General features: G+C 64.8%; 46 protein-coding genes and 1 tRNA gene. 19 read left to right on the top strand and 28 right to left on the bottom strand.

The annotated features are described in order from the left end of the window. Positions 1–217 precede the first annotated feature (217 nt). A complete protein-coding gene (locus Rhe02_RS37165) occupies positions 218–730 on the bottom strand; it encodes a hypothetical protein (RefSeq protein WP_203913155.1) in 513 nt (170 codons plus the stop codon). Between the two features lie 5 nt (positions 731–735). Beyond that, on the bottom strand, positions 736–1,905 hold the full coding sequence (gene mqnE, locus Rhe02_RS37160) for an aminofutalosine synthase MqnE (RefSeq protein WP_203913154.1): 1,170 nt from the start codon (positions 1,903–1,905) through the stop codon (positions 736–738). A gap of 203 nt (positions 1,906–2,108) precedes the next feature. Between mqnE and Rhe02_RS37155 the strand changes: the two genes are divergently transcribed. Beyond that, complete coding sequence (locus Rhe02_RS37155; RefSeq protein ID WP_203913153.1) at positions 2,109–3,182, top strand: C40 family peptidase; 1,074 nt, start codon at positions 2,109–2,111, stop codon at positions 3,180–3,182. A 158-nt stretch (positions 3,183–3,340) separates the two neighbouring features. Further along, positions 3,341–5,035, top strand: a complete 1,695-nt coding sequence (locus Rhe02_RS37150) for a DEAD/DEAH box helicase (protein WP_203913152.1) — start codon at positions 3,341–3,343, stop codon at positions 5,033–5,035. 58 nt (positions 5,036–5,093) lie between these two features. Here Rhe02_RS37150 and cds1 read toward each other — a convergent pair whose 3' ends face one another. Both cds1 and Rhe02_RS37140 read right to left on the bottom strand, forming a co-directional pair. Then, positions 5,094–6,185 carry an L-cysteine desulfhydrase Cds1 gene (gene cds1 / locus Rhe02_RS37145; protein WP_203913151.1) on the bottom strand — a complete coding sequence of 364 codons (1,092 nt, stop codon included), beginning with the start codon at positions 6,183–6,185 and terminating at the stop codon, positions 5,094–5,096. Positions 6,186–6,206: 21 nt separating this feature from the next. Then, positions 6,207–6,644: an Lrp/AsnC family transcriptional regulator gene (locus Rhe02_RS37140; protein WP_203913150.1), complete on the bottom strand. Its 438-nt coding sequence runs from the start codon at positions 6,642–6,644 to the stop codon at positions 6,207–6,209. 203 nt (positions 6,645–6,847) lie between these two features. On the opposite strand from Rhe02_RS37140, the gene Rhe02_RS37135 reads away from it, so the two are divergent. Continuing rightward, a complete protein-coding gene (locus tag Rhe02_RS37135; RefSeq protein WP_203913149.1) occupies positions 6,848–7,087 on the top strand; it encodes a BldC family transcriptional regulator in 240 nt (79 codons plus the stop codon). Positions 7,088–7,104: 17 nt separating this feature from the next. Next, positions 7,105–8,403, top strand: a complete 1,299-nt coding sequence (locus Rhe02_RS37130) for a hypothetical protein (protein ID WP_203913148.1) — start codon at positions 7,105–7,107, stop codon at positions 8,401–8,403. On the opposite strand, the gene Rhe02_RS37125 is transcribed toward Rhe02_RS37130, so the two are convergent. Beyond that, positions 8,380–8,790 carry an SRPBCC family protein gene (locus tag Rhe02_RS37125; protein ID WP_203913147.1) on the bottom strand — a complete coding sequence of 137 codons (411 nt, stop codon included), beginning with the start codon at positions 8,788–8,790 and terminating at the stop codon, positions 8,380–8,382. The genes Rhe02_RS37130 and Rhe02_RS37125 overlap by 24 nt on opposite strands. Before the next feature lie 37 nt (positions 8,791–8,827). Between Rhe02_RS37125 and Rhe02_RS37120 the strand changes: the two genes are divergently transcribed. Then, a complete protein-coding gene (locus Rhe02_RS37120) occupies positions 8,828–9,442 on the top strand; it encodes a UbiX family flavin prenyltransferase (RefSeq protein ID WP_203913146.1) in 615 nt (204 codons plus the stop codon). Here the strand turns inward: Rhe02_RS37120 and mqnP are convergent. Together mqnP and Rhe02_RS37110 are read right to left on the bottom strand one after the other, a co-directional pair. Further along, complete coding sequence (gene mqnP / locus Rhe02_RS37115; protein ID WP_373320767.1) at positions 9,432–10,292, bottom strand: menaquinone biosynthesis prenyltransferase MqnP; 861 nt, start codon at positions 10,290–10,292, stop codon at positions 9,432–9,434. The two genes, Rhe02_RS37120 and mqnP, sit on opposite strands and share 11 nt — an antisense overlap. Further along, positions 10,268–11,731: a menaquinone biosynthesis decarboxylase gene (locus Rhe02_RS37110; protein ID WP_203913145.1), complete on the bottom strand. Its 1,464-nt coding sequence runs from the start codon at positions 11,729–11,731 to the stop codon at positions 10,268–10,270. Before Rhe02_RS37110 ends, mqnP begins: the two co-directional genes overlap by 25 nt. Before the next feature lie 92 nt (positions 11,732–11,823). Here Rhe02_RS37110 and Rhe02_RS37105 point away from each other — a divergent pair, with 92 nt between their 5' ends. Both Rhe02_RS37105 and Rhe02_RS37100 read left to right on the top strand, forming a co-directional pair. Further along, entirely contained in the window at positions 11,824–12,318 is a 495-nt protein-coding gene (locus Rhe02_RS37105; RefSeq protein ID WP_203913144.1) for a hypothetical protein, read from the top strand. Between the two features lie 21 nt (positions 12,319–12,339). Further along, positions 12,340–13,155 (top strand): hypothetical protein, encoded by an 816-nt coding sequence (locus Rhe02_RS37100; RefSeq protein ID WP_239124294.1) that lies wholly within the window; start codon positions 12,340–12,342, stop codon positions 13,153–13,155. Between the two features lies 1 nt (position 13,156). Here the strand turns inward: Rhe02_RS37100 and ccsB are convergent, their stop codons facing one another. Genes ccsB through Rhe02_RS37065 form a run of 7 tightly spaced genes read right to left on the bottom strand, consistent with a single transcriptional unit; the run spans position 13,157 to position 19,853 of the window. Then, the gene (ccsB, locus tag Rhe02_RS37095; RefSeq protein ID WP_203913143.1) at positions 13,157–14,122 is read right to left on the bottom strand and encodes a c-type cytochrome biogenesis protein CcsB; all 966 of its coding nucleotides are present in this window, start codon (positions 14,120–14,122) and stop codon (positions 13,157–13,159) included. Continuing rightward, positions 14,095–15,522, bottom strand: a complete 1,428-nt coding sequence (resB, locus tag Rhe02_RS37090) for a cytochrome c biogenesis protein ResB (RefSeq protein ID WP_203913142.1) — start codon at positions 15,520–15,522, stop codon at positions 14,095–14,097. Before resB ends, ccsB begins: the two co-directional genes overlap by 28 nt. Then, a complete protein-coding gene (locus Rhe02_RS37085) occupies positions 15,519–16,253 on the bottom strand; it encodes a cytochrome c biogenesis CcdA family protein (RefSeq protein WP_203913141.1) in 735 nt (244 codons plus the stop codon). Before Rhe02_RS37085 ends, resB begins: the two co-directional genes overlap by 4 nt. Further along, on the bottom strand, positions 16,253–16,786 hold the full coding sequence (locus Rhe02_RS37080; protein WP_203913140.1) for a TlpA family protein disulfide reductase: 534 nt from the start codon (positions 16,784–16,786) through the stop codon (positions 16,253–16,255). The genes Rhe02_RS37085 and Rhe02_RS37080 overlap by 1 nt, the downstream gene beginning before the upstream one ends. Before the next feature lie 8 nt (positions 16,787–16,794). After that, on the bottom strand, positions 16,795–17,394 hold the full coding sequence (locus tag Rhe02_RS37075) for a histidine phosphatase family protein (RefSeq protein WP_203913139.1): 600 nt from the start codon (positions 17,392–17,394) through the stop codon (positions 16,795–16,797). Between the two features lie 17 nt (positions 17,395–17,411). Further along, entirely contained in the window at positions 17,412–18,710 is a 1,299-nt protein-coding gene (gene hemL / locus Rhe02_RS37070; RefSeq protein ID WP_203913138.1) for a glutamate-1-semialdehyde 2,1-aminomutase, read from the bottom strand. 21 nt (positions 18,711–18,731) lie between these two features. Next, the gene (locus tag Rhe02_RS37065; protein ID WP_239124297.1) at positions 18,732–19,853 is read right to left on the bottom strand and encodes an FAD-binding oxidoreductase; all 1,122 of its coding nucleotides are present in this window, start codon (positions 19,851–19,853) and stop codon (positions 18,732–18,734) included. An 81-nt stretch (positions 19,854–19,934) separates the two neighbouring features. Between Rhe02_RS37065 and Rhe02_RS37060 the strand changes: the two genes are divergently transcribed. The 5 genes from Rhe02_RS37060 to Rhe02_RS37040 all read left to right on the top strand — a co-directional run bounded on the left by Rhe02_RS37060 (position 19,935) and on the right by Rhe02_RS37040 (position 26,455). After that, a complete protein-coding gene (locus tag Rhe02_RS37060) occupies positions 19,935–22,022 on the top strand; it encodes a S9 family peptidase (protein WP_203913136.1) in 2,088 nt (695 codons plus the stop codon). Positions 22,023–22,094: 72 nt separating this feature from the next. After that, positions 22,095–22,166: transfer RNA gene (locus tag Rhe02_RS37055), tRNA-Lys, on the top strand. 158 nt (positions 22,167–22,324) lie between these two features. Further along, positions 22,325–22,906: a dihydrofolate reductase family protein gene (locus Rhe02_RS37050; RefSeq protein WP_203913135.1), complete on the top strand. Its 582-nt coding sequence runs from the start codon at positions 22,325–22,327 to the stop codon at positions 22,904–22,906. 418 nt (positions 22,907–23,324) lie between these two features. Continuing rightward, entirely contained in the window at positions 23,325–24,278 is a 954-nt protein-coding gene (locus Rhe02_RS37045) for a DUF4145 domain-containing protein (RefSeq protein ID WP_203913134.1), read from the top strand. Beyond that, on the top strand, positions 24,275–26,455 hold the full coding sequence (locus Rhe02_RS37040) for a hypothetical protein (protein WP_203913133.1): 2,181 nt from the start codon (positions 24,275–24,277) through the stop codon (positions 26,453–26,455). The genes Rhe02_RS37045 and Rhe02_RS37040 overlap by 4 nt, the downstream gene beginning before the upstream one ends. Before the next feature lie 194 nt (positions 26,456–26,649). Here Rhe02_RS37040 and Rhe02_RS37035 read toward each other — a convergent pair whose 3' ends face one another. From Rhe02_RS37035 to Rhe02_RS37025, 3 genes are all read right to left on the bottom strand, one after another. Next, complete coding sequence (locus Rhe02_RS37035) at positions 26,650–27,525, bottom strand: phosphotransferase family protein (RefSeq protein WP_239124293.1); 876 nt, start codon at positions 27,523–27,525, stop codon at positions 26,650–26,652. Further along, positions 27,522–28,820, bottom strand: a complete 1,299-nt coding sequence (locus Rhe02_RS37030) for an NsdA family TPR-like regulatory protein (protein ID WP_203913132.1) — start codon at positions 28,818–28,820, stop codon at positions 27,522–27,524. Before Rhe02_RS37030 ends, Rhe02_RS37035 begins: the two co-directional genes overlap by 4 nt. Positions 28,821–29,809: 989 nt before the next feature. Next, positions 29,810–31,018, bottom strand: a complete 1,209-nt coding sequence (locus Rhe02_RS37025) for a ScoMcrA-related endonuclease (RefSeq protein WP_203913131.1) — start codon at positions 31,016–31,018, stop codon at positions 29,810–29,812. Positions 31,019–31,160: 142 nt separating this feature from the next. On the opposite strand from Rhe02_RS37025, the gene Rhe02_RS37020 reads away from it, so the two are divergent. Continuing rightward, positions 31,161–31,703 (top strand): NUDIX hydrolase, encoded by a 543-nt coding sequence (locus Rhe02_RS37020; protein WP_203913159.1) that lies wholly within the window; start codon positions 31,161–31,163, stop codon positions 31,701–31,703. A 44-nt stretch (positions 31,704–31,747) separates the two neighbouring features. Here Rhe02_RS37020 and Rhe02_RS37015 read toward each other — a convergent pair whose 3' ends face one another. The 3 genes from Rhe02_RS37015 to Rhe02_RS37005 form a co-directional block, all read right to left on the bottom strand. Beyond that, positions 31,748–32,218: an NUDIX domain-containing protein gene (locus Rhe02_RS37015; RefSeq protein ID WP_308442048.1), complete on the bottom strand. Its 471-nt coding sequence runs from the start codon at positions 32,216–32,218 to the stop codon at positions 31,748–31,750. Positions 32,219–32,227: 9 nt separating this feature from the next. Then, positions 32,228–33,304: a hypothetical protein gene (locus tag Rhe02_RS37010; RefSeq protein ID WP_203913130.1), complete on the bottom strand. Its 1,077-nt coding sequence runs from the start codon at positions 33,302–33,304 to the stop codon at positions 32,228–32,230. Between the two features lie 61 nt (positions 33,305–33,365). Then, positions 33,366–34,334 (bottom strand): LysR family transcriptional regulator, encoded by a 969-nt coding sequence (locus Rhe02_RS37005; protein WP_203913129.1) that lies wholly within the window; start codon positions 34,332–34,334, stop codon positions 33,366–33,368. An 87-nt stretch (positions 34,335–34,421) separates the two neighbouring features. Between Rhe02_RS37005 and Rhe02_RS37000 the strand changes: the two genes are divergently transcribed. Further along, positions 34,422–36,881 (top strand): collagenase, encoded by a 2,460-nt coding sequence (locus Rhe02_RS37000; RefSeq protein WP_203913128.1) that lies wholly within the window; start codon positions 34,422–34,424, stop codon positions 36,879–36,881. An 8-nt stretch (positions 36,882–36,889) separates the two neighbouring features. On the opposite strand, the gene Rhe02_RS36995 is transcribed toward Rhe02_RS37000, so the two are convergent. Continuing rightward, positions 36,890–37,636 carry a TIGR00266 family protein gene (locus Rhe02_RS36995; RefSeq protein ID WP_203913127.1) on the bottom strand — a complete coding sequence of 249 codons (747 nt, stop codon included), beginning with the start codon at positions 37,634–37,636 and terminating at the stop codon, positions 36,890–36,892. 5 nt (positions 37,637–37,641) lie between these two features. After that, positions 37,642–38,175 carry a hypothetical protein gene (locus tag Rhe02_RS36990; protein WP_203913126.1) on the bottom strand — a complete coding sequence of 178 codons (534 nt, stop codon included), beginning with the start codon at positions 38,173–38,175 and terminating at the stop codon, positions 37,642–37,644. Positions 38,176–38,258: 83 nt separating this feature from the next. Here Rhe02_RS36990 and Rhe02_RS36985 point away from each other — a divergent pair, with 83 nt between their 5' ends. The 4 genes from Rhe02_RS36985 to Rhe02_RS36970 all read left to right on the top strand — a co-directional run bounded on the left by Rhe02_RS36985 (position 38,259) and on the right by Rhe02_RS36970 (position 42,222). Continuing rightward, positions 38,259–39,164: a hypothetical protein gene (locus Rhe02_RS36985; protein ID WP_203913125.1), complete on the top strand. Its 906-nt coding sequence runs from the start codon at positions 38,259–38,261 to the stop codon at positions 39,162–39,164. A gap of 77 nt (positions 39,165–39,241) precedes the next feature. Next, positions 39,242–40,078: an alpha/beta fold hydrolase gene (locus tag Rhe02_RS36980; RefSeq protein WP_239124292.1), complete on the top strand. Its 837-nt coding sequence runs from the start codon at positions 39,242–39,244 to the stop codon at positions 40,076–40,078. 124 nt (positions 40,079–40,202) lie between these two features. Next, the gene (locus Rhe02_RS36975) at positions 40,203–41,003 is read left to right on the top strand and encodes a class II glutamine amidotransferase (RefSeq protein ID WP_239124291.1); all 801 of its coding nucleotides are present in this window, start codon (positions 40,203–40,205) and stop codon (positions 41,001–41,003) included. Between the two features lie 25 nt (positions 41,004–41,028). Beyond that, the gene (locus Rhe02_RS36970; protein ID WP_203913123.1) at positions 41,029–42,222 is read left to right on the top strand and encodes an MATE family efflux transporter; all 1,194 of its coding nucleotides are present in this window, start codon (positions 41,029–41,031) and stop codon (positions 42,220–42,222) included. Here the strand turns inward: Rhe02_RS36970 and Rhe02_RS36965 are convergent. From Rhe02_RS36965 to Rhe02_RS36940, 6 genes are all read right to left on the bottom strand, one after another. After that, complete coding sequence (locus Rhe02_RS36965) at positions 42,219–44,240, bottom strand: NAD-dependent epimerase/dehydratase family protein (protein ID WP_203913122.1); 2,022 nt, start codon at positions 44,238–44,240, stop codon at positions 42,219–42,221. The two genes, Rhe02_RS36970 and Rhe02_RS36965, sit on opposite strands and share 4 nt — an antisense overlap. Before the next feature lie 5 nt (positions 44,241–44,245). Further along, positions 44,246–45,151 carry a transketolase family protein gene (locus tag Rhe02_RS36960; RefSeq protein WP_203913121.1) on the bottom strand — a complete coding sequence of 302 codons (906 nt, stop codon included), beginning with the start codon at positions 45,149–45,151 and terminating at the stop codon, positions 44,246–44,248. Then, complete coding sequence (locus tag Rhe02_RS36955; protein ID WP_275412674.1) at positions 45,144–45,935, bottom strand: transketolase; 792 nt, start codon at positions 45,933–45,935, stop codon at positions 45,144–45,146. Before Rhe02_RS36955 ends, Rhe02_RS36960 begins: the two co-directional genes overlap by 8 nt. A gap of 102 nt (positions 45,936–46,037) precedes the next feature. Further along, the gene (locus Rhe02_RS36950; RefSeq protein ID WP_203913120.1) at positions 46,038–47,630 is read right to left on the bottom strand and encodes a glycosyltransferase family protein; all 1,593 of its coding nucleotides are present in this window, start codon (positions 47,628–47,630) and stop codon (positions 46,038–46,040) included. Next, a complete protein-coding gene (locus tag Rhe02_RS36945) occupies positions 47,630–48,397 on the bottom strand; it encodes a class I SAM-dependent methyltransferase (protein WP_203913119.1) in 768 nt (255 codons plus the stop codon). Before Rhe02_RS36945 ends, Rhe02_RS36950 begins: the two co-directional genes overlap by 1 nt. An 87-nt stretch (positions 48,398–48,484) precedes the next feature. Further along, positions 48,485–49,114: an alpha-ketoglutarate-dependent dioxygenase AlkB gene (locus Rhe02_RS36940; RefSeq protein ID WP_203913118.1), complete on the bottom strand. Its 630-nt coding sequence runs from the start codon at positions 49,112–49,114 to the stop codon at positions 48,485–48,487. A gap of 85 nt (positions 49,115–49,199) precedes the next feature. On the opposite strand from Rhe02_RS36940, the gene Rhe02_RS36935 reads away from it, so the two are divergent. Then, the gene (locus Rhe02_RS36935; RefSeq protein WP_203913117.1) at positions 49,200–50,396 is read left to right on the top strand and encodes a S8 family peptidase; all 1,197 of its coding nucleotides are present in this window, start codon (positions 49,200–49,202) and stop codon (positions 50,394–50,396) included. Positions 50,397–50,452: the final 56 nt, after the last annotated feature.

Below are 50,452 nucleotides of genomic sequence, written 5' to 3'. Positions count from 1 at the left end.
TCACGACTGCACCGCGCGGCTGCACCGCGCCCCGCACCCCGCGCCCGCGTGGGGTGTGCGGGGGATCATCGCGATTTCGAGGAAGGGATGCGAGCGCCGTCGGCGGCTGGGAGGGGCATGGGTGTTGGCGAGTAGCTACATCTCTGCATGACCTGGCTGATGCAGAGATGTAGGTACCTGCGAAGAGCGGTCGTGCCTGGGAGAGTTTGGGGATGATCTAGGGCGTGTGGGTCGGCGGCGGAGCCGTCGAGGGTGGGCGAGCACGCAGGGATGTGCCGCGCGGGAGCATGCGGCGAGGGACCACGACGGGGCGGCGTATATGGGGGTTTATGGCTAATGGGGGTTGCGGGGTCGGGCGGCCATGGCCAGGCCTAGGTGCCAGATGGTGGCGAAGACCACTGTGGCCACCAGGGCGCCGACGGCGCCGGAGCCGATTGGGCGGCAGGCGTGAGGCGGCGCCTGCCGCTATGAAGCCCAGGCCCATGCCGACCAGGGTGCCGATGATGGTCACCGGGAGTCGGCCGGGCTCGCCTTTCGCGGCGGCGAACTGGCCGGAGAAGATGATGATCGGGAAGATCAGCGAAAGCCAGCCGTTGAGATCGCCGAAGGGGCCGAGGCCGAGCAGGGCGAAGAAACCGTCCATGACGAGCACGCCGGCCACACTGATCAGGAAGCCGGCGAGAACCTGGGCGAGCAGGTCGGTCAGCCGATTGATACGCGTAACTGCCACGGGTGTCAGGCCCACACCTGCTGCGGTTCGCGACGGCGGTCGGCCAGGGTCGGCGGGGGGCCGTATTCGCGAACGACCTGATAGCGGGTGTCCCGCTCGACCGGCGTGAAACCGGCGTCCCAGATCAGGTCGAGCAGGTCGTCACGGTGCATCGTGTTCGGGGTGCCATAGGAATCGGCGTCGTGGGTGATCTTGTATTCGACCACCGAGCCGTCCAGATCGTCCACACCGAAGTTGAGTGAGAGTTGCGCCACTGACAGGCCGTGCATCACCCAGAAGCACTTGACGTGATCGAAATTGTCGAGCATCAGCCGTGACACGGCGAAGGTCTTGAGCGACTCGGCCGGCGCGGCCATCGTGGTCTCGGCCTGGATGCGGTTGCGAATCTTGCCGTCGGCGCTGTCGTGGAAGTCGTGCTGGTAGCGCAGTGGGATGAAGACAGTGAAGCCGCCGGTCTCGTCCTGCAGCTCACGCAGGCGCAACACGTGATCGACCCGATGCCGCGGCTCCTCGATGTGGCCGTAGAGCATCGTCGATGGAGTGCGCAACCCCTTCTGGTGGGCCAGGCGGTGAATCCGCGACCAGTCCTCCCAGTGGCAGGCATGGTCCACAATGTGCTGCCGGACCTCCCAGTCGAAAATCTCCGCACCGCCACCGGTCAGCGACTCCAGGCCCGCGTCCATCAGCTCGTCGAGGATCTCGTCGGCGGACAGGCCAGAAATTTTTTCGAACCACTGAACCTCGGTCGCGGTAAATGCCTTCAATTTGACATTTGGCAGCGCCTGCTTGAGTTCGCGCAGCACACGGGGGTAGTAGCGCCACGGCAACGTCGGGTGCAGTCCATTGACGATATGCAGCTCGGTCAGCTGTTCGTCTTGCATCTCAAGGGCTTTGGCGACCGCCTGCTCGACGCGCATCGTATAGGCGTCCTTCTCTCCCGGCTTGCGCTGAAAAGAACAGTAAGCGCAGCTCGCAGAGCAGACGTTGGTGAGATTGAGGTGCCGGTTGACGTTGAACATCACCCGGTTGCCGTTCTTCTCCGTGCGTACGTGGTGGGCCAATCGCCCTAGCCAAGCGAGGTCATCGCTGGCATAGAGCGCCTCGCCGTCAGCGCGGGAAAGACGCTCTCCCGCATAGACCTTCTCCTCAAGCTCACGCTTCACGCCTTTGTCCATGTCCGCTAGCCTACGTAGGACTGTTGGGGGCATGTCAGGGGAGGACGGGTTAGACAATGGCGTCACGCAGGGAAAAAGTTGGAACCGTCGTGCTCACCGCCCTAATTGTTGGCGGAATCACGGTTCCGGCGCAGGCTGCGCCGCCACCAGGCGCGAAAATCACCGCGGTTCCCGATGCCGGAGCCCGGCCTCAGGCAGTTTCGGTGCCATTGCTTCCGACGGGTCGTCTGGCCATGCCGCCGACTCTGCCCACCGAGCCGATCAGCTTTCTGACAGCACAGGTCGACGCGGCGATCGTCGAGACCCAGGTGCTCGCGGAGCAGATCAACGAGCTTTCCCAGGTGCACGAGGACGCGCGGCTTTCCCTGGCCTGGGCAGATCACGAGTGGCGGCAGACCGACGAGAAGCTGCAGGTGGCCAAGCAAAACGCGGCGCAAGCGGCGACCGAGGCCTACCGCACCGCCGGTCAGCTGCCGGCCCCGCTTCAGGGCGACTCGATCCTGCGCGACCTGCAGCAGCTTTCCCCGCAACAGTCGGCCAAGCCGGTCGGCGAGTCGGCCGCGTTCGAGTTGCAGCGGGCGACCGACGCAGAGGCCAAGGCACGTGCCAGCCTGGTCGAGAAGACCGAGGCGGAGAAGGTCGCCTCGACCGAGCTGACCTCGGTGATCACCACCCTCGCCCAGCGCGACGCGGCGCTGCTCCTCCTGCAGCAGCGGCTCGAAACCCTCAAGACCGAGGAAGAGCTGCGCATTGAGCGCGAAACCGAGAAGCTGCGCTCCGACTACACGGCCGGCCAGAGCAACCAGGGTCTGCTGGCCCATCCCGACGCCCGCAAAGCCGTGCTTTTCGCGCTTGAGCAGCTGGGCAAGCCCTACCAGTTCGCTGAGGAAGGCCCGAGCAAATTCGACTGCTCCGGGTTGGTGCAGACCTCGTACAGGCAGACCGGAAGGCTGCTTCCCCGTGTCTCCAAGGACCAGTTCGCTGCCTACAAGGACAAGCAGGTCCAGCTGGATGCCCTGCTTCCGGGCGATCTGCTCTTCTACGCGCGCGACCCCAAGGACCCGCGCACGATCCACCACGTGATGATTTACCTGGGCGACAACAAGGTCGTGCACGCGCCGAAGGCGGGCGATTTCGTCAAGATCTCCCGGGTCAACCTCGGCACCGGTTCACAGGTGGATTTCGCTGTCCGGGTCTACGATGCGGTGCCCGTGCCGGTGCCGGTGGAAGTGCCCCCGACCACCCCGCCAGTGACGACGACGACATCCACGTCCTAAATCGGTAGCCCTACCCGTACACTGGTGAAGTTGTTTGGGAGCGATCATGCGCTCCCTCCAGCGTTCCTGCGGGTGAAGTAGCGGATGGCTAAGAAGAGCCGCCGCCGGCGCGGGGATGCGCCCCACTCGAGAGGTTCATTTTGACCACCAGCAATGCTATGCCGTTCGACCCTGCCCAACTTCCCTCAGTCTTCGAAATCGACATCGACGCCCCCAAAGCTGTCGTAGCCGCCCCGGTCGAGGTGGCTGTTGCTCCGGCCAAGCCGCGCGGAGAGGGCTTCGCCCTGCTCGGCGTGCCGCGCCAGTTGGTGCGTGTGCTGACCCGCGAGGGGATCACCGAGCCGTTCGAGATCCAGACTGCGACCCTTCCCGACGCGCTGAAGGGCCGGGACGTCCTGGGACGGGGCCAGACCGGCTCCGGCAAGACGCTCGCCTTCGGGCTCGCGGTGCTGGCCAGGCTCGCCGAAGGCAAGCCGGCCCGCCCGCACAACCCGCGTGCCCTCATCCTTGTCCCCACCCGTGAGCTGGCCATGCAGGTGGCCGACGCGCTGCGCCCCCTGGCCCGCGCGGTCGACCTGTTCCTCGGCACAGCTGTCGGCGGGGTTCCCTACGACCGTCAGATCCAAGGCCTGCAGCGCGGCATGGACCTGCTGGTCGCCACGCCGGGCCGGCTCGGCGACCTCATCGAGCGGGGCACCTGCTCGCTAGAAGAGATCGAGATCACCGTGCTCGACGAGGCCGACCAGATGGCTGACATGGGCTTCCTGCCCGAGGTCACCCAGCTGCTCGCGCAGACCCCGGCCGGGGCTCAGCGCCTGCTCTTCTCGGCGACCCTCGACGGCGACGTCGACCAGCTCGTCAAGCGCTTCATGACCGATCCGGTCACCCATTCCACCGCTCCCGCGATGGCCTCCGTCACCACCATGGATCACCTGCTGCTGCTCATCCCGCCGCAGGAGAAGTTCAAGGTGGCGGCCTCGATCGCCAACCGGGAAGGGCGCACGATCATGTTCGCCCGCACCCAGATGGCCGTTGACCGTCTGGTGGAGCAGCTGCGCGAGGTCGGCGTGCGGGCCGGTGGCCTGCACGGCGGCAAGACCCAGCGGGTGCGCACCAGGACGCTCGAGGACTTCAAGGAGGGCCGCACGCCCGTCCTTGTCGCGACCGACGTCGCCGCCCGCGGCATCCACGTGGACAACGTTTCGCTGGTCGTGCACATCGATCCGCCCAAGGACTCCAAGGACTACCTGCACCGAGCGGGCCGCACGGCTCGCGCGGGCGAGTCGGGCGCCGTGGCGACCCTGGTGCTGCCCAAGCAGCGCCGATCTACCCTGTCGATGATGCTCAAGGCCGGTGTGTCCGCTCCGGGCGAGCACCGGGTGCGCCTCGCCGACCCCAAGCTGATCGAGCTCACCGGCGCCCGCGAGCCTTCCGGCACACCGGTCGTCGACGAGCCGCGTCGCGAGGACAGGCAGCGGTCGGGCGGCGGAGGTTTCCGAGGCCGTCGTGACGGCGGCCAGCGCGACTTCGCAGGTCGCGGGTCGCGTCGCGAATTCGGCAACGGTTCCGCAGGCGGCGATCGCCGTGAGGGCCGTGGCCAGGGCAACCGTCACGAGTTCGGGGCCGGTTCGGGCGGGGCGCGCCGCGAGTTCGGCGCAGGGGCTGGCTCGGGCGGGGCTCGACGCGAGTTTGGCGCCGACGGGGCAAAGCGCGAGTTCGGCAACGGCTCGGGCGGGGCTCGCCGGGAGTTCAGCGGGTCGCGACGCGAGTTCGGTGCCAACGGGGCCGGGCGCGAGTGGCGCGGCGACGCGGGCCGTGCGGCCAGCGCTGGGCGGCGCGACCGCGCCTCCTGATCCATAAGCTCACAGCAAGGCCGCTACCACCCTGCGTGGTAGCGGCCTTTTTGGTGCGTTAGGGGTGCCAGGTGCCGGTGGTGAGGAAGTTCTGCACGGTTTGGGTGGCGGCGGTCAGGTCCAGGCCCTGATTGGCTATCCAGGTGTCGCTGTAATAGGTGTTGGCGTAGCGCTCGCCGCCATCGCAGAGCAGGGTGACCACGGATCCGGTCGCGCCTTGAGCGCGCATTTGGGCGATCAAGCTGAAGGCGCCCCAAAGGTTGGTGCCGGTCGATCCGCCGATGCGGCGGCCGAGGACGCCTGACGCGATGCGCATGGTGGCCAGGGAGGCTGCGTCCGGTACTCGAAGCATTCTGTCCACAATGGACGGCAGGAACGACGCTTCCACCTTGGGCCGGCCGATGCCCTCGATTCGTGATCCGAGGCCGGTCACGATCGACGGGTCGCCCGCGGCATAGGCGGGATAGAAGGCCGAATTTTCCGGGTCCACCACACAGATTTTGGTGCGATAACGCTGGTAGCGCACATAGCGGCCGATCGTGGCCGAGGTGCCGCCGGTGCCCGCCCCGATGACGATCCACTCCGGAATCGGGTGCCGCTCGAGAGCCATCTGCTGGAAGATCGACTCGGCGATGTTGTTGTTACCGCGCCAGTCGGTGGCCCGCTCGGCATAGGTGAACTGGTCCATGAAGTGGCCACCGCGTTGCGCCGCAACCTCTATCGCCGCGCTCACCACCTTGGCCGGATCGTCGACCAGGTGCAGTTCGGCGCCGTGGAACTCGATCAGCTCGCACTTTTCCTTGCTGGTGGAAGCGGGCATCACCGCGACAAAGGGCAGGCCGAGCATGTTGGCGAAGTAGGCCTCCGACACGGCTGTGGAGCCCGAGGAGGCCTCGACAACCGTGGTCCCGGCACCGATCCAGCCGTTGCAGAGCGCGTGCAGAAACAGCGAGCGCGCGAGCCGGTGTTTGAGGGAACCGGTGGGGTGGACGGACTCGTCCTTGAGGTAGAGCTCGATGCCCCAATCGCGGGGCAGCGGGAAAGGTAGCAGATGGGTGTCGGCGCTGCGGTTGGCGTCCGCGCTCACCTTCGCGATGGCCTCGGTGACCCAGGCGCGGTCGTCGTCACAACATCGGTCCAGCTGCTCCATGCCCAAGACGGTACTTGCTGGTCAGTTCAGTGGCCGGGGGCGGCCCTCCCACTTGGTGGACAGGGCGACCATGGTGCGCGTGCGGCTGACCCCGGGAAGGTGAGACATGGAGACGATGACATGTTCAAGCTCATCTATGGTCGCCACTCGGACTTTGAGAAGGTAGGACTCCTCGCCGGCCATGAAGTAGCACGACTCCACCTCAGGCATCTCCCGCAGCAGGTCGAGCAGGTCGTCGTTGGCGTTGACCACCAGCCCGATGATCGCCGTGACGCCGAGCTGGATCGCATGCGGCTCCACGTCGGCGTGGTACCCACGTATGACACCAGCCGCTTCCAGCTTGCCCACCCGTTCATGCACCGCCGGCGCAGAAAGGCCGACCTGGCGGGCGAGTTCCGCGTAGGAAAGGCGGGCGCTTCGCCTGAGCAAATCGATCAAACTGCGGTCAATAGCGTCCACAGAACGTGACCTTACCCACCGAAGGGCTGGTTTGAACTGCCCAGTTCGCCGGAGTGGGGCATGAGCGACCTCATTTCGGTGCAATATACGAGTGAGGTTCGCAATCATACCGGCCGAGACAACGGAATAGTACAAATCAATGTTTTTGGGACGACTAGCGCCAGCGGTGCTCTAATTGGACCAACAGAACGAGGAGGGTTAGCGTGGACACGGGAGATCGCCTGCTTACGCCCGGCGAGGTGGCCGCGCTGTTCCGGGTAGACCCTAAGACGGTGACCAGGTGGGCAGCGGCTGGACGGATCGGCAGCATTCGTACGCCCGGCGGCCACCGCCGGTTCCGAGAGTCGGAAGTCAAGGCCCTGCTCGAAGGCGGGCTGGATTTCGACGACGAGGTCAGCCCGGCCGCAAGCACAGGCATGCCGGAGCGACGACCCTCCCATTAGGAGGTTAGCCTCGCCGCATGACAACCAACCGGCGCGGTGCGCAGCTGCTCATGGCTACGTGCGCGGCGCTGATCGAGGCGATCGGGCAGCACATGCCCGCTTGCCCCTACCGCGACTATGTCACCTGGGCTTTCTCGGCGCGGAACCCGCGCCAGAGAGAGTTCCTACAGGCGACCGGGGTGCTCCAGCTGATCAACTTGAACACCACCGTGCTCAGCGGACTGTTCGAGGATGACGACTGGCCCGCGTTGCTTCTGCTCACCGGAAGGATGAACGCGTACCAGGTCCTGGAAGTCATTTCCGACAACCTGGCACTCGGGCTCGGCGGCCCGGCGCTTGACGAGGCCGCCGCACAGCGCCGCGCGCTGGTCAGCTCCGTGAACCGCGCGATGATCGAGGCTTTGGTCCCCGGCCGCAGTACCCCGGCGATCCTGCTGCTGGCGGGCTATGCGCAACAGGCCGCGCAATCCGCCTCCATGTTCAGCCAGAGCCTTGTCGCCACCAAGCACGCGGAATTCGCGCGGGACTATGCGCACCATCTCAGCTCGCAGGGCCGGCCGGTGCCGAACCCGGGGGAGCTCGAGTTCGGCGTCTGGCCCTCGCTGGTGGCCAACGTCGAGGTCTGCCGCGAACTGGCTGGCGCCTTGGACGGCACGGCCACGGAAGGGTTGCTGCGTCAGGGTCTCACCGACCGGTACCGGTCGGTCGAGCGCACGCTCTTCGCCGAGCACCTTTCCCGTCTGGAGCTGGGCGCCCTGGGCGCGCAGACGATCCTGGTCGGGCCGACGCTGGCCTACTTCCTCGGGATGTTGCTGGAAAAGCTCAAGCCCGCCAAGGCTTACCCGGCTGCGGTCAGCGATGGCTCGCTGTCGGAGGTGCTGACCGACGCCTCGCTCCTGGTACGGCTGCAAAATGACATCGGCACCCGGTTGCTTCAGCTCGCCCCGGTCCAGCAAGCGGCGCAGCTGCGGCGACTGGACGACTCGGGCGACCTGTTCCAAGCCTTGGCCAGCAACGACGAAGTGATGTTCAGCCGGCTGCAGAAGGACGTGCGCAACACGGAAAGCAATGTGGCCCTTTGGCATCCGCGGCGAGCGGCGACCATGGCCGAGGCGTGGACGGCGTTCGCGGAGAGCCTTAACTACTACGCGGGAATGTATGCGTACCACAGCGAATGCCTGGCGCGCGGGCTGGCCGAGCTGGACAACCGGCTGGGCGACCGGCGGGCCAGCGCAGTCATCGAGCGGCTGGTGCGTTTCCACGAACGCATGTACTCCCACCCGCACGCCGAATCAATTGGTGAGTACGCGATTTAGGCTTCGCATATGGTGCCGCATCACCATCGAGAGCACCGGCGCCAGCTGACGCCACGGTGACTGTTCGATCTCGGCGTAGATGGCGAAGCGGGTGCCGTTGCCCGCCGGGGCCAGCGTGTAGCGGGCCACGTAGGGCAGCTTGCCTTCGGCCTTGATAGTCATCCGGTGCGGCCGTTCGGCTTCGATGACGTCGATCTGTGTTGGCAGGGAGACTCCGAGCAGCCTTGCTTCCAGCTGGTACCGCGTCCCGACCCCGCCCTCGCCGGCCACCCGGACGCTTCGGGAAATCCCGCTCCACCAAGTCGGATCGTTGCGAAGGTCGGTCACAAAGTCGTAGACCTCGACAATTGGCCGGGCGATGACAATGTGTGCACCAACCGCTGCCATTGGGTGATTGTACTTGGTGGGAGCTAAGGTGATCGTTATGCGCCGGCCGTGGATTGTTGGAGTGTCAGGCGCTTCCGGCACGCCCTATGCCGCAGCCGTGTTGCGAGCACTTTCCGCGGCCGAGGTTCCGGTGGATCTGGTGGTGTCCCGGGCCGCTCGGCTCACCCTGCTCGACGAGACCGCGATCAGCTTCCGCGACGCCCACTGGCAACACGATTTGCAGACCTGGCTCGGCGCGGAGGTGAAAGATGTGCGCTATTGGCCTGCGGGCGATCTCGCGGCCGGGCCGAGCAGCGGCTCCTATCCGGCGAGCGGCATGATCGTTGTCCCGGCGTCGACCGCGGCTTGCGCCGGGATCGCGCTCGGCCTGTCCAAAGACCTGCTTCAGCGCGCGGCGGAGGTGAACCTCAAGGAGCGCCGCCCGGTCATCGTGGTCCCGAGGGAAACCCCGGTGACCCGAAGCCATCTGCTGCACCTGGTCGAGCTCATCGACGCGGGCGCCACCGTCCTGCCGGCAAGCCCCGGCTTCTACGGCATCGGCGCCGCCGCCACCGCCCAGCAGCTCATCGACTTCGTGGCCGGCAAGGTGCTCGACTGCGCCGGTGTCGAGCACGATCTGCTAACCCGATGGACCGGCACCATCAACGGATGAGCCAGGCCACCAGGCCGAAGGCGAAAAGCACGATGCCGACGAAACCGTTCGCGGTGAAGAAGGCGCGGTTCACCTTGGACAGGTCGGTGGGGGTGACGATGACGTGCTGATAGACGAAAGCGGCTCCGGCCAGCAGCAGGCCCACGTACCAGGGCCAGGCGAGGCCCACCCACAGTCCAAAATAGACGAACAGCGCGAAGGTTAGCGCATGCACCTGGGTCGAAAGCCGTAACGCGAAAGGGACTCCGAAGCGCGAGGGCACGCTGTGCACACCGATTTCGCGATCGATCTCCGCGTCCTGGCAGGCGTAGATGAGGTCGAAACCGCCGATCCACAGGCCGACGGCCGCGCCCAACAGCCAGGCGGGACCGGAGCCGGCGAAGGATCCGGTGACCGCGAGCCAGGCCCCGATCGGGCCGACCGCTTGGGCGATGGCCAGCACGAGGTGCGGCCAGTTCGTGAAGCGCTTGGCATAGGGGTAGACGACCAGCGGGATGACGGCCAGTGGCGACAGGAAGAAGCAGAGCCAGTTCAGCGCGAGCGCGGCCGCGAAGAAGACCACGAGCGCGATGATGGCCCCGATCCACGCCGTGCGAACGGATACGGCTCCGGTGACGAGCTCCCGCTTTGCCGTGCGGGGGTTCCGGGCGTCGATGTGGCGGTCGATGATGCGGTTGGCGGCCATGGCGAAGGTGCGGGCGCCCACCATCGCGATGGTGATGAGCACGATGTCCCAGAACGACGCGCCCGCGATAATCGCTGACAGGTAAGCGAACGGGAGCGCAAAGACCGAATGTTCGATGGCGACGAGCCGCAGGAACGCTTTCACCGGAAGCCATACTCCTTCCACCGTCTGTCCACTTTGGAGACTATGTCGGCGGACATCTTCATCTCCGACGGCCAGCCGCGAGTGTAGCCTTCGGTCGGCAGTTTGCGGGTTGCGTCGACGCCCGCCTTGCCGCCCCAGAACTGTTGGTACGACGCGTGATCCAGGTGGTCGACCGGGCCCTGAGTGAGCACGAGATCGTGGGCGTAGTCGACGTTGCCGAAGGCGCGGAAGGCGACCTCGGACAGGTCCTGCGGGTCGCAGTCATCGTCGACGATGACGATGAGCTTGGTGAGGCTGAGCAAGTGCGCCCCCCACACCGCGTTCATCACCTTCTGCGCGTGTTTGGGGTAGCGCTTGCGAATGGAGACGATGAGGCAGTTGTGGAAGACCCCGGGTTCGGGCATGTGCATGTCGACGATGTCCGGTACCAAAATCTTGATGAGCGGAAGGAAGATGCGTTCCGTGGCATAGCCGATCGGGCCGTCCTCCTGCGGCGGTTTGCTCGTGATTATCGAGTGGTAGATGGGGTCGCGGCGCATCGTCATGCACTCGACGTGCAGTACAGGAAAAGGCTCAATGGGGGTGTAAAAACCCGTGTGGTCACCGAACGGGCCTTCGGGCGCCCGCTCGCCCGGCTCCACATAGCCCTCGAGAATCACCTGCGCGTAAGCCGGCACCTGCAGCGGGACGGTGAGGCAGTCCACCATCTCGACCCGTTCCCCGCGCAGGAATCCCGCGAACAGATATTCGTCGATGTCACCGGGCAGCGGCGCCGAGGCCGAGTAGGACACCACCGGGTCGGCCCCGATGGCCACCGCGACCGGCAGCCGCTCGCCGCGGCGCTCGGCCACGGCGTGGTGGGCGGTGGAGTCCTTGTGAATCTGCCAGTGCATGCCGAGCGTGTTGTGCGAATGCTGCTGCAGCCGGTAAAGCCCCAGATTCCGCTTGCCCGTCTCGGGATGCTTGGTGTGGGTCAGACCGTAGTTGTGGAAGATGCCGCCATCCTCGGGCCACGTCATGAGCCCCGGCAGCAGGTTCAGATCGACGTCGTCGCCCTTGAGCACCACCTCCTGGCAGGGCGCGCCCTTCACCTTCTTGGGTGGCAGCGACTTGAGCTGCATCAGCTTGCCCAGGCCGTCCATCATCCCGCCGAAGCCCTGCGGCAGCTCCGGCTTGACCAGGTCGCCGATGCGGGCGCCGATCTCGTCCGGGTGCTTCACGCCCAGCGCCATCGACATCCGCTTGAGCGAGCCGAAGATGTTCATCGCGACCGGCATCTCGCCCCTGGTCGGCCGCTCGAAGAGCAGGGCCGGCCCGCCGGCGCGGACTGTCCGGGTGACGATCTCGCTGATCTCCAGCGTCGGATCGACCGGTGCGGTGACGCGGTGAAGCTCGCCGGAGCGCTCCAGCGCGGCGAGGAACTCCTGCAGGTCCTGATACGGGAAGCGCGGTCCAGCCATGAGCGCCATCCTCGCATTGCACAGCTTTCCGACTGTGTCGGGTCTTCGTCATAGACGCGCGTTCATGTGATCGCGATCGATAGCTTCCGCGCATGAGACTCAAACTCGCCTTTGTCGCCGCGTTGGCGATGCTCGGCACGGTCTTCGTCGCGCCCTCGCCCGCGCTGGCCGCCCCCGACAGCATCGCCTGCTCGGCCGCAGGAAGCTACAGCCGGATCATCGGCTTCCCCGGCACCCCGACCACGTTCTGGCTGGTCGGCACGGTCGGCACCTACCGCTACTGGCACGTGGTGCTGCCCACCAGCTCCGGCGGGGAAACCTACTCGCGTTCCTACGTGGTCAGGTGCAGCGGCACGACCATCGCCTGGTCGGCCGACCTCACCCCGTTCGGGGCCAGCGGCGACCGCTGCGGCACAACCTCCACACTGCTGGAGACCTACGTCGGGGTGCACAGCCACTCCGTGAACGTTGGTGGCCTGTTCCTTCTCTACAACTACCGCTACTGGCACATCCGGCGCTGGCAATTCGACGGCACCCTGATCACCCTGGTCTACGACCACTCCGAGGTCGCCCGCTGCCTATTCTGACCGCGGTTCGTTTGTCCCTGGGTGAAGGCTCCCATCCCGGCTCTACTCGCATTGCTACTCCTGACGAGCCCGATGGCGGCCGGCCCCGGAGCCGACCAGAGGTTGCCGTGGTGCAAAGGCGACCGGCGGGCCTCCACGCGCCCGCCGGCCGCCCCGCCCTCACTCACCTCGCCGGGGGCCTGCCAGGCCAAGGCCAGCTCGCTACAGCGGACCCGGCCCATTCCCGCGCCCGGCTACCACCACCTGGGCGCGACGACGACCACCGGATGGTCCGGAGTGCTTGCCCGCCTTGAGGTTGGCGACCCGGGCGTGCGCGCCGGCACCTTCGACTTCCTTGCCACCCGGGTGATGGCCAAAGCGGAAACCCCCGACGGGCTCGCCTGGCTCGAAGCGGGCTGGGCCGAAACCGGCTGGGACGGCGCGGGCAAACAGCGCATCTACACCTACGACACGAACCGGGACTCGTGGGCGTTCTACAGCCAGTACGAAGTCAAGCCCGGCGACCAATTCTGGATCCTCGTGCAAACCGAGCAGGACTCCCCCGCCCCCGCCTGGCAAGCCTGGCTCTGGTGGGGCGACGCGTGGCATCTGCTCACCAGCCAGGAGCTGCCGCTGACCGGGCGCGCACAGATCGAGCAATACGTCGAAGTGCACACCGAGAACCCGTTCCCGGTGCCGCGGCTACAGGTCGACAACGTGCAGCTCAAAGACGGGCCGGCCGGCCCGCTCGGCTACTGGGACGAGCGCGTGGCCACCATGCCGGGCACGCCGACGGGCGGCTACTGCCTGGACTGGATCCGCCTCTACTACACGTGGGCCGCGAACACCTGTCCCTGAGTCACACGCCGCCGTAGGAGTGCAGGCCCTCGAAGAAGATGTTCACGCCGAACAGGTTCATCAGCATCGTCGCCCAGCCGATCACGGCGATCCACGCCGCGGCGCGCCGCGAGATGCTCGGGGTCGCGCGAGCGTGCAGGTAACCCGCGTAGACGATCCAGGAAATGAAGGCCCAGGTCTCCTTCGGGTCCCAGCCCCAGTACCGGCCCCACGCCGCCTCGGCCCAAATCGCGCCCGCGGTCACCCCGAAGGTCCAGATCGGAAAAGCGAAGGCGTGCATGCGGAACGAGAGCCGCTCCACCGTCTCCGCGTTGGCGAACAGCCGCCCATACGGATAGAGACCGCCGCGCTTGCCCTTGTCATAGCCGCTGCGCAGCAGGTACATGAGCGAGGCGGCGAAGCCGACGAGGAACAGCGCGGAAGCGGTCGCCACCGACGCCACGTGGATGACGAACCAGTAGGAGTCGAGCGCTGGTACCAGTGGGCCGATCGGCTTTTGCAACACGATCTGCGCGACGCCGGTGAGCAGGACCTGTACCAGGACCACGAACAGGCCCAGGTGCCGAACCTCCGGCTTGACGATCGCGACGGCCAGCCAGACCAGCGTGCCCAGCAGGGTGACCGTGAGCACGAACTCGTACATGTTGCCCCACGGCATCCGCTCCGCGGCCAGCGCTCTGGTCACGACGGTCGCCAGGTGCGCCGCCCCGGCCAGCACGGTCGCGCCCAACGCGATCTGCAGCATGCTGAGCTTCGCCCGCGGCTTGATCTCCTGCCCGATGAGGAACCCACCGGCCTTCTCCACCACCGGCGGCCCGCCCGCGCCCACCAGCTCGCGCTCGCGCACGGCGGCTTTGGCGATATGGCTCTGCCGCCCGAACGCGTAGTCGGCGGAGTGCAGCAGCATGGCCACCAGATAGGCCAGCACGGTGATCGTGATCAGGACGTTGTCTGAGAGCGCGGCCACTGGGTCACCTTCTTAAATTCGTCCTCGAAGCCGGGATAGTCGGTGCGGGGCAGGCCTCCCGCTTCGGCTGTGCCGTCGGGGTTCAGGCGCAGCCACACCCTACGCCGCTTGCCGTAGAGCGACATCGGCAGGCCCACCAGCAGCAGAGCCACGCCCGCGAGCACGATCGGCTCACCGGGATCATGCCTTATCGATATCGTTATCCATTGTTTGGTACCAAGGAATTCAAGCTTGCTGCCATCGTCAAGCGTCCACGTGTCACCCTTTTTGAGCATCTTCGCGTCGCCCAAACGGGTTAGCTTTTCCTTGTTGAGCTGGTAGACCGATTCCGAAATACCCACGTCCAGCCCGAGGTCGCCGCGGTAGGCCATCAGCATCAGGGCCGGATCGCGTTCCTCCGGATGGTTCGAGCGCCCCATTCCGGCGGTCGGCAGATACAGCCCTTCGAAGCCCATCTGCTTGGCTTTGTCACTGCCGTTGGCGTCGGGGAAGGCGGCCACCCCTTCACTGGTGAGCATCCCGTCCAAGGGCAGGAACGGGCTCACCGTGGTCTGGGACTTCCCGGCCGCGTCGGTGTATTTCAGGATCGGCGCGTAGCCGTGCCCGAGCAGGTACACACTTGCGCCATCGAGCCGCAGCGGATGGTTGACCCGGAACTTGCGATCGCCGTTGACTTCGGCCTCGAACCACTTCGGGATCCCATTGTCCAAAAAGGATGCCTCAAAGCCGGTGAGCTCCAAGCAAAACGGCGGCAGGTCCCCCGGGTCGACCATCGGGCCCAGGCCATACTCGTCGAACTGCTGGAGCGAGTTGCAGAACGCCTGTTCCGGCCCTTGGACCAGAAGCCTGTTCGCGTGCCATCCCCACTGCGCGCCTATCCCGACGCCCACCAGGATGACCAGAAGCGAGGAGTGGAACAGCAGGTTCCCCGTCTCCTTGAGGTAACCCTTCTCGGCCGAGACGGTCACCGTCCCGTCGGGCAGCTCGCGCTTAAGCTTCCGCCAGCCTTTGAAGTTAACCGTTTCGGGATCCTCGACCACCGTGTGAAACGGCAGCCGCTCAAACCGGGCTGGCGCCGCCGGCGGCGGCCGAAGCAGCGCGCGCACATGGTCGGCCAGCCTCGGCACCACACACCCCACCAGCGAGGTGAATAGCAGCAGGTAGATCGCGGCAAACCAGGGCGCGGCGAAAACCTCGAAGAACCCAAGCCGATCCAGCACCGGCGCCAGGTCCGGATGCACCCGGAAGTACCCGGCCACGTTCTCAGCGCTCACCGACCGCTGCGGCAACACCGACCCGGGAATGGCCGCCACCGCGAGCAGGAACAGCAAAGTCAGCGCCGTCCGCATGCTGGTCAGCTGCCGCCAGCTATTGCGCAAAAACGCCAGCACGCCGCTCATATCGAGACGCTGCCGACGCCGACCGTGACGCGCAGCCAGGTGATGAAGTCGCCCCAGACGCCGGTGACCAGCGCCAGTCCGACGAGGATGAGCATGATGCCGCCTACCCGGGTGACCCAGCGGGAGTTGCGGCGGATGGCTTTGACCACTCCGGCGAGACGGCGCATGCCTAGGCCGAAGGCCAGGAATGGTAGGCCGATGCCGAGGCAGTAGGCGATGGCGAGGACGACCGCGCGGCCGGTGTCGCCGCCTACGCCGGCCAGGCCGACCACGGCGGCGAGGGTGGGGGACAGGCAGGGGACCCAGCTCAGCGCGAAGACGGCACCGAAGACGGGAGCGCCAAGCAGGCCCGCGTCGGGGAGGCGGCGGATGCGCATTTCGTTCTGCAGACCGGGGATCAGGCCTAGGAAAGCCAGGCCTAGCAAGATGATCACAGCACCGACGACGGCTTGGACCACGCGGTCATAACGGATCAGGGTGCGGCCGATCTCGGCGGCGAGGACGCTGACCGTGATGAATACCGCAGCGAATCCGGCTGTGAAAAGCGCCACTCCGGCGAGCACGCGGCCCTTGCGTGGGGAGTCGAGGTCTGCGCCGACCAGACCGGTGACATAGGACAGATAGCCGGGGACCAGGGGAAGCACGCACGGCGAGAGGAAGCTGACCAGGCCGGCGAGCGCCGCGATCGCCAGTGCCAGGGGCAGTGGGCCGCCGCTGACCACGCCGTCCATCAGCTGACGCTTTCGGCGGCGACCTCGGACACGAGGGGTTTGAGCTCATCGCGATGGATCGACCTGCGGATGACGACCGCGACCCGGCCCTGCGCGTCGATGATCAGCGTTGCCGGGATGGTGTTCGGCGGCACCTGCCTGAAGTCGAGCGAGATGCGCCCGGCCGGGTCGAAGATGCTCGGGTAGCTGGTGCGGTTCTCGTAAAAGGCTTTGGCCTTGTCCTTCTCGTCGCGCACATTGATGCCGACGAAGTCGATGCCGAGATCCTTGTGGACGGCCTCAAGGTCGTCGGCTTCCACCCGGCAGGGCGCGCAATAGCTGGCCCAGAAGTTGATGACGACGACCTTGCCCTTCTTGGCGCCCAGGTCGTAGGCGCCGCTGCCGTCGAGCAGCTGGCCTTTGACCTCGGGCGCGGCGACCCGGTCGGCGGGGGCGTACTTCACCACCTGGCCGGCGTCGCGCTGTGACCCGCCGGAGGTGCATCCGGTCAGGGCCAGCGCGGCCGCGAGAGCAAGCGGGAGGAGGGGCCTCATGGGCAACATCATGCCCCGCGCCCGGTGCCCGGCCCCAAATGGGCGGCCGGTTCCGAGTACGTGATGTTCGTCAACATCTCGTCGTCGAAGTGGAACGAGGTCAGGCTGGCCAGATGGCATTGCCTGCCGCGCGGGTCGTGCCACAGGCGGCGGCCCTCCAGCGCACGGCGCAGTGTCCAAATAGGAAGCTGATGGGAGACGCAGACGGCTTCGTGGCCGGCGGCGGCCACCCGGGCCGAGGCGAGCGCGGCGAGCATCCGGGTCAGGATGCGCGCGTAAGGCTCACCCCAGCTGGGGCGGAACGGGTTCCACATGATCATCCAGTAGCGCGGGTCACGCAGGGCCCGCTGCACCTGGGTGCCCTCGAACCTGTTCGCGCTCTCGATCAGCTTCGGATCGGTGAGCACCGGCAGGCCGAACTGTTCGGCGATGGGAAGCGCGGTTTCCTGCGCCCGCTCCAGCGGGCTCGCGATCACCGTGGTGATGTCGTGGTCGGTCAGGGCGGTCGCCACGGCTTTGGCCATCTGCTGGCCGAGAAGACTCAGTCGGTACCCGGGAAGCTTGCCGTAGAGCAGCTTCTCGGGGTTGTGCACCTCGCCATGACGCATAACGTGGACGATCGTTTTCACGCTCTTGCCGCCGCCTTTGCCGCATTGCCTACCGCTTCGGCAACCCGGCTGAGTGCCTCATCGTCGATCGCGGTGCTGACGAACCACGCCTCGAAGGCGCTTGGCGGAAGGTACACGCCCTGGCTGAGCATGCTGTGAAAGAACGCTTTGAACGCCTCCACGCGTTGCTGCTTCGCCTGGTCGTAGTTGGTGACCTCGCCTGCCGTGAAGAAGATGGAGAACATGTTGCCCGCGGTGTTGAGCCGATGCGGCACACCCTCTTTGGCCAGCGCGTCGGTGGCCAGACCCGCGATCGTCGCCGCGGTCTGGTCGAGCTTGGCGTAGGTCGCGTCGTCGGCCAGGCTCAGCGAGGCCAGCCCGGCAGCGCAGGCCAGCGGGTTGCCCGACAGCGTGCCCGCTTGATAGACCGGCCCGGCCGGGGCGAGCCTCTGCATCACCTCGCGACGGCCACCGAACGCGGCCGCGGGCAGCCCGCCGCCCATCACCTTGCCGAAGGTCCACAGGTCGGCGTCGACCGGCTCGAGGCCCTGCCATCCGCTTCGGGAAACCCGGAAGCCGGTCATCACCTCGTCCATGATGAACAGCGCGCCGTGCCGATGGGCCAGCTCGGCCAGCCCGGCATTGAACCCCGGAAGCGGCGCGACCACACCCATGTTGCCCGCAGCCGCCTCGGTGATGATCGCGGCCACTGACTCGCCGGTCAGCGCCTGCTCCACCGCGGCAAGGTCGTTGTAGGGCAACACGATGGTTTCGCTCGCGGTTGCCCCGGTGACGCCGGGCGAGTCCGGGATGCCGAGAGTGGCCACCCCCGAGCCGGCGCTGGCCAGCAACGCATCGACATGGCCGTGATAGCAGCCCGCGAATTTGATTATTTTGGTACGGCCCGTGAAGCCGCGCGCCAGCCGGATGGCTGACATCGTCGCCTCGGTGCCGGAGTTGACCAGGCGCACCTGCTCCACGGCAGTGCGGGCGACGATCTCCTCCGCCAGCTCAACCTCGCCGGGGGTAGGAGCGCCGAAGCTGGTGCCGCGGGCCGCGGCCTGCTGCACCGCGTCGATGACGGCCGGGTGGGCGTGCCCATGGATCAGTGGCCCCCAGGAGCACACCAGGTCCACGTAGCGGCGGCCGTCGGCGTCGAACAGCCACGGCCCCTCACCACGCACCATGAACCGCGGTGTGCCACCAACAGACTTGAATGCGCGCACAGGAGAGTTGACGCCACCGGGCACTATGCCGCTGGCGCGCTCGAACAGCGCTTGGGACGCCGGTGCGTCCTCCGAATATGCATCGATCACAGTGTCGCTATTGTGCCAAAGTCATGGCCGTCGATAGGGGGTAAGAACCTCCTTTAGCTCGCTTGGCACAGCCTGAACAACAGCTGAACCACCGCGAGCGAGCAACACCTCGCGCACCGTATCGAGAATCGTCATCAGCCGCTGATGCGGAAGGTCACCCGGAAGAGCGGCCCAGCCCGGCCCGCTGCCCAGGCTGCCGCGCACCGGGACGGGCATCCCCGCGGCATCGCTGAGCGCATAACTGACCAGGGGAAGCTGGCCATCGGGGGCGTTGAGGCGCACCGCCACATCCCCGGCACGGAACGGGTAGCGCCCCCACCACTGCGGCATCAGATCGCTGACGTGACTGGTCGTGACAAGACTCGCCTCGAGACCGCGGCGGCGATCGAGCACGCTGGCCGCCGAGCCTTCGAGTAACACCGACACCGTCCCGGCGGCGATCCGCTGACCCGGCACTGCCGCGCCGGGGCGCAGCCCCGGCAGGTCAAGCTCGATCGCCGCCGGAGCGACCCCCGCTTCGCTGATCTGCTCAAGCAGATCGGCGATGTGCATCGGCTGGGAGACCGGACAGGTCACCCAGGTCTGAACATCGGGAAGCGCCTGCGTGCGCAGGACTATCTCGGCGACCACACTGGCATGGTTGGGGTGGCCCGGATAGGCCCAGCGCAGGTCGCAGACGCAGCTCCCGAGCAGCTGCACCGTGTCGGCGACAGTGCTCAGCGTGCCGTCTGGCAGTGCGATGGTGGCGTCGACCACGTGGGCCGCGGGCGGCCCGAACTGGTGCGACAGCGGACCGGTCTCGGCGGTGACGAACGTGCCGCCGATGGTGGCCCGCAGGGACGGCGGATCGAGTGGCGCCCGCCGGCCCGACCTGGCCAGCTCGTCTTGCACAGCGGCCACCGCCACCCCGGCCCCGACCGTCACCTCGCCCGACTCCCGGTCGAACCGGCAGACGGAAAAGGCGCTCATGTCGAGCAGGACGTCGATGACCGGCGGCAGGTCGAGCCAGCCGAACTTGCTGCCCGAACCCCGCGGCACCACTACGAGGCCCCGCTGATGTGCCGTGGCCATGAGCTCGCAGAGCTCATCAAGGCTGTGCGGCGTGGCCACATAGCGGATCTCGGGCGTTTCGGGCTGGCCCATCACACTCCCAATCTTAGAACATATGTTCGATATCGTGAGCGTACCTCCTAACCAGCGGTTCGCGAAAGGTACGGTTACGGGATGACCCAGCCCCCTATGGCGAAGCGGATCCCCACATCACGCACCAATCACGGCGACACCATCATCGATGATTACGCGTGGCTGGAAGACAAGGACGATCCGGCGGTAACGGCCTACCTGACCGCCGAGAACGACCACACCGAACAGGCCACGGCACACCTTGCCGGGCTTCGGGAGACGCTGTTCCAAGAGATAAAGACCCGGACGCAAGAAACTGATCTATCGGTTCCGGTGCGCAGGGGCGGCTACTGGTACTACACCCGTACCCAAGAGGGAAAGCAATATGGGATCCACTGCCGGCGTCTTATCGCCGAGGGTGAGACGGCTCCGCCGATCCCCAGCGATGGTGCTCCACTAGCCGGCGAAGAGGTGCTCCTCGACGGAAACCAGCTGGCCGAAGGGCATGAGTTCTTCGCCCTGGGCACCTTCGAGATCAGTCCCGATAGCCACCTGCTGGCCTACTCCACCGACTTCTCCGGCGACGAGCGCTTCACCCTGCGGGTCAAGGACCTCAGGACCGGCGAGCTGCTCCCCGACGAGATCACGGACACCTTCTACGGTGCCGCCTGGGCAACCGACAACTCGACCATCTTCTACCTCACCGTCGACGACGCCTGGCGCCCCCACCGCGTGTGGCGGCACACGCTCGGCGCGACCGGCGACGACGCCCTCGTCTACGAGGAAGCCGACGAACGGTTCTGGATCGGCGTCGACCTGACCCGCTCCCGGCAGTTCATCATCATCGACATCCACAGCAAGCTCACCTCGGAGATCCGGCTCATCCCCGCCGACCAGCCCGACGCGCAACCCACCGTCTTCGGCACCGGCCGGCGTCAGGGCATCGAGATGTCCGTCGACCACCAGGGCGACCGCTTTGTGGTGCTGCACAACGAGAACGCGGAAAACTTCGTGCTCGGCTGGACCCCGGTCACCGACCACAGCCAGTTCCACGAGATCATTTCGCACCGCTCCGACACCCGGCTGGAGTCGGTGGACGCCTTCGAAGACCTTCTCGTCGTCCACTTCCGCAAGGACGGGCTGACCGGCCTGCGGGTCCTGCCCGCCACCGGCGACGCTTACGACATCGAATTCCCCGACCCGCTCTACACCGTCGGCCTGTCGTCCAACCCCGACTATGCGCCCGCTCAACTGCGGCTGTCCTACACCTCTTTGGTAACACCCGATTCTGTGTACGACTACGACCTCGCGTCGCGGGCTTTGTTGCTGCGCAAGCAAAAGCCGGTTCTTCCCGGCCCCGACGGGGTCGCCTTCGACCCGTCGCAGTACGAGCAGCACCGGGTCTGGGCCACCGCCGACGACGGCACCCAGGTGCCCATCTCCTTGGTGTGCAAGGTAGGCACGCCTCGCGACGGCTCCGCCCCTTGCCTGCTGTACGGCTACGGCTCCTACGAGTCGAGCATGGATCCTTGGTTCTCCATCCCGCGGCTCTCCTTGCTCAACCGCGGCGTCGTCTTCGCTGTCGCCCACATCCGCGGCGGGGGCGAGCTGGGGCGGCGCTGGTACGAAGAAGGCAAACTGCTCCAAAAACGCAACACCTTCACCGACTTCACCGCCTGCGCCCGCCACCTTGTCAAAACCAGCTGGACCTCATCCGAGCGCCTCGTGGCGCGCGGCGGATCCGCCGGCGGCCTCCTCATGGGCGCCATCGCCAACCTGGCCCCCGACGCCTACAAGGCCATCGTGGCCCAGGTCCCCTTCGTCGACCCGCTCACCTCAATCCTCGACCCGTCGCTCCCACTGACGGTCACCGAGTGGGAAGAATGGGGCAACCCGCTGGAATCACCTGAGGTCTACGCGTACATGAAGGCTTACTCGCCTTACGAGAACGTCGCCGACCACGACTACCCGGCGATCCTCGCGATGACGTCCCTCAACGACACCCGGGTCCGCTACTGCGAGCCGGCCAAATGGGTCGCCCGCCTCCGGGCCGTCGCCCCCTCCGGGTCATACCTGATGAAGACCGAGATGGGCGCCGGGCATGCTGGGCCTTCTGGGCGATATGACGCCTGGAAGGAAGAGGCCTTCATGTCTGCCTGGATCTTGGACCAGATGGGCCTCGCTCGGTAGACCAAGTTAGCCCCGGCCAGGTCGGATACTGAGGAGACCCGCTCTTCGGCATCCGGTAACCTGGTCGGGCTAGGGCTGCTAGCTCAATGGCAGAGCTGCGGACTTTTAATCCGTAGGTTCAGGGTTCGAGTCCCTGGCGGCCCACTTTGATCTTGTTCCCTCGAGTGCGGTTATTACTCGCACTTTGCTGGGTACCACCGATGGTGATGACTCGTTTGACGGTCACCCAGACGGCGTGCCGTGGTCAACTGAGGGAGTAGTCCACCTCGGCCGGCCGCCCGTTCACGGGAAGGGATCCACGAATGCCTAAGCTAGTTGTTGACTTCATTACCTCACTCGATGGATACGGGGCCGCTGAAGGCTGGCCCGGCTGGTGGGGCCTAGAAGGCCCCGAGTACCTGGCCTGGTTGGCCGACCACCCAGAAGCGGACTACACCGTCCTGATGGGCGCAACGACCTACCGACTCATGTCCGAGCTGGCCGCAGACGGCGAGCCGGGGACCGATCAGCTGGCCGCGCTGACGAAGGTCGTCTTCTCATCCACCTTGACCGAGCCGCTCTCCTGGCCGAACACCCAACTGGTCTCGGGAGACGCCGTCGAGGCCGTGCGCGAGATGAAGGAAACCGGCGACAAGTCCATGCACACCATGGGCAGCCTGAGTTTGTGTCGCAGCCTCCTTCAAGCCGGTCTCGTTGACCTCTTCCGCGTGGTCGTCTTTCCCGTCATCACGGGAAGCACCGGCAACGAAAGGATTTACGACGGGTACCCAGACGTGTCCCTTGAGATGGTGAACAGCCGCACGTTCGACGGACGGATACAGCTGCTCGAATACATTCCGACAGTCCTGGATGGACCGCCAGGATCAAACAAGTCCGGCAGTTGACGGTCTCCGAAAGCCGTGACACAAACAAACCAGTGAAGGACGAGGCGTCGGGCGCGGTAGCAACAGAGCGATTCCCCGGCTACCCAGCAGGTTGCATCCTCCCATTGCTTAGCGCTGGCGGATGAGAGACAACGAGCCAACGCATAGCAGGGCCAACGCCGGCCAGATCGATCCAGCTCCCGATCACCATATCAACCATGTTCACTCTATTGCTATGCTCTCTGGGTGACGAGTGGGTGGTCCGCGGGATGGAACTTGTCGGGTGCGCACGCTCGCCGCCGCACCCTCACTCGTTCGTCGACACACACGTACCGCTTCGTCTCGCAAAGCCCGTGGAGCGTCCAAGATCCGACATCGGCTTATGTTGCACCAATGCGCTATTCTGTAGGGCTTTGTCAAAATCGGCCATAGGAGTGCCATGAGCGAAGTCACCGATGAGATCGTCGGGCGGTCGTTGAATTTCGGTTATCTATTGGCCCACGAACCTCTGCTTGCCTACGACGGAGCTACAGCGGAGTCGTATGTATACACAGATCCGGATGCGGCGCTATCTCGCGCCAGACGGTTCGTCGAAGTCCTTGTAAAGAAGGCTGCAGCACTGATTGGCCACAGCTTCCGGGCTAAGGACCTGCATGGCCGAATCAACGAGCTTGATGCGGCAGGAGCCCTCAGTCCGAATATGATTAAGGCTTGTCACGAGATACGAACCACCGGCAATAGCGCCGTTCACGACCACCTAGGAGATATCCGAAAGGCCATCCTGGCGGTGCAGGATTGCTTCCATCTAGGACTATGGCTGCACAACTCGATCAACGGGCACGGAGAAGTACGCGTATTCGTGCCGCCACAGCCGTCGACTCAAGGTCTGGCCGAAACGATCAACAAGGCTTCTGGCGCTGCGAGAGAGCTCAATGTTCTGCTGGCGACGTATCGGCAACGAATGGTCCAGCATGAGCAGAACATTGCCAGCCCCACCCAGGCGGAGTCTGTCGAACGCGCCACAGCGGAGCTGATCGAACTTGTTAGCAACCACAGCCACGTTGTCCGCAGCATGTCTGAACGAATCGACACTTTCTGCACGGAACTCGAATCAGGGCTAGAGTCACGGCTTCAGGCCGACCGGGATCTACCAGGCGCCCAACATACTCAGCACCTTGAAAATGCCAAAGAAGCTGCAGGCTCGACCGAAGCCGAGTTTGCGCAACTCCTATCTATTGCCCGTCAGATCGTTGTGGAAAACGCTCATGGGCCAGGTATGCGGTCGGCGTCGGCGGTAAACGTCGCGGGCGCCGCATCCTCCAATATCGTAATCGGCGGATTTTATGGTGGCAACTTCAATCAGGCGCCCCCGAAGGCGAGTGACCAACCATGAGCGAAAGGCTTTCCGATTTTCTCAACTCACTTCAGCTGGATCCGCCTGCTTCCGACCAACAGACTGCACCGACTCCGCGTGCGGGCTACGCCACTGCTTCGGTGTTTGCCGGTAAAGGGTCGACGAACTACGCAGTTGGCACTCTCTATGACATAGACATCACGATCATCGGCTCCAAGGTGGGCATCAGCGCCATCAATCAAGTGGAAGTCAGAAAGATCAGATCCAGCGTTTATGTTGGCCCTGATCAGTCGCGAGATCAGTTCATCAAGGCCGAGTCTAGTTTGGACTTTCATGGACTCGCGGTCCTGGAGAACGTACGCGGCTCAGGACGTCGATCCGATGCTATTCGTCTGCTGACCGCAACCACACCCGACAACACCCCGGTATACGAACTGTCGCCCGATTGGGCCGAGGGCGAAGCGTCACCCAAACTGCTGCCAGCACCACCCCATTGCCGTCTCCTCCTCGATCTCACTACCGAGGCAAGTCAGGTGACAGAACAGTTCGGACACGATCTACTCGACTACAGCCGCACACTCAAAGCCAATGGCTCACAACTTGTGGTCACTGTGACACCGAGAATCTGGACTCCCTGCCGAGTGCTAATGAAAGAGTACACTGTTAATCTCGTTCCACGAGAAGCCAAGCTTATTGTCAGAGCACACATCGCATTGCGGGGCGGACCTTCCGCCCTGATCTCGTGGCTCGATGAGGAACCGCTCCAAGGCCTCATGGCAGAGATGTATGCCCGCCAGGCGAGTCCACAAGAAGGCGTAGAACTCGCAGAGCGATTGCTTAGCGCGAGGTTTGAGGATCTCGGACTCATCGTGGATGCACAGCGCAAGTGGGAAAAGGACATACACGATCAACTTGATTGCCGGCAGGTCGGATGGGCGGATCGACGTATTCTGTTGATCACAGTGGCTGTGCTAAACGGAGCTGCGTCATCTGCTATCGGAACCGCTTCCCGACAGCTCGCGAGAAGTCTTGGACACACGAAGCTACCTCTGTACATGTCATTGGAGTCCGAGGGCTGGACGACGCGCATTAGGGCAATCGATGCAATTGCAAAAGACGACCGCACGTGGCTGAACCTCGACAAGCCTGGACTCGACTGGGCAATCATTGAGTGGTTGTGGCGAGATCAACCGGAGCTGCACCAACCCTTCTTGGATTGGGTTGCTGTTCTGACAAGAAGTCCCGCAACCCGACTTTACGCTGATCGTCTAGCGGAGGTCCTTGCACATCTCACGCGGGTGTACCGAAGCCCTGAAATATTCGACAAGATGTTCTCGTGGCTCAAAAGAGAGAAAGGGGCAGGCGTCGTAGAGTGCCAACTTGCTGAAGACGCTCTGGCAAAGCTATTAATTGATGACTCGGCTGGCGGGCTCGCTCAAGGACGCATGTGGCACTGGGCCTATAGGGGTTCCACTGCCGCAATTGCGCCCCTGGCTAGACTCTGCGCAGGCCCATTCGGGACCAAACTCCCCCAAGTCGCATTGGCCCGTCTTCGTCACTTAGAAGCACGCGCGGATCACCCGGCTGCGTCGATTGCGGTTAGCAAAGCGGTTCGTTTCCTGGCTGGCCAGGATGATCTGCGACCACTCGTCACAAACAAGTCATTGGAGTGGTCACGTGAGGGGGTGTCCAGGCGGACGGGTTTGTTGGCGCTAGTTTCCCTTATCGATTCACGGCCAGACGACAGCGTTGCTGCGCTGCTTGTCCAAGATGCCATGACCGATGTTCAAATGCTCCTTCTCCTGAGCGAAGCGTGGCTGACGTTAACGACTCATGGGGACCAGGCCGAAATTGCCGAGATCACCCGGCATTGGTGCGTTCTGCGTGAGGAAGGACGCCTACACGGCGCGACCGTTGACCGTATCTGGGCAGCATCTGTCGCGGCAATTGTTCGGGAACAACCCAAAGCGGCTTTCATCGAGGCCATGACTGATCGAACCAGGTCCGAAATGCTGCTCCTTTCAATACGCCAGATGCGAGAGGCCGTAGAACAAGCATTGGATTCGCCAATTTTGGGCGAATCCAATGATGCTGTATTAACAGAGCAATCACAGCTGGTCACGGTAGAGGTGGATGCACCCATCGATCACTCCGGGATTTCTCCGTCTCAAATTGACGCAATCGCTGAGGAACCGGATGGCACTCTCGGAACCTAGACACCCGTAGCCGCCGACAATCACAGAAGCGTGGCCTACGAGTGCGCATCGACGCCTCAAATGCCATCGAGCTGTCCGAACGCACGAGCCCGACTCACGTGCAGCTTCCGATAACAGCTCAATCCCTCCCCTTGAACTCACGGACCTTCCGCTGGACCATGGTGATCAGTTGGGAGAACAGGACAGCATTACGGTTACGGAACTCCTGACCACCTCCAAGGGCGATCGCCGTGTTGTCCGCGCAAACACGCCAGGCGATAACGTGCCTGCTCTGCAATGTCCGTGCGGTCCAGCGCAAATTGCCATGCGAAGGTCACCTTTCGCAGCTCTCGTATGTCACGTAGGACTTCAAAGCCCTCCCACACAGTCACGTCGTAGCCGTACCGGTCACAGAAAGAATCCCAGGCCGGTGCTGTCATCGCGCCGAAGGTTGTGTAGCCAACCGCGACCGAGACGAGATCCCATTCCGGCGGACCGTAGGCGAAACGTTCCAGATCTAGTAAGACCGGGCCAATCGAGGTACTGGCTACGTTGCCGATCCATGCATCGCCGTGAACGGCACACCACGTTTTCGTCGTGGGTAGTTCGGCGTAGCTGGCTTCGAGCGTTTCTAACCTTCCCAGAAGCCATTGTCTATCATCATCCGGCAAAGCGAATGCTTCGTGTAGCCGTTCACGTACCCGGACGAATGGTGCCAGCGGAGGCAGCTCGAATTCTGGTAGGGGCAGATTGTGCAACTTCCGCAAAAGCTGGGCAAGCTCAAGGTAGCTGCCCTTGTGATGTGCCGACAACTGACGCCAAAAGGTGATAGCTCGGCGATCTAGCTCGACGGGTTGGACCACGTTCGGAAGAACCTCGACCACCGGCAGGCCTGCCGTCACCAGCCAACGCGACACTTTGACTTCCTTGCGTGCAGAATCGATTTGGCCTGGTCGGGTCACACGGGCAACAATCAAACCGCGCAAGCGGTAGAGGTAGTTCTCACCCGCACGAATCAACTCGGCGCCGCTCGCATCTATGCCTGCGATGCCGCAAGCCTCTTTGAGTATGTCTTCGACTGGCCTGGTCACTTGTTGGCCAACGCTTCCACTATGCGATCGCACAGATCTCTAACCGCGCCTATCTGATGGTGGGCGCCAGCCATGCGATGTAGCTCGCAAAGATCGTCCGTGGCACGTTTTGAGCGTAGGCTGCCGACGGAGTCGAGGGCTGCCAGGCCAATGGACGCAGCGTTTCTAGGATCGCCAGTCACCATCAACAGACTGGCGAGCTTGGTGCGCGAGATCGCGCGGGATCGGGCGAAGGTCGGGCCGTGATGGGCGACCGAATACGCTAGCCGCTGCGCTGCTTGGGTTCTCCGACCACGAATGCTCAGGTCGAAGAGAGCGTGACCGGTGTCGCCGTGATGTTGCGCGTGATCGTAGAAGGCCATCCATGGCGGATCCTCAGACGGCTTGGCGTGTGCGAAAGCTTGATCGGCTGAGCCGACTGCAGCGAGGCACTCCTGCGTTCTGCCCATCTTCGCCAAAGCCCGCGCTCGCACGGTGTGCAACATGGCTCGCTCAGTGGCAGTTAGGCGGTCATGGCGCACCAAAGCCAGCTCCATGTAGGTCAGGCCGGCGTCGGCTTCGTTGAGCCAGACAGCTTGGCGGGCAAGGCCAGTAAGGATGTTGGCCCGGAGCTGCCAATCCTTCGCCTGCTCCGCGCATGCCAGCGCAAAGCGGAAGGCACGGCGCCCGTCCTCGTGTGCGTAAGCGTCGAACGCCATGAACCCGGCGACCTTGCCAAGTTCCGCCACGGCGGTGAAGAGGGAGGGCATCAGCCGTGCATCGCAATCTGCGCGTAGTAGCCGCGCAGACCAGCGTAGTTGCGCGAAGACGGCTTCGCGGGCCAGGCCACCGCCATGCGTGTTGTCCCAGGAGGAGAACACCTTGGCTGTGCTGCGGATCTGCTCGATCTCGATCGGCGTGATCTTACTTGGGACCGGCGTGGGAGTGTTGGGGGCGAACAGGTCCAGCCAGGGCAGGGCCATGACGGCCCCGGCCGTGCGGATGAACTGCTGCCTGTCCACATCGACGACGGTAGCCGATCTGCGACGTTGCCCATAGAAGCCGAGTTCACCGTCTGCCTGCACGTGCAGCACAGCACGGAAGGCGTCTCGGTAGAGCTTGCAGGGCCACCGGATCTTGCCTCGTTCCAACTTGCCCACGTAGTTAGCGTCAAGCTCGACGACATCGCCGGTTTGCTGGAAGATCCAGCTGTTGACCAACTCCGCAAGCTCTTGTCGCGAAAGCGGTTCAGCCAGTGTGGTTTGCGAGGGGCACTGCTCTCGGGCTTGGCGGAACAGGTCGTTGGGCTGTCTCACAGATAGATCGTGGCATGATCGCCATCGATTTGGATATTGCGGACATCATCAATTGTCCCCACAAGTATCCCCTTGACATCCCCAATCGCCTCCGTTCTCAGCCGTCTATCGCTCGGCAAGGCTCTTCGTATGGCAGCACGGTGTTCGGTTACAGCTTCGGCAGTCTGCGAAGTGGCTCGCACCCAGTTCGAACGCGTTGATGCCATCGGTAAGGCCCCGGCCGGTCGCGACAGATGCCTCCGGCCGGCTGGGTGCCGCACGTCTACTCGGGGAGATGCAGTCCATGCCTGACCAGCGTTCAAATCTTGTGGGGTTCTTCCTCCAGACACGTGTCGATCCGTCCGAGGAAGACGTTGCCCCAAAGCAGCGGACCACCGCGCCCGTACCGACGCCATCGTGGAACAGCTCGACGACGCTTCTTCAAACGCTGCACGACAGGCTCATCCAACACGGGTGGGGGCGAGCGACCGGCCCTCAGATTCCGGAGCACGACGGCGATATCGATGAGCTGCCTGAGCGCCCGCTTGGTCTGGGGGTAGGGCAATGGCGATGAGCAGCGGACGGCCAAGCCTCACCGTCAAGCGCGGGTGTACTTGTTCGACGTGGGGAATGCTCGACGCCGTTGCACGCGCCATGGTTCTCGTCTACTTCATGGACTGGGCGTGGATCTTCCACGAAGTGGAGCTGAAGCTCTTGAGCCGTGGCGAGCGGATAGCCATTTGCGAACTTCACTCAATGCGCCCGGCCGAAGGTCGAGCACGGAAGGTGATGGACGAGATCGGGCTATGGGCGGACTGCGCTCGGGTGGTCCTGGAGCTTTCCCCTTCGGACCAATGGGGAGCTGACGTAGCCCGACTCACGCGGTTCTACAAGTCGCTTGGGTTCGAACCCAATGAGGAGTACGCGGAACCGCTTCGGATCAAGGAATCTTTGATCCGCTACCCACTGAGAGGTCGAGGACACATGTCACCCAGGTGACGCACCTCGGGTCACTCAGGAGCGGGCGCTCGGTGAAAGTCACCCTTTTCCGTCTCCCACACGCAGTCAATCTTTAGATCATTCAACAAACTCACCAGGTCGAGCTGTGGCCGAACAGGAAGCAGGACGGACCGACGGGCAGCCTTGACATATCGTTCGTAATCAAAGAGCTGCCCGATGGCGAGCCTGACGTGGTTTCGCGTCGAAGCACCTTTCGCTTCAAAGAGCTCGCTTGTCGTGAAGTCGAACAGATCTGTGTACAGCGAGGCGGCGCCGCCAGGCAGACGAATTTGCTGACGTCCAACTTCGTGGCCCTGCTTCACGAGCCAGCTGGAGAAACGTCCCACGAGCGCGGCTTCCCGACGCTCCGCCTCGGTCAAGCCCTTCGAGGGGTTCGTTGTGAAGGTCTCCGTATTGTGAGACTCAACGGAAAGCTTGATTACTTCGGTCGTCTTTGGCGCTTCGGGCAGCACCGGATGCGGAGCTACCTCTATCGGGCGAAGCCGGAAGACGATTACCGACCGCATTTCGTCGATCAGGCCATCAGGAGCATCGCGTTTGACGTAGGGCTGCGCCTCGTCGAGGACGAACTCGCCCACATACCTGACGACAATTGCTGACGTCTTGGTCCGGCTGGCCTCCTCGAACAGACGAAGGGACCGGCCGCTGACAAGGTGATCCCGGATTGCCGCGTTCCCGCGACCGGCCACGAACTTCTGATCTCCGGTTTGCCCCTCACCTGTATAGAGGTAAGTGGTTGAGTCGAGCCAACCTTCCTGATCAGCGTAGCCAAACTGCTGACCAGACTTCGTCGAGAACAGCAGGATGTTGGGCGTGCGACTGGACGGAGCGATTCCACCTTGTTGGGGACCGCCGTACTGATCGTGGAGTTCTTGGCGAAGCAGCTCCGCTCCGGGCTCAAGATCCCAAGAGGCCGCTTCGTCGTACTGCGCTTCGACGGCAAAGCCGAGCCTCTTTAGATGCCTTGCGACAGTGTTTTCACCACCCACCAAGTCGCTGGCCGCTAGCTGTGGGCCTGGGAACACGCCATGCGCATACCCCATGATCGCCTTCGAGTCATAGCGTCTGTCGCCGATGATCAGGAAGTAGCGCTTTGCCTTGCCGAAGTTGTGCGTCGCAAGGAACGCATCGCGGCCGAGCCGATCGAATTCCTCGATTGCCGCTTCTACGGCGGGACGCGTTACTTCAGCCAGAGCCATCCATCGAGGGTAGAAGGGGCGGGCGACGTGTGGGCAGGCCCTTTCGGGCGTAGTAAGCCGATTGAGGCCAAAAGATTCACCGGTTCGAACATATTGCCGTGATCATGGCATTGTGGGTTCGCAACAGTAGGCTCGACCCGTGATGGACAGCTTGGAGCCCAGGCGCTGGATCATTCACGAGGAACGCACCGTCGACGACACACGCAGGGCGCGGCTGAGCATTGCTCATGTTGAACTGCCGGACGGTGTGCAGTTCGAGCAGTACGTGCTGCGAGTGCCGAAGGCGGCCATCGCTGTTGTGCTGAACGATCAAGATGAGGTGCTGATGATTTGGCGGCATCGCTTCGTGATCGACCGGTGGGTATGGGAACTGCCAGGCGGTTATGTCGATCCATCGGAGGATCCGGCCATCACCGCCGCTCGCGAGGTTGAGGAAGAGACAGGTTGGCGCCCATCGACCCTGAAGCTGTTGTTCTCCTTCCAGCCCATGGTCGGCACAGCCGACGCGGAGAACCTGCTGTATTTGGCGGAAGGCGCCGAGTACACCGGTGGGCCGAGCGACGTTAACGAGGCGACGCGGGTGGAGTGGCTTGGGCTCAACGGTATCCCGGAGCGCATCGCCAAAGGCGAGATCGTTGGCGCGGCTTCGATTATTGGTCTGCTTGCCGCAATCGCGCGCCGGTGAAGGCTAATAGGGCTGCGTCGGAGACAGGCCCCGATTCGCGTAGTTCAGGCGACAACGTTGCCGTCTTCGAGGTATAGAGTCACGCCTTCCCGGCGGGCCTTTGCTGCTGCGACCGCCCGCCGCGCAAGCAACTCCGACAGCCGCGCTGCGGCCTCCTCCTCGGTGCACCAGGCCCAGCTGCGCAGCTCATCGGGTGGGAGCTCGATTTGAGCGGTCTGAGCCGCGTCAAGTTGGCCGCCGTCGAAGAGCAGCATGACGCCTTCGGTGCGGCCGGGGCGGGGCGGGACGTAGTCGACTACTAGCAATCGGCCCGGTGCCACCGATAGGCCGAGCTCTTCCTTCAGCTCACGGATCGCAGCACGATAAGGAGATTCGTCGGCTTCGACTGCGCCGCCGGGGAACTCCCAGTGGTCCTTGTAGATGGGCTCCACTAGGAGTATCCGATCAGAAGCGTCGACGAAGAGCACGCCTGCGCCCATGCGTTTGCGGGGCAGGGAAGCGGTGTAGTCGTCCATCCCGAGAGGTTAGCCGCGACGTTGCCACCAACGACGCTTCTGCGAAGGCGGAGGGACCGGCTCCTCCTCGTCGTCTTCCTCGGCGCGGGCCAGGGCGGCGGTGGCCACGGCGCGGTCCTCTGGGGTGCAGCCGGGAGTTACGAGCATCAGGTGGGCCAGCGAGGTTTCGATGGTGACTAGGCGGTTGGCGGCTACGGCGGCGTCTAGGCGGGAGCGGACTAGGGAGCGGACTTCTGGGCGTATGTCGGGGTCGCGGTAGGAGGCGGTAACTAGGGCGAAGAGGGCCGCGTCGGAGGTCCAGTCTTCGATGCCGAAGGCCAGGTCGATTAGGACCGAGCGGCGGGTTGAGGTGGGCCAGGGCTCGTGGGGGGCGTGGTGGAGGATGCCGAGGCAGACCCACGGTTGGAGGAGGCGGAACCAGTAAGTGGGTGTGGATTTGGCGAGGAGTTGCCAGCGCGGGAGGTCGGGAGGGCCGGGGAGGTGGGCGAGGAGGCCGAGTAGGTCGGGGAGAGATAGGTCGCCGAGGGGGGCGGCTTGCAGGTACCCAGAAAGTAATGAAGGCCATGGCTCTTTGCCGACCTCGTGCAACACGGCGACGGCGGCAGAGGAGGGGGCGGGGACGGTGGGGATTGGCTCGGTGCCTTCGTATTGCCAGATTTGGTGACGGCCGGGGCGCAGCGGGAGCCGGATGTCGGGGGCCGGGAATTCGGCAATGCCGATGTCGAGGGGGCCGGTGATGCGGCGGCAGGCGGTGATGGCGCTGGCCGGCTCGGCGGCGGAGAGGCCTAGGCCGGTGAGTTGGAGGTTTTCGCCTTGGGCGCGGCGGCCACCGACCTCGTTGGCGATGTTGGAGATCGCCTCGCTGGGCATGGGGACCCAATTGAGCCAGGTCCGTTTGGAGCTGGCCATGGCGAAAAGGATGTCGGTCGTGCCGCAGGGATGGGGGTCGTCGTGTAGCGCGACCAAGGCGGCCACATCGCCGGTGGCGCGGAAGCGCATGGCATGCTGCGCGGCTTCGGGGTGTGGGAATTTGGGGTCGGCGGCCCAGCGGCGCAGCTCGGCATCCACATCATCCGGAGAAGACATGGCGGGGAGCGTAGCAATTCGAGCGCGCCCGTGTGGTACCCAAAAAAAGGAGAGTAGAGGGTCAACGGCCGGTTGGCGACGGGTGGACTTCGGGATGGGCGGCCCACCAAGGTGCGTAGGTCGGGTTGGCGGCGGCGTGTTCGGAATAGGCCTGCGCGATCGCGGAGTAGATGTCGGTGGCTTCCGAAGCGGTGATGCGGTCGCGTTGCCAGGCCAGAATCAGCCGCATCCGCAGAGGCTCGCCGGTCAAGGGCCGGGTGGCAAGGCCGCCAACGGGTTTGGAGGTGGGCTCGACGAGCTGGATGGCTTGGCCGGAGGTGATGAGGGCGCGGCCGCCGCCGCTTGGGGCCTGGTAACGGATCGAAGGCTCGAAACCCGCGTGGCGGCAGGCATCGCGAAGAGAAGCGAGAGAGCCGTCGTCGGGGCCGGGTGGGCAGATCCAGTGTTCGTGGGCGAGATCCGCCAGGGCCACTGAAGGTTGCGCGGCAAGGGGATGGGTGTCGGCCATGGCAACGAAGACCGGCAGGCGCGGAATGAAAGTGCGCTGAGCCAAAGTGGCGGCGAGCGGGACAGGATAGTCGTCCATCATGCCGACCAAGGCGATGTCGAGGCGGTGGTGCGCAAGCGATTGGGTGAGGGTGACCGCCGAAGGCTCGACGAGAAGGTTCATGACTACGCCGGGCATGGCGTGCTGCATCCGGGAAAGCATGGTGCCGACGCATTCCATGTGGGCGACGCCCATGTTGATTGCGGCGGAAGGGGAGCGGGCGCCGCGGGCAAGGTCGCCGATGAAGCCGTCGAGCTCGCTGAGGACCAGGCGGGCACGGGCGATGGCATGTTCGCCGAGGGCGGTGGGGCGCACGCCGGAGCGCCCGCGCACAAAGAGTTGCCCGCCGACGCCGCGCTCGATGCGTTGCAGCAGTGTGGTGAGAGCGGGTTGAGTGATGCCAAGCTGACCGGCGGCACGGGAAAGGCTGCCGGCATCGCCGATCGCGCAGATAGCCCGAAGGTGACGGATCTCTGGATCCATAGGGGAATGTTATATCGACTCATATGACCATGAACAGGCCCAGCATGTGAGGGTTTCGCCAAAGCCCTATCCCCCTCGGAGGTCTACATGCCCAAGAGCTTAAGACCAATTATTTTGCTGGTACTGACGATGGCCGCCGCTTTCGGTGCGATCGCGTCCACGCCCGCGGCGGCCGTCGACGTGAAGCCGAAGCCGCCCGCGGCGCGGAGCGATCACGGCAGCCGGAAGGCGGTGGCGATGGAGGATCGCGCGCCGCTGCCATCCACAAAGGATCAGTTGCGGCGCAGTTACGACGATCAGGCGGTGGCCACTCCGCAGCTGGCGGCCTGTGCCGTCAGTGACTTCACCAGCCGCACAGGATCGGCGCTGGTCGCTCAGATCAAGGCTTCCACGACTGAGTGTGTCAACACGCTGTTCAGTCTGACCGGATCGGATGCCTACAACGCTTTCCGTGAGGCACAGATGGCGAGTGTGGCCTATGGGTTGCGGGACAACGGATCCGCTTACCCGGGAAACAACACGACCGGCACCGCGCAGCTGGTCTTGTATCTGCGCGCCGGCTACTACGTGCATTGGTACAACGCAGCCACGGTCGGGAACTACGGGCCGACGCTGGAGACGGCCATCCGCTCCGGGTTGGACAGCTTCTTTGCCAGCCAGCATGCGTTTGACGTCAGCGACGCCAACGGCGAGACGCTTTCGGAAGCCATCACGCTCATTGACAGCGCGGAACAGAACGCCCGTTATCTGTCTGTTGTGAAGCGAATGCTCAACGGCTACAACGGCTCATACGACGCGTCGTGGTGGATGCTCAATGCCGTGAACAACGTCTACACCGTGCTGTTCCGCGGCCACCAGGTGCCGGCGTTCGTCACCGCGGTGCAGGCCGATCGCAGTGTGCTGGACACGTTGTACGCGTTCGCTTCCGGGCATCTGAGCATGCTGTCCGGCGAGCAGAGCTACCTGGTGTCCAACGCCGGGAGAGAGCTGGGCCGGTTCCTGCAGCACGCGGCGATGCAGGCCACAGTGAGGCCGCTGGTGCGAGGGCTGCTGAACCTGTCGTCGATTCAAGGTGCGACAGCGCCGCTGTGGGTGGGCGTCGCCGAGATGACCGACTCCTACGACAAGGCCAACTGCGCGTATTACGGCACCTGCGACCTGCAAGCCCGTCTGGCCGCCGAGGTGCTGCCGATCAATCACACCTGCGCCTCGACGTTGCGGATCCGGGCGCAGCAGATGACCGCGTCGGAGCTGTCGTGGGCGTGCAGCAGCATGCTCAGCCAGGACTCCTACTTCCACGGTGTGGTCGCCGATCCAGGGCCGGTGGCTAACGATTTCAACACCGATCTCGAAGTCGTGGTCTTCAACTCCAGCACCGACTATCAAACCTATGCCGGGGCGATATTCGGCATCGACACCAACAACGGCGGCATGTATCTGGAAGGCAATCCGGCCGACGTGAACAGCCAAGCGCGGTTCATCGCCTACGAGGCGGAGTGGCTGCGGCCCACCTTCGAGATCTGGAACCTGAACCATGAGTACACGCATTATCTCGACGGCCGGTTCGACATGTATGGCGACTTCGACGCGAACATCACCACTCCTACCATCTGGTGGATCGAAGGGTTCGCCGAATACGTCTCCTACTCGTATCGGAACCTGACCTACAGCGCAGCGATAACCGAAGCGGGAAAGCGCACCTATGCGCTTAGCACTTTGTTCAGCACGACCTACAGTCACGACACGACCCGGATCTACCGCTGGGGTTACCTGGCGGTGCGCTACATGATGCAGTCGCATCGCTCCGACATGACCACGGTGCTGGGCTACTACCGCTCGGGCAACTACAACGCCGCCCGCACCTATCTCACGAGCACCATCGGCAGCCGTTACGACACCGACTGGTACAACTGGCTCAGCCAATGCGCGGCCGGTAATTGCGGAGGCGGCACCACCAACCAACCGCCGAGCGCGAGTTTTACCTTCACCACAAGCGGTTTGACGGCCTCGTTCACCGACCGCTCGACCGACCCGGACGGCACGATCGCCTCCCGGTCCTGGACCTTCGGCGACGGCACCACCTCGACCGCCACCAACCCGCCGAAAACCTATGCCACGGCAGGAACTTACAGCGTCAGGCTCACGGTCACGGACAATCGCGGGGTAAGCGCCAGCACGACCCAATCAGTCACCGTTTCCGGCGGCGGGACCACGCTGCCGGAGTGCACCGGCGCCGACATCCGCGCGTTGGACAGGAACTGCCAGCGCAGCAACCGTTCTGCGGCAACCGGCCAGCTCGACTACCTTTACATCCTGATCCCCGCAGGCACGACCCAGCTGCGTATCACGGTCAGCGGCGGCAGCGGAAACTGCGACCTCTACTACAACGCGAGCTCGTGGGCGACCACCACCAGCTACACGAGCCGCTCCACCAACGCGGGCAACAGCGAGGTCTTGACGATCGCGAGTCCGCGAAGCGGGTACCACTATATAAGCCTTTATGGGGTCAGCGCTTGCAGCGCGGTAACCGTCAAGACTGAATACTGATACGCAGATCAGTTGTCTTCGCCGATGGACACCCCGGATCCCTTGTCGGGCAAGAAGGGGATCAGTGCATCGGCGAAGGCATTCAGGTTTCGGGTTTGCAGCAGCAGCCGGCCCGGCCCGGTGAACTCCGCGACCAGAACCTCGCCTGACGTCATCGATCTGAACAGGCTCTTGGTCACCTTGCGGATCGAATACTGCATGTCGGCATGCCATGCGATCAGGTGGCCTGTGTCCACCACGTATCGTTCGCCGGCGGCAAGTTGCTTCGGATGCAGCGTGCCGAAAGCGGTCACGAACTGAACCCCGCTGCCCCTGACCTGGAGCACGAACATGCTCTTACTGGCGAAGAAGGCTTTCGCGCCACCCCAGTCGGTGTCCACCTCCAGCGTCGGATCGCTGGCCAGATAGCTCGACGCCGCGATGTTCACGGTCTCATCGGTCAGCCGCAGCGCGACAATGTCGCCGGGCGAACCCGGCGCCAGCATGAGCTCGCCAACGCCACCCCGCGCGGTGTAGGTCGACACAAACGCGCTGCGGCCACCCACACTGCGCTTCACCGCCGACCAGAGCCCGCCCTCCATCTTCGAGTCGAGTTCAAGGTTGGCGCTCATGCTCACCATCGCGCCGGCCTCGGTCTTGATCGATTGCCCATCCGCCAAGGCGATGTTCGCGACCGCGTAAGCCGGCCGGTAATCCACGCGATAGGAAAAGCCGGCCGCTTCCCCGCTATCCGGCAAGACTGCTATATCGGACATACCTGTCAGCGTAGCCCGAGTGTGTATCTCCGGGCGGGCGGCCGCAAAAGCAGGATGATGACCGAGATGAGTAAGGCAATGGAGATGACGCCCTCGGCGACGGCATAGGGCGCGGCCCAGGCGGGAGCCTCCTGCGCCACCGCAAGGGCAAGCTCGGTGGTGGGTGAAGAAAGGTTGCCGTTGCTGCCCAAGGGCGTCGATGTGCCACCGGTGAAACCCAGCAGGTTGAGGCCAAGCACCGGAATGCACAGGACCCAAGTCAGGACGCGGGCGATGTTCGAACCGCGCAGGAGGAATATCGCCAGAACGCTGAAGGCAACGGCGAGGACGCCCGCCTGCCAGATGATCCCGGTGTAGTTGTTGTCCACGATCCAGGCGTGGCGCGCGCCGACCTCGTCGATCGCGTAGCGCTGGTAGACGCGGATGACCGGGCCTGCGGTGATAGCCGAGGCGATCGCATTGGCCACCTGGAAGGCAGCCTCCGCTGCCAGCAGGACGACGGCTGCGGTCACCTCGGCCGGTCGTGGCTGTCTCGTCATGCTTGCCCTTCCAGCGTGCGGTCGCGGCCCGACCGTGTCGGCTCGGAACTCTAGTTGTTATCGGCGGCTGCGACCATGGCCGAATGCGCAAATGGTGGCACGTGCCGGCGTTGCTGGCGGTGCTCGCGGGGACCTGCGTCGGGCTGTCTCATGTGAGCGGCAATAGTCGTGTTAGGAGCCTGGAATCTGTCCACGAGGTGCTGGCGGTGACTCAAGGCACCCGCACCGGCACCGTAGTCATCTATGTGCTGGAGCACGGGCAAGAGGCGCAGTGGCTGATTGACGACTCAGGCGAAGCGCTTGGCAGGGAAGCTGGTGACACCGGCCTTGACGTCACGGCGTCCACGACCGGATGCGCGGGCCAGACGTGTTATCGCGTGGCGAAGACCGCGATGCGGGTGGAGGCGAGCCAGGACGGTGGGGCGACCTACCAGGTGGCATGGGAGGTGAGCGGGGAGGACTACCAGGTGCTCCTGGAGGGCTACCCGGACGTGGGCGATCCGGCGGAACATCTGGCGTCGAAGTATGTGGTGGTGCACCAGGCAGCGACGGGCCACGTGGTGTTTGTCGCCAACGGGCGCGACGGCTTGCTCTACCGGAACGTGAAAGGCGAGTGGCGCCGCCTAGGGTCCCCGGCTTCCGGAGAAGGGTGCTGCTATTACGTTCCGCCGCTGCGCCTCGCCTCGGATCCGCAGCCGGGCTTGAGCATCTACGCGATCGGCCTTGCGGTGGGTGCAATCCTGGTGGCCGGCGTCGTGACGATGGCGGCGCGGCGAAGGTGGCGGTTTACGGCGGTGGTGGCTGTCGTTGTCCTTGCCGCGCTTGCGGGCTACGGCGCGAAGCTGGCCGCCAATTTCCCGGACGTGGGGATGTTTCCCGGTCAGCTATACGGGCTCGGCATATTTTCCGTCATTTTCGTCAGCGGGATAGCGCTGACCATTTGGATAGTCGGCGAGCATCGATCCGTATCGCCGCCATCCTCGTTGTAGCTACGGGCTGCGATTTTTCGACTACAGAGCGTTCGGATGGCCCGAACGCGGGCAGCCCCGCAACCGAGGAGGCCTAGTTGCTGAAGTCCCTTGTCCCCCAACCCAGACGGCGTGCCCGCTGGGCGATTCTGGCCGTGCTCGCGGCCATGCTGCCCATGCTGCTGCCGTCCGCAAACGCGGCCGCCGTCTACCCCGGCTCACCCAAGCCGACGATCGTGCTTGTGCACGGGGCCTGGGCCGACGGCTCGTCCTGGGATGCCGTCACCCAGCGTCTTCAGAAGGCCGGGTACCCGGTACGAGTGCCACCTAACAACCTGCGCAACCTGACCACCGACGCCGAGACGATCGCCGACTTCCTGTCGACCCTGACCGGCCCCATCGTGCTGGTCGGGCACTCCTACGGCGGCGCGGTAATCACCAACGCGGCCACCGGAAACGCCAACGTCAAAGCACTCGTCTACGTGGACGCGTTCGCCCCGGCCGAGGGTGAGACGGTCTTCCCGCTGGCCGGCGCGGATTCCGTGCTCAACGGAGATCCGACGACCCTGTTCGACTTCGTCCCCTATCCGGGCGCACCTCCCGGAGATGTGGACCTCTACCTGAAGAAGAACCTCTTCTTGACGTCGTTCGCGACCGGGGTTCCGCGTGAGAAGGCGCTGACTCTGTATGCGGCCCAGCGCCCGATCGCGTTCAGCGCGGGCAACGTGCCGTCGGGCGTTCCGGCCTGGGCGAGCATCCCGTCCTGGTATGTGCTTGGCACGCAGGACCAGATCATCACTCCGACGGCCCAGCGGAGCATGGCTGAGCGGGCGGGTTCCACGATCACCGAGGTGAAGGCGGGCCATCTCTCGCTCATCACCCGGCCGAACGTGGTCACCGATGTCATCGTGCAGGCGGTGCGGGCCACCGACTAAGTGGCGAGACGCGACCCGGTACCCATGTGCCGGGTCGCGTTTTCTCGAAGCCCGGTCGGGGCATCGAGCACGGGGTTACGCTCAGCTCATGTGCCGCTGGATGGCGTATTCAGGATCCCCGATTTTGCTTGAGGAATTGCTGTACAAGCCGACGCACTCGCTGATCGATCAGAGTTTGCATTCGCGGCTGGGCGTGGAAACCACCAATGGCGACGGCTACGGCGTGGGCTGGTATCTGCCCGCCGACGGCCAGCGCCCGGGCACGCTCAAGGGCATCGGCCCAGCGTGGGGCAGCCGGAATCTTCGCGAGGTGGCCGCAAGTGTGCGGTCACCGCTGTTTCTGGCCCATATCAGGGCATCGACCGGGACCCCGGTGCAGGAGAGCAACTGTCACCCGTTCCGCTTCGAAAACTGGCTCTGGATGCACAACGGCATGATCGCCGACTACCACAAGGTGAAGCGCGACATCATGCTGGCCATCGACCCCGACCTGTTTCCAGACATCGAGGGATCGACCGACTCCGAAGCGATGTTCTATCTCGCGCTCACCTTCGGCCTGCGCGACGATCCGCCCATAGCCATCGAGCAGATGGCCGGTTTCATCGAGGACGTGGGCCACCGGCACGGGGTGGAGAACCCGCTCCAGATGACTATCGCCACCTCCGACGGCGAAAGGCTCTGGGCGGTCAGATACTCCTCCGTGCACAACAGCCGGTCGCTGTTCTTCAGCACCGACGTCGAGGACTTGCGCAGGTTGCACCCGGACAACCCGATGCTGCAGGGCATCTCCGACGAGACGCGGCTGATCGTGTCGGAGCCGCTCGGCGACCTTCCCGGCGCTTGGAACGCCGTGCCGGAGGCGCATTGGGGAGTGGTTCAGGAAGGTGCCGACGAGATCCACCCCTTCATACCCAAGCGGCCGTAAACCCGGGTGTTAGCCTTTCCGGCACATGACTGCGAATGTTGCCGAAAAGGTGCCCAACCGCGCGGCCCAGCTGGGCCGCGCGGGCATTGCCGTGGCCGCCGCGACCGTGGTGGCGAATTTTCTCGCCTACCTGGTCCCGCTTTTTGGGGCCCGCAAGCTCGACGCCGGCAACCTCAGCGCGATCGCCACGGTGATGGCGATCCTGGCCATCGCCTCGGTGCCCGCGTTGGGTTTGCAGATGGCGGTGGCGGTCGGCCGGGCCAAGCATGGGGCCGTGCACCGGCTCAACCGGCTGATCCTGCTCGCGGTCGCGGCGACAGTGATTCCACTGCTGCTGCTGACACCCGTGCTCTCCCACACGTTGCGGCTGCCCTGGCAGGTGGTGCCGTTCGCGGCGGTCACCGTCGCCGCGGTCACCGTCGCTTCGGGCTGGCTCGGGGTGCTGCAGGGCAGCATGCGCTTCTCCCGGCTCGCACTCGGCATGGTGCTGCTGGGCATAACGCGCTGCGGCGGCATCATCGCCGGGTTGCTGGCCGGGTTTGACCTCGTGGGCATGGTGGCCCTGGGCGCTGCCGTCTCTGTGCTCGCGACCGCGGCCATCCGGCCGTTGCTGCCGCCGCCTGTCGACCTGGCGGAGCCGCCGCCGATGCTGAGCCGCGAGGTTTGGGCCGCGGGCAGTGCCACGCTTGCGCTTTTCGTGCTGTCCTACGCCGATCTCATTGCCGCCCGGTACCTGCTGCCCGACGTCAACTCGGCCGAGTACGCGGTTCTCAACGTGCTGACCAAGGGCGCGATCTGGGCGCCCGGCGTGATCACCGTGATGGCGCTGCCCTACTTCGCCCGCGACGTGCGCAACAGCCGCAAGCTGGCTGTGTTGGCAGTGACCGCTTTCGGAGCGCTGCTGGTCGCGGGCACCGCCCTGCTCGGTCCGCTGGCAATGCGGGCCGCCGGTGGCGAGGCCTACGTGCATCTGGCCGGGTACGCGCCCGCTTTTGCCGCGCTGGGGGCGCTCTACGCCATCGTTTTCGTGCTCACCAACGCTCAGGTCGCCGGCGGCGCCAAGTCACCGGCGGCCCCGCTGTGGGTGGTCGCCGCCGGGTTCACCACCGCGGTCCTGGTGCTGCGCCCCGGAATCACCGGCATCGTCACCTGCGCACTGGCCGCCGCAGCCGCAAGCGTCATCGGCGTCGGCGTCGCTCTGCACCTACGCACCCGCTAGCGAAACACCTCTGCTGCCGCGGCCGGAGTGAAGGCGGGAAGGTCGTGGCCGTCGGCCTGGGACAGGTGCACCTGGCCGGAGCGGATGAGGCTGTCACGAAGGAAACGCGGCCTTCGCTTGGTCTCCTCGAGGATGGTGCCGACATAGGCACCGACGATGGAAATGGCCAGCAGGTTGAGCGAGCCGAGGAAAACCACCAGCGTGATCAGCATCGTGATGCCGTGCGGGGCGATGTCCGGCTTGATCATCTTGTAGCCGACCTGGATCAGCAGCGCCAGCATCGACAGCCCGAAGAACACCGCGCCGATCGTGCTCATCAGCGACAGCGGCACCCGGCTCACCGCCAGGATGCCCTTGGTGGCCCAGCCGACATTCTTCATCAGATTGTTGGTGGAGGTGCCGAACATCCGCTCGGGGCGCACGTAATCCACGCCGGTCTGCTTGCCGCCGACGTAGGCGCGCAGCGCCCGCAGGAACATGTCGCGCTCCGGGAACTGCAGCAGATGGTCCACCACCCGACGATCCATCAGCGAGAAATCACCGGCGTCGGTCGGCACTTTGAAAGACGCGGAACGATTGAACAGCCGATAGAAACTGCGATAAGCGATTCTCATGTACCAGGGCGCGTCCCGGTCGACCCGGTGGCCGTAAACGACTTCCCAGCCCTCGTTCCACTTCTCGATGAACTTTTCGATCAGCTCGGGCGGGTCTTGCAGGTCGCCGTCGAGCAGCACGACAGCATCGCCGGTGGCTTGCTTCATGCCGCTGACAAAAGCAAATTGCGAACCGAAGTTGCGGCGATGTGTTATGCCGATGACGTGTTCGTCGTCGCGGGACAGGTTCAGGATGACCTCGGCCGAGTCGTCGGGGCTGGCGTCGTTGACGAAGATGATTTCGTAATCGACACCGCACTTGACGAACATGTCGGTGAGCCGGCGATGCATGTAAGGGATCGCCTGGCCGTCTTTGTAACACGCGATGACCGCCGAGACTTTGCGGCGGCGGGCCGGCTCTGCCTGTTGCGGTAGCGCGGCGGAATAGCTGTCGTCGAGGAGGGTGCCTCGACCGTCCACTTTGTACCACTGCTCGGTGAGGCGAAGCCCGTCGCGGAACGCGACTCGGGCCCGCCAGCCTAGCTCGGCGTCTATGCGGCGCGGGTTGCCGTACCAGTCGGAAAGGTCCCAATCCCTTTGCACCGCTGAGAAAACCGGCTCCTGCACGATGCCGAACTCGTCGCCGATGGTGCGGGCGACGTCCTGCATCGAGGTGGCCTGACCGCTGGCCACGTTGTAAACGCGGAACGCGGGCTCAAGCGTGTTGTGGGCGGAATGGGCCGCAGCCACAAAGGCATCCACCACATCGTCGATGAACACGAAATCACGGGTGGTCTTCGGGTCGGCGAAGTCTGGCAACTCTGCCCGCCGCACCCGGCGCACAATCTCGGGAACCAGCCGACGCGGCTCCTCCAGCGGCCCGTAGATGGAGTAGAGCCGCAACACGCGTGCCCGCAACTCGTTGCGGCCCGCGAAGTTCTCCAGCAGTTGAGTCGCGCCCAGTTTGGTGATGGCGTAAAGACTGTTGGGTGCGGCGACGGCGTCCTCGGCCGGACCGGCGCAGTTGGTGCCGTACTCCGATGACGATCCGGCGTGTACCAGCACCGCATCGTTCTTCGCGGCCCACCGAGCCAGCTCGTCCACCATGCCGAGATTGACGCCGGGGATGCGTTGCGAATCGGATTGAAACGGATAGGCGCCGGCCGCGGCGAGATTGATGATGGTGCGGGGCCGATGCCGGTCGAGGGTCTCGGAAATCCGATCGCCCACGGTCTCGTAGCGCAAACCTTGCGCTATCTGGAGCCGCCAAGGGTTTTCGCGGGTGCCAAAGCCGATCACATCGTCGCGGCCGGCGCTGAGCGCGTCGAGCACATGCACGCCAATGAACCCGCCCGCGCCCAGAACCGCGATCGGGCCAGGGATCGCGGCATGGTCGAATGCGGGTTCGGTGCTGCGGAGAGCCATCTGGATCACCTTACGGACGGGAGCCTGGAAACCAGGTCGGCGGCGAGGTCGTCCACCGGGCGGTGCAGCTTGTTGATGACAAATTGCGGCGACCCGATCCTGCCCACGGGCAGCGCGGCGATCGCATCCTTGACCAGCCGCACCCCGATGCCCCGGGTGGCGATGACATCGGCGGCCGCCGACCCCAGCCCACCCACCTGGTAGTGGTCTTCCACGGTGAGGCAAACCTTGGCCTGCGCCAGATGCGCGGCGAGGTCATCGGCGGTCTGCTCGTCGAACCGCAGCACCGACAGCACCCGCGTCTGCACCCCGGAATCGTGGACCCGCTCGGCGATGGCGTGCGCCCGCTCTTGCCCGTTGCCGAGCGCGAGCACCAAAACGTCGGTCTGCTGCGGTTGCTCCGCCCGGATGTCTTGCGACGGCCGCGGCGAGCCCTGCCTGTTCAACCGGATGTAGGCCGGGCCGGGCCGCTCGCCCGCCTCGCGGACCAGCACGCGGGCGTCGTCGTCGGTGACCGGGGCGTAGATCGTCAAGCCCGGCTGCGAGCGCGCCATCGCCAGATCCTCGATGGCGTAATGGGTCATGCCGTCGAAGCTGTAGTCAGTCCCCGCGCCGACACCCATGATCGTTACCGGAAGGCGGTGTGCCACCGGGCCGTTGCGGATGAACTCGAACGGCCGCAGGAAGGAGAAGGTGGCGATCGAATAGCAGTAGGGCAGCAGGCCCGCCTCAGCCATGCCGGTGGCCACCCCGACCATGGCCTGCTCGGCCACGCCCACGTTGACGAACTGCTTGGGCAGCTCGCGCGCGAAGTTGTCGAGGACGCCGAAGCCTAGGTCGGCGGTGAGCAGCATGATGCGGCTGTCCGCCCTGGCAAGCTCGGCCAGCTCATTGATTGCCGCATTACGCACTGGGGGTCTCTCCCAACTCAGCCAGCGCCGACGTGTACTGCGCTTCCGTCATCGGGAGGTAATGCCACTCGATGCGGCGCTCCATGAAGCGCACGCCCTTGCCCGCGGAAGTCTTCGCCACGATCAGGTGGGGCCGGCCCGCAAGCACCTCGGCGTCGAGCGACACGGCGGCGTTGAGCGCATCGACATCGTGCCCATCGACTTCGCTGACATGCCAGCCCATCGCCGCGAACGCGGCCGGTGCGGCGGAGGTGTCCAGCACATCCCGGGTGTACCCGAGCGCCTGCTGGCCGTTGAGGTCGAGCACGACGGTGAGGGTGGAACAGCGATGGTGCGCCGCGATCAGCGCCGCCTCCCAGGTGACGCCCTCGTCGAGCTCGCTGTCGCTGAGCACCACATAGATCGACCACGGGTTGCCGGAAAGATTGGCCGCCATCGCCGAACCCACGGCGTAGGACAGGCCCTGCCCCAGCGAGCCGGTCATGAAGTCAACGCCGGGAAGCTCCGGGTCGGGATGGGTGCCCAGCAGCGAGTCGTCCTGGCCGTAGGTGGCATGCAGCTCGTCGTCGATCACGTGCAGCTCGCACAGCGCGCCGTACCACGCCATCGCGGCGTGACCCTTCGACAGCACGAACCGGTCGCGTCCCGGGTCGCGGGTGCCCAGCCCTCTCACCCGCGGCGCCACGACGGCGACGATATCGGCGATGGAGAGAGCGGATCCTATGTGGCCTTTAGAGGCGTTGAACGCAGATTGGAGGATCCGAACACGGATTCGTTCCGCCAGGGCCCGAGCGTCGATGACTCCACCCCCTTCACGGATCGAATGGCCAGCGCCGTGGATGTTACATCGCTGGTGAAGGTCATGGCGTCTGTGTCAGCGGCTTATTCAGCCGCGAACGTAAACGGTGCATTTCTCGCAGGCGTGGATCGCGCCCACCGACCGGTATTGCGTGGTCAGCACGGCGGTCAGGTCTGGGTACACCTTGGTGATGGAATGCTCCGGTTTGACGTGGAAGAAAGGGTTACCCACCGCGTCGACGACGCAGGCCGTGGACTTGCGCTCGATGGCCTCGCGGATCACCTCGTGACCCGAGGGCTGGTTGGCCGGCGCATCGGTCAACAGGGTGAGGTTCATGTAGGGAACCGCGTTGCTCCAGCTGTAGATGATGTACAGCTCCGGAGCCCATCCCCACACCAGCACCTCAGAGCCCTTCGGGCACGCGCTGACGAGTTTCGGGTCCTGCGGTGGATGGCTGTCCGGGCGGAACACGTTGGCCAGTTGGTCACCGCTCGCGGTCTCGGGCAGCTGGGTGGGCGCGCCGAAGGACGCCACCCAAGCAACCAACGCCACGAAGATGACCAGGGCCGGCCGCAGGATGGGCCGGTTGGCGAGGGGCACCAGTTGCGCGCCGGGCTTCAGCGGCAGCGCGAGCGCGATGGCGAAGGCCGGGTACATGAAGATCAGGTAGTGGCCGAAGCCCAACCCGCCGAGGTAGACAGCCACCAGCCCGGCGCCCGCCACGATCGCCCGCCAGAGCTGAACCCGCGGCACAGAACGCGAGCCGAACCAGCACACCAGAAGCAGCATCAGAACCTGATGCATGGAGGTGACCAGCACGCGCCAATTGCTGATGCGCCCGTTGAGGCCCACCCGGGTCGAGTACTCGGAGACAAAGGTGAGGTTCTGCTGGATCGCGACCATCGAGACATCGGGCGAGATCAGCATGGCCACGCCGAGGATCAGCGCGGGCGCGAACCCGCCGACGGCCCACCAGCCCAGGTTTCGCCATGCTTGCCGCCATTGGAACTGCGGCAGGAACGCCAGCTGCATCGCCAGCACGGCCACCGCCAACGGCGCCACCTGGTACTTCGCGCCGACGGCAAGCCCACTGAGCAAACCGGTGACCGCAAACAACCATGGGCGTTTGGCCAGACTCTCCGGGCGCACCAACGCGGCACCCAAGATGAGCGCGCTGGGCAGCAGCTCGGTGCTCAGCGCGGCCAGGTTGACCGGATCACCGGTCAGCGAAAGCACGAAGGGCAGCCACCAGAACAGGGTCACCACGGCGCTGAGGAACGCGCCGGTGACCCGCCGGACGAGGGTGAAACCCAGGTACCCCATCACGCCGACCAGCGCCGCCGCCACGAAATGGGCGGCGAACATCGTCATCGGCAGGCCGAGCATCCCCAGCATGGCGAGAAACAGCGCCCAGATCGGGCCGGTGGTCGCCGTAGTCCAGGTGGTGAACGGGACAGGGGAGTGCATCGCGGCCCGAGCCTGACCCATCAGCTCGGCTTCATCGGGGTTCAGCGGGTAACCGTTGCCAAGGTGCTGGCCCCGCAGCAACACCGCGACCATCACGAAACCGGCCGCGAGCGCGCACTGCACGCCCACCCGAATCATCGTGCCCCGGAGGTCCTGGCCTTTCTGATTCTCTTGTGCGGTCACAGCCTGGGGGTCGGCGACGCCGGTTGTCATTACTTCTTGGCCCAGACCGTGTAGCCCAGCGGGTCATCGGGGGAGCCGATGCCCAGGTGGACCGAGGCGTGCCCGACGAGAACCGCGACCGCCAGCATGGGCGCGAACGCCAGCGCGAAGAGCAGGGTCAGCGGCAGCAAGAACCTGTACCGAGGTTTGAGCAAACGCAGGTAGGCCACGATCATCTTCGACGCGATCGCGGTGAGGTCGGTGCCCCGCGGCTGCACCCGCACCGAGGAGAATCCGGCGAACATGTTCGCCAGCCGCGACGGCGTGAACCGGTGGTAGTCATGCGGAATGTAGTGGTAGCGCGCGGACCACGGCACGGTGATCACGACGGGTGCGCCGGGCTTGGCTATCCGGTGCATCTCGTTGACGAGGGCCTGCGCGTTCTCCACATGCTCAAGGACCTCTGTGCACAGCACCGCATCGACCGAATTGGCGTCGAACGGGATGCTCTGACCGTCAAACTGCACCACGTCGGGATTGCGGTAGCCGAAGTCGTCTGCGGTGTAGATGTCCAGCGCGACGTACCGGGCGGCCTTCTTATGCAGCAGGTGCTTGAACGGGCTCTGCCCGGCGCCGACGTCCACGATCGTCCCGGTGACGCCCGGGAGGAACCGCTTCAGGTGCCGGTGGATCGTCTTGAGCTGGAAATCGGCCAGCATCCGGCCGTTGAACAACAGCTTGTTCGCGAACGTGTCCGGCGCGACGTGCGCCGCCGGCTGGAAGCGTTCAGCGGTCTTATCATCAGCTCGGACAGTCATGCGCGTGAATTCCCTATGGCCGGTGTCGACGGCAGCTCCGCCCAGATAAAGCCAGCGAAGCATACATGTGGACGCGACGATCGCCGGTCAGCGGACTCCGCGAACCCGGAACTGGATGCTGATGCGTGGGCCGGTGGGCCGGGCGGTCTTGGGGACGGCGTGCTCATAGGTGCGCTGGCACGAGCCGCCCATCACGAGCAGGTCACCGTGACCCTGCTCGAAGCGCAGGGCCGGCCCGCCGCCGCTGGGCCGCAGCGCCAAGGCCCGCGGTGCGCCCACCGAGACGATCGCGACCATCGTGTCCTCGGTCTTGCTCCGGCCTATCCGGTCGCCATGCCAGGCGACGCTGTCGCGCCCGTCGCGATAGAGGCACAGGCCCGCGGTGCGGAAGGGCTCACCCAGCTCGGCCGCGTAGTGCAGGTCGAGGGCGCGTTTAGCGGCATCGAGGGCGGGATGGGGGAAGGCCTCATCTTCGTCGTAGAACTTGACCAGCCGCGGGACATCGACAACCCGGTCGTACATCTTGCGGCGCTCGGCCCGCCAGGGGACACCGTCGAGCAGCTTGAGGAAGAGCGCGTCGGCCCCGATCATCCAGCCCGGCCGAAAGTCGACCCAGGCGCCCTGCTCAAGCACCGTGCGCTGAACCGAGTCGCCGAGCTGACCAGGGCGGATGTCCTCCCCGAAGTCGAGCAGCGAGCCTTGAAATGCCGCGGTCATGTCCCGAGCCTACCTCGCGATTGACACAGGCGTTCGATCGCGTCTATCCATTGATTAGTATCATGGTTTGAATGTAATCTTGTCCATGCCATCGAAGCGAATCCTCCTCGCACTGGCCGTCAGCACGCTCGCGAGCGCGGCCACCACTCTGGCTGCCCCCTCGCCAGCGCTCGGGGCCGGTGGTCCCTTCAGCGCCACCCCGGTCGCGGTCAGCGCCCCCGTCGCCGCACCCGACGTCACCCTGATCCCGGACACCTACATCGTGTCGATGAAGACCGGTGTGGACACCGGCAACGCCATCAAGGCGCTCAAACTTAGCCCCCAGCACAGCTTCGGCAAGGCGCTCAACGGTTTTGCCGTCAAGCTCAGCAAGGCACAGCTGAAAGCGTTGTCGCACAACGCCGATGTCCTCGCCATCGAGCAGGATGCCTGGCACACCAACGTTTTGGACACGACGCAGACCAACCCGCCGGCCTGGGGCATCGATCGCATCGATCAGGTGAACCTGCCACTGTCGGCCAGCTACACTTACACCGCAACAGGTGCGGGCGTGCACGCCTATATCATTGACACCGGCGTCGCCCCCACCCATCCCAACTTCGGCGGTCGCGCGACCTTCGACTTCAACGCGATCGACACCACCAACACCGACTGCAACAACCACGGCACCCATGTTTCGGGCACCATCGGCTCGGCCTCCTACGGCGTGGCCAAAGGCGTGCGCCTGCACGGCGTGAAATGGCTCAACTGCGCGGGAAGCGGCACCACGTCGGCCGCCATCGCCGCGGTGAACTGGGTGACCGCCAACAGGATCGCCCCCGCGGTCGCGAACACGTCGTGGAACGCCAGCTTCAGCTCAAGCCTGGCCACCGCGCTGACCAACATGATGAACGCGGGCGTCTTCCTGGCCACCTCGGCCGGAAACACCGGCGGCAACTCGTGCGATCGCTTGCCGCGCAACCTCACCGCCACGCTCGCCGTCGCGGCCACCACGTCCACCGACGCGCGGGCAAGCTACTCGTCGACCGGCCCCTGCGTCGACATCTACGGTCCTGGATCCGGCATCGTTTCCACGATTCCCGGTGGGGGTACCGCATCGTTCAACGGAACATCCATGGCCACCCCGCACGCAACCGGCATCGCCGCGCTCTACAAAGCCACCTTCGGTGACGCGAGCCAGGCGACCATCCACAATTGGATCACAGCCAACGCCAGCAACGGGGTGGTGACCGGCTCACTGTCGGGAACCCCCAACCGCCTCCTCAACAAGCGCGCGCTGTGATCAAATAACGCCGCCCCCGCCAACATTGGTGGGGGCGGCGTGCTGTAATTCTGGCG

It is taken from the genome of Rhizocola hellebori, assembly GCF_016862955.1.
Taxonomy (GTDB): Bacteria; Actinomycetota; Actinomycetes; order Mycobacteriales; family Micromonosporaceae; genus Rhizocola; species Rhizocola hellebori.
Note: the sequence above shows the minus strand (reverse complement) of the source record. Positions and strands in the feature narration are given on the sequence as shown.

What these genes read in the sequence shown, in the direction of transcription:
- mqnE (WP_203913154.1), bottom strand. Translation starts at nt 1,905, where the DNA reads ATGGACAAAGGCGTGAAGCGTGAGCTTGAGGAGAAGGTCTATGCGGGA.
- Rhe02_RS37150 (WP_203913152.1), top strand. Translation starts at nt 3,341, where the DNA reads ATGCCGTTCGACCCTGCCCAACTTCCCTCAGTCTTCGAAATCGACATC.
- cds1 (WP_203913151.1), bottom strand. Translation starts at nt 6,185, where the DNA reads ATGGAGCAGCTGGACCGATGTTGTGACGACGACCGCGCCTGGGTCACC.
- Rhe02_RS37130 (WP_203913148.1), top strand. Translation starts at nt 7,105, where the DNA reads ATGACAACCAACCGGCGCGGTGCGCAGCTGCTCATGGCTACGTGCGCG.
- Rhe02_RS37125 (WP_203913147.1), bottom strand. Translation starts at nt 8,790, where the DNA reads ATGGCAGCGGTTGGTGCACACATTGTCATCGCCCGGCCAATTGTCGAG.
- Rhe02_RS37120 (WP_203913146.1), top strand. Translation starts at nt 8,828, where the DNA reads ATGCGCCGGCCGTGGATTGTTGGAGTGTCAGGCGCTTCCGGCACGCCC.
- Rhe02_RS37110 (WP_203913145.1), bottom strand. Translation starts at nt 11,731, where the DNA reads ATGGCTGGACCGCGCTTCCCGTATCAGGACCTGCAGGAGTTCCTCGCC.
- Rhe02_RS37105 (WP_203913144.1), top strand. Translation starts at nt 11,824, where the DNA reads ATGAGACTCAAACTCGCCTTTGTCGCCGCGTTGGCGATGCTCGGCACG.
- resB (WP_203913142.1), bottom strand. Translation starts at nt 15,522, where the DNA reads ATGAGCGGCGTGCTGGCGTTTTTGCGCAATAGCTGGCGGCAGCTGACC.
- Rhe02_RS37085 (WP_203913141.1), bottom strand. Translation starts at nt 16,253, where the DNA reads ATGGACGGCGTGGTCAGCGGCGGCCCACTGCCCCTGGCACTGGCGATC.
- Rhe02_RS37080 (WP_203913140.1), bottom strand. Translation starts at nt 16,786, where the DNA reads ATGAGGCCCCTCCTCCCGCTTGCTCTCGCGGCCGCGCTGGCCCTGACC.
- Rhe02_RS37075 (WP_203913139.1), bottom strand. Translation starts at nt 17,394, where the DNA reads ATGCGTCATGGCGAGGTGCACAACCCCGAGAAGCTGCTCTACGGCAAG.
- Rhe02_RS37065 (WP_239124297.1), bottom strand. Translation starts at nt 19,853, where the DNA reads ATGGGCCAGCCCGAAACGCCCGAGATCCGCTATGTGGCCACGCCGCAC.
- Rhe02_RS37060 (WP_203913136.1), top strand. Translation starts at nt 19,935, where the DNA reads ATGACCCAGCCCCCTATGGCGAAGCGGATCCCCACATCACGCACCAAT.
- Rhe02_RS37050 (WP_203913135.1), top strand. Translation starts at nt 22,325, where the DNA reads ATGCCTAAGCTAGTTGTTGACTTCATTACCTCACTCGATGGATACGGG.
- Rhe02_RS37045 (WP_203913134.1), top strand. Translation starts at nt 23,325, where the DNA reads ATGAGCGAAGTCACCGATGAGATCGTCGGGCGGTCGTTGAATTTCGGT.
- Rhe02_RS37040 (WP_203913133.1), top strand. Translation starts at nt 24,275, where the DNA reads ATGAGCGAAAGGCTTTCCGATTTTCTCAACTCACTTCAGCTGGATCCG.
- Rhe02_RS37025 (WP_203913131.1), bottom strand. Translation starts at nt 31,018, where the DNA reads ATGGCTCTGGCTGAAGTAACGCGTCCCGCCGTAGAAGCGGCAATCGAG.
- Rhe02_RS37020 (WP_203913159.1), top strand. Translation starts at nt 31,161, where the DNA reads ATGGACAGCTTGGAGCCCAGGCGCTGGATCATTCACGAGGAACGCACC.
- Rhe02_RS37015 (WP_308442048.1), bottom strand. Translation starts at nt 32,218, where the DNA reads ATGGACGACTACACCGCTTCCCTGCCCCGCAAACGCATGGGCGCAGGC.
- Rhe02_RS37010 (WP_203913130.1), bottom strand. Translation starts at nt 33,304, where the DNA reads ATGTCTTCTCCGGATGATGTGGATGCCGAGCTGCGCCGCTGGGCCGCC.
- Rhe02_RS37005 (WP_203913129.1), bottom strand. Translation starts at nt 34,334, where the DNA reads ATGGATCCAGAGATCCGTCACCTTCGGGCTATCTGCGCGATCGGCGAT.
- Rhe02_RS37000 (WP_203913128.1), top strand. Translation starts at nt 34,422, where the DNA reads ATGCCCAAGAGCTTAAGACCAATTATTTTGCTGGTACTGACGATGGCC.
- Rhe02_RS36995 (WP_203913127.1), bottom strand. Translation starts at nt 37,636, where the DNA reads ATGTCCGATATAGCAGTCTTGCCGGATAGCGGGGAAGCGGCCGGCTTT.
- Rhe02_RS36990 (WP_203913126.1), bottom strand. Translation starts at nt 38,175, where the DNA reads ATGACGAGACAGCCACGACCGGCCGAGGTGACCGCAGCCGTCGTCCTG.
- Rhe02_RS36985 (WP_203913125.1), top strand. Translation starts at nt 38,259, where the DNA reads ATGCGCAAATGGTGGCACGTGCCGGCGTTGCTGGCGGTGCTCGCGGGG.
- Rhe02_RS36970 (WP_203913123.1), top strand. Translation starts at nt 41,029, where the DNA reads ATGACTGCGAATGTTGCCGAAAAGGTGCCCAACCGCGCGGCCCAGCTG.
- Rhe02_RS36965 (WP_203913122.1), bottom strand. Translation starts at nt 44,240, where the DNA reads ATGGCTCTCCGCAGCACCGAACCCGCATTCGACCATGCCGCGATCCCT.
- Rhe02_RS36950 (WP_203913120.1), bottom strand. Translation starts at nt 47,630, where the DNA reads ATGACAACCGGCGTCGCCGACCCCCAGGCTGTGACCGCACAAGAGAAT.
- Rhe02_RS36945 (WP_203913119.1), bottom strand. Translation starts at nt 48,397, where the DNA reads ATGACTGTCCGAGCTGATGATAAGACCGCTGAACGCTTCCAGCCGGCG.
- Rhe02_RS36940 (WP_203913118.1), bottom strand. Translation starts at nt 49,114, where the DNA reads ATGACCGCGGCATTTCAAGGCTCGCTGCTCGACTTCGGGGAGGACATC.
- Rhe02_RS36935 (WP_203913117.1), top strand. Translation starts at nt 49,200, where the DNA reads ATGCCATCGAAGCGAATCCTCCTCGCACTGGCCGTCAGCACGCTCGCG.